This is a genomic window from Telluria sp. Soil_C_11, assembly GCF_057657395.1.
On record NZ_JBDGIN010000005.1, the window covers coordinates 54136 to 110370 of the forward strand.

Sequence of the window (56235 nt, forward strand, 5' to 3'; positions counted from 1 at the left end):
AAGGATCCGCGCTGGATCGTCTGCGTCTTCAACAACGGCGACCTGAACCAGGTGACCTGGGAACAGCGCGTGATGGAAGGCGATCCGAAGTTCGACGCCACCCAGCAGATCCCGGACGTGCCCTACCACAAGTTCGCCGAGCTGATCGGCCTGCGGGGCATCTACTGCGACAACCCGGAAGAAGTCGCGACCGCCTGGCGCGAGGCGCTGGCCGCCGACCGCCCCGTGGTACTGGAATTCAGGACCGACCCCGAGGTGCCGCCGCTGCCCTCGCACATCACCCTGGAGCAGGCCAGGTCCTTCATGGAGACCATCGTGAAAGGCGACCCGAAGGAAGGCTCGATGCTGGTCGGGGTCGCGCGCCAGGTGCTGAGCGGCATCCTGCCGAAGGACAAATCGTGACCCATGCGGTGCCGGCGGCGCCAGGTCCGGCGGCACGCGCGCTCGGCGCCGCCGCGCTCGGGCTCGCCTGTGCGACCGCGCTGGCGGCGCTGCTGTCCGCGCGCCGGCAGCCGCCCATGCGGCCGCCACCGATGCCGCGCCCGCGCGATCCGGAGGCGCGCGCCGCCGGCCAGCTCTACCTGTCCGCCGCCATGCTGGCCGCCTCGGTCCTGAGCGACAGCGCGCTCGAACATTACCGCGGCGGCTTCGAGAATCCGGGCATGTTCGCGCCGCTGGCCAGCAGCACGCTGGCGCTGGCAGCCGCGGCCCGGGCCGCGCGCCGGCCGGCCCGCCCGACATCGCCGCTTCCCTTCGGCGCGGCCTGCGCGATCGGCGCGGCGGGACTGGGCTTTCATGCCTATAACGTGCTACGCCGGCCCGGCGGCCTGTGCTGGGCCAACCTGTTCTATGCCGCGCCGCTGGGGGCGCCGGCAGCGCTGTCGCTGGCCGGCCTGTTCGGGCTGGCCGCACGCAAGGTCGGACGCGGCGCACCGACGCTGGCGCGCCTGCCGCGCGGGCGCGCCCTGGGCCTGCTGGCGGCCGCCGGCCTGGCCGGCACCAGCCTCGAAGCGGCCCTGCTGCACTTTCGCGGCGCCTACCACAACCCGGCGATGTGGCTGCCGGTCGGCCTGCCGCCGGTCGGCGCGGCGCTGCTGGCCGCCAGTGCAGTGCGAGCGCCCGCTGCGCCATCGCGCCTGGCGCGCGCCTGGCTGGCCGCCACCGCCTGGCTCGGGGCGGCCGGCGTCGCCCTGCACGCGCGCGGCATCGCCCGCCAGATGGGCGGCTGGCGCAACTGGAGCCAGAACCTGCTGAGCGGGCCGCCGCTGCCCGCGCCTCCCAGCTTTTCCGCGCTGGCGCTGGCCGGGCGCGCCGCGCTGGCGCTGCATGCGCGCGACGGCATGCCGAGGGAGGCGGTGTGAAGACGCGCTACCCCGGCTACGACGTGCTGGCCAAATGGGACAGCCCGTCCTTCGACGACACCACGCGGCAAGTGCTGGCGCGGCGCCTGCAGGAGGTCCCGCCGCGCCGCTTCCTCGACCCCGCCGAGTGGGACTTGCTGGAAGCCGTCAACCGGCGCCTGCTGCCCCAGCCCGAGCGCGCCGAGCCGATCCCGATCACGCCCTGGATCGACGCCATGTTGCACGACAATGTGGGCGAAGGCTTCCGCCATCCCGACATGCCGCCCCTGCGCGAGGCCTGGCGCACCGGCCTGGCCGCCCTCGCCGACGAAGCCCGCCTGCGCCACGGCCAATCCTTCGCCGCGCTCGATGCGCAAGCCCAGGACGCGCTGCTGCAGGCGCTGGCCGGCAACGACGTCCGCTCGCCGCAATGGCAGGTCCTGCATGCGGAGCGCTTCTTCACGCAGATGTTGCTGAAGACCGCGGCCGGCATCTATTACGCGCATCCATGGGCCTGGAACGAGATCGGCTTCGGCGGCCCCGCCAGCCCGCGCGGCTATGTGCGCCTCGGCGCCGGCCGACGCGACCCCTGGGAGGCGCGCGAGGCGGACCACGCACGCGAGGCAGGCTGATGGAACGCCGGCCACGCACCGGAGACGGCCGGGCGCCGGACGTGTTCCAACGCGGCGGCTGGATGCCGATGCGCGAATACCCGGACGATGAAGCGGTGGACTTCGCGATCGTCGGCGCCGGCGCCGGCGGCGCCACGCTGGCGTGCAAGCTGGCCGAAGCCGGCTTTTCCGTGGTCGTGCTGGAAGCCGGTCCGTTCTGGCGCCCGCTCGAGGACTTCGCCTCCGACGAGGAAGCCCAGCAGCAGCTGTACTGGCTGGAAGAGCGTCTCACCACCGGCGCCGACCCGATCGCCCTGGGCGGCAACAACTCCGGCTGGGGCGTGGGCGGCTCGACGGTCCACTTCAGCATGATCTCGCTGCGCTTCCGCCCCGAATGGTTCCGCGCCCGCAGCCTGCTCGGCTATGGACTCGACTGGCCGATCACTTATGCGGACCTGGCGCCCTACTACGAGGAAGCCGAGCGCGCGCTGGCGATCGCCGGGCCACTGCGCTATCCCTGGGGACCGCCGCACCGCCGCTACCCCTACCGCGAGCACGAGATGAACGCGGCCGGGCTGGTGCTGGCGCGCGGCGCCGAACGCATGGGGGTGGCCTGGTCGGCGGTGCCCCTGGCCACCGTCTCCGCGCCGCGCGGGGCATCGCCGCCCTGCGTCTACCGCGGCTTCTGCAATTTCGGCTGCTCGACGAATGCCAAGCAGAGCGCGCTGGTGGTGTGGATCCCGCGCGCGCTGCGCGCCGGCGCCGAGGTGCGCGACCTGGCGATGGCCGGCCGCATCGAGCTGGATGCGAACGGCCTGGCGGGCGGCGTGCACTACCGCCGCAGCGGACAATGGCGCTTCCAGCGCGCCCGCAACGTGGTGGTGGCCGGCTATGCGATCGAGACCCCGCGGCTGCTGTTGAATTCGGCATGCGCGCGCTTCCCGCAGGGCCTGGCGAACGGCTCCGGCCTGGTCGGCACCCACCTGACCACCCATGCGGGACCGGGCGTGTGGGCGCGCTTCGACGAGGAGATCCGCTGGAACAAGGGTCCGCCCAACATGGCCGTCTGCGAGCACTGGAACTACATGGACGAAGGCAAGGACTTCAGCGGCGGCTATGCCTTCATGAGCCAGGGGCCGCTGCCGCGCGCCTGGGCCCAGCTGGTGTGCACATCGCGCAAGCTGTGGGGCATGGCGCTGCGCGAAGCGATGCTCGACTATAACCACATGAGCGGCCTGGTGGCGGTGGCCGAGACCGAGCCGCGCATCGAAAACCGCGTCACCCTGGCCGAGGAATGCGACCGCCACGGCCTGCCGGTGGCCAGGGTCGAATTCGGGTATTCCGACAACGACCGCCGCATGCAGAAGCACGCGCTGGCATTCATGGGCCGGATGCTGGAAGCGGCCGGCGGCAAGGACTTGTGGACCAGCGACGACACCAGCCACCTCCTCGGCACCTGCCGCATGGGCTCCAGTCCGGACAGCAGCGTGGTCGACCAGGACGGCCGCAGCTGGGACGTGCGCAACCTGTGGATCTGCGACGGTTCGCTGTTCCCGACCTGCGGCGGGGTCAATCCCTCCCTCACGATCCAGGCGCTGGCCTGCCGCATCGGCGACCGCATCCGGATGCTCGCGGCGCGCGGAGAACTTTGACAGGACCAAGCCATGAGCAAGATCGCCAGCATCTTCGACCTCGAAACCCTGGCGCGCGAGCGCTTGCCCCCGGTGCTGTTCGACTACATCCACGGCGGCAGCGAGCAGCAGCTGACCCTGCAGCGCAACCTGGATGACATGCGCGCGCTGGCGCTGCGCCAGCACAGCCTGCGCAACGTGGCCCGGCGCGACACCGCCACCACCATGGCCGGCGATCCGGCGCGCATCCCGCTGGCGGTCGGCCCGACCGGGCTGGCCGGGCTGATGTGGCCGAACGGCGAATGCGAGGCGGCGCGCGCGGCGGAGGATTTCGGCGTGCCCTACTGCCTCTCGACCTGCTCGATCAATTCGATCGAGGACGTGGCCGAGGCGACCGGCAAGCCGTTCTGGTTCCAGCTCTACCTCATGAAGGACAAGAAGGTCAACGAAAGCCTGATCCGCCGTGCAAGCCATGCCGGCTGTTCGGCCCTGGTGCTGACCATCGACCTGCACGTGCAGGGCAAGCGCTGGGCCGACGAGAAGGAGGGGCTCGGGGTGCCGCCCCGGCTCACGCCGAAGAACGTGCTCGAGATGCTGACCCACCCGCGCTGGCTGGCCGGCATGGCCGGAAGCAAGCGCCACAATTTCGGCAACCTGGAGCACGAGATCGAGGCCGGGCACTCGGTCGGTTCGCTGTCGAAGTGGATCGAGGAGCAGTTCGACCCGACCTTCGACCTCGAAACCGTGCGCTGGGTGCGCCGGCAGTGGCCGCGCAAGCTGATCCTGAAGGGCGTGATGCATCCCGACGATGCCAGGGCCGCGCTCGACGCCGGCGCCGATGCGATCGTCGTCTCCAACCACGGCGGGCGCCAGCTGGACGGCGCGCCCTCTTCGATCTCGGTGCTGCCGCAGATCGCCGAAAGCGTGGGCGGCCGCATCGAGGTGCTGTTCGACGGCGGCATCCGCACCGGCGGCGACATCGTGAAGGCGCTCGGCCTCGGCGCCCATGCCTGCCTGAGCGGGCGCGCCTGCCTGTATGGCCTGGCCGCGAAAGGCCGCGACGGCGTCCACTGCGCGCTGGAGCTGTTCGAACAGGAGCTGCACGACTGCATGATGCTGGCCGGCCTGTCCAGCGTGTCCGAGGTGCCGCCCGGCGTCGTCACCGCCCAGCCACCCCTCGGAGGCCGGCGATGAGCACGCAGCTGTCCACATTCCTGTTCGCCAGCGGGATCGAGAACAGCAACCCGACCATCGGCCATGGCCGCATCCGGCGCGACCAGATGGACGAATGCGGCCACTACCGGCATTGGCGCACCGACTTCGCGCTGGCCGCCCAACTCGGCATCCGCACGCTGCGCTACGGCATACCGCTGCACCGCAGCTGGCTGGGGCCGCAGCGCTACGACTGGGAGTTCGCCGACCAGGCCTTCGCCGAACTGCAGAAGCTGGGCATTGCACCGATCGCGGACCTCTGCCATTTCGGCGTGCCGGACTGGATCGGCAATTTCCAGAACCCGGATTTTCCGGCGCTGTTCGGGCGCTACGCCGGCGATTTCGCGCGGCGCTATCCGTGGATCCGGATGTTCACCCCGGTCAACGAAATGTATGTCTGCGCCCGCTTCTCCGCACTGTACGGCTTCTGGAACGAGCAGTTGAGCGACGAGCGCGCCTACGTCACCGCCATCAAGCACCTGGTCAAGGCCAACCAGCTGGCCATGCATGCGATCCGCGCCGCCTGTCCGGACGCGCTGTTCATCCAGAGCGAGTCGAGCGAATACTTCCATGCCAGCGCGCCGGATGCGGAGCCGCTCGCGGAGACGCGCAACCTGCGGCGCTTCCTCTCGCTCGACCTGAATTATGGTCGGGTGCTGGAACCGGCCTTGCGCAGCTTCGTGCTGGACAACGGCATGACCCCGGACGACCTGCACTTCTTCGAAAGCCACGCGCTGCGCCAGCACTGCATCCTCGGCACCGACTACTACCGCTCGAACGAGCACCACGTCGAGGCCGACGGCAGCATGCGCCCGGTCGACGAACTGCTGGGCTTCGCGGTGCTCGCCAGGGAATACGTGGAGCGCTACCGCCTGCCGCTGATGCACACCGAGACCAACCGCGACCAGGGTCCGGAAGGCAACGAAGCCTGTGCCTGGCTGGAGCGGCAATGGGCGCTGGTGCGCGGATTGAAACGCGCCGGCGTCGTGGTGACCGGCTTCACCTGGTATTCGGTCACCGACCAGGTCGACTGGAACATCGAACTGCGCGAGCAGCGCAACGTGGTCAATCCGCGCGGGCTGTTCGACCTGGACCGGAACATCCGCCCGGTCGGACGCGCCTTCGGCAAGCTGATCGCGGACTGGAGCCCCCGGCTCTGCGCCTGACGCTTCAGGAAGCGCCCAGGCGCGGCGCCACCGTCGACGGCTGCTGCCACGGCGCCTTCACCTCGCTGCGGGTCGCGTAGTCGGCGCCGGACAGGGCGAACAGCAGGGCCAGGGTCGCCAGGCCGGCCAGCGCCGTCAGCCGCAACAGCGGATGGCCCGCGCGCAGGCGCATGAAGACCAGCGCCACCAGCAGCGCCTTCACGGTCGCCACCGCCAGGCCGATCGCGGTATTGATCCAGCCCAGCGGAATCCAGGCGCTGCCTGCGCTGAGCGCCAGCAGGGCCAGCAGCGCCAGCCAGGTGAGGACCAGGGGACGCGTGCTGCGCTCCATGCTAGCCCCCCGCCCTGCCGACCAGGTACAGCAGCGGATACAGGAAGATCCAGACCAGGTCGACGAAGTGCCAGTACAGTCCTGCCAATTCGACCGCCGCGCCGGACGGCCCCGCCGGTTCCGGGCGGCGCAGCCCGGCCGCCATCGCCAGGCAGGCCAGGATGCCGGCCGTCAGGTGCAGCGCGTGCAGCCCGGTGAGCGCGAAATACAGCAGGAAGAACAGCTCCATCCCGGGCGGCGCCTGCGCACGAAAACCCGAGCCGGGGAACAGGTGTTCCTGGAATTCGGCATGGTATTCGAAGCCCTTCACCACCAGGAACACGATGCCCAGCGCCGCCACGCCGAGCAGCAGCCGCGCCGCGCGGGAGCGCTTGTCGGCCTCGGCCGCCTGGGCCGCCAGCGCCATCAGGAAGCTGCTGGTCAGGAGCACGGCCGTGTTGGCGGTGCCGAGCAGGAAGTCGGTGTGGCGGCTGGCGGCGGCGCAGGCGGCCGGATAGTGGGTGCGCAGGTAGACGTAGCCGAACAGCAGCGGGCCGAAGAACAGCAGCTCGCTGGCGATGAACACCCACATGCCGAAGGTGCCGGCGAAGGCCTGCTGTTCGCGGCTGCTGAACTGCTCGGCGACCCTGGTGCTCATGGGGCTCATTGGGTGGTGTAGGCGTAAGGGCCGCGCGCCACCACGGGCGGCTGGGCGAAGTTGTGGCTAGGGGGCGGCGAGGCCGTCTGCCATTCGAGCCCGGTGGCCTGCCACGGATTCGACGGCGCCGCGCGGCCGTAGCGCAACGACCAGGCCAGGTAGCCCAGCGGCAGCAGGTAGCCGACCGCCAGCGTCACGGCGCCGGCCGAGGACAGCACGTGCAGCAGCTGGAACTCTTCCGGATAGCTGTGGTAGCGGCGCGGCATGCCGGCATAGCCCAGCAGGTACTGCGGGAAGAAGGTCAGGTTGAAGCCGGCGAAGATGATCACGGCCGCCAGCCTGCCCCAGGCTTCCGAGTACATGCGCCCGGTGACCTTGGGCCACCAGAAGTGGATGCCGCCGAGGTAGGCCATCACCGAGCCGCCGACCATGATGTAGTGGAAGTGGGCGACCACGAAATAGGTATCCGACAGGTGCACGTCGAGCGCCAGCGCGGCCAGGAACAGGCCGGTCAGGCCGCCGACCGTGAACAGGCCGACGAAGCCGAGCGCGTACAGCATCGGCGCGCCGAAGCGGATGCGGCCCTTGTACAGGGTGGCGGTCCAGTTGAATACCTTGATCGCGGACGGCACCGCGACCATGAAGGACAGCAGCGAGAACACCATGCCGGCGTACACCGACTGGCCGCTGACGAACATGTGGTGCCCCCAGACCAGGAAGCCGATCACGGCGATGGCCAGGATCGCATAGGCCATGAAGCGGTAGCCGAACACGGGACGGCGCGCGAAGCAGGGAATGATCTCGCTGGCCACGCCCATCGCCGGCAGCACCATGATGTAGACCGCCGGGTGGGAATAGAACCAGAACAGGTGCTGGAACAGCAGCGGGTCGCCGCCCAGCGCGGGGTCGAAGATCCCGACCTGGAACAGGCGCTCGATCGCCACCAGCACCAGCGTCATGGCCAGTACTGGCGTGGCCAGCACCAGGATCAGCGAGGTCGCGTAGTTGGCCCACACGAACAGCGGCAGGCGGAACCAGCCCATGCCCGGCGCGCGCATGGTGTGCACCGTCACGATGAAGTTCAGGCCCGTCAGGATCGAGGAAAAGCCGACCACCAGCACGCCGGCCAGCGCCAGCACCACGTGCGAGTTCGAGAACATGGTCGAGAACGGCGTGTAGAAGGTCCAGCCGGTGTCGACCCCGCCGGCCAGCAGCGCCCACAGGACGATCGCGCCGCCCGCCAGGTACAGGTACCAGCTGGCCAGGTTCAGGCGCGGGAAGGCCAGGTCGCGCGCGCCGATCATCAGCGGCATCAGGAAGTTGCCCAGCACCGAAGGAATCGACGGGATCAGGAACAGCCACACCATGATCACGCCGTGCGCGGTGAACAGCTTGTTGTAGGTGTCGGCGCTGACCAGGTCGCCCTGCGGCGTGGCCAGTTCCAGCCGGATGATCGCGGCCGCGATCCCGCCGAGGAAGAAGAACAGCGTGATCGACACCGCGTACAGCAGGGCGATGCGCTTGTGGTCGCGCGTGGTCAGCCAGGACCGCAGCGTATGGCCCTCGCTCAGGTAGCTGGCGCCGGCCAGTGTGCCTTTTTCTTCGAGCTCAAGGTCGCTCTGTGCGCTGGTCATGTCCGCTCTCCCTGATGTATTCGATGATCGCCAGCAGGTCTTCCTCGCCGATCTGGCCGGCGAAGGAAGGCATGATGGGTTCGTAGCCCGCCACCACGTCCTTGCGCGGCACCAGGATGGAATCGCGCACATAGGCTTCGTCGGCGGTCAGTTCGCGGCCGTCCTGCAGGTGCACGCGCCGTCCCAGCAGATGGGTGAGGTCGGGCGCGTGCACGCTGGAGCCGGCGGCGTGGCAGCCGCTGCAGCCATAGCTGCGGAACAGCGCGAAGCCGCGCTCCGCCATGCCGGGCTGGCGCGGCCCCTCGGCCAGCCAGCGCGCGTAGTCGCTGGGCGGCATGACCACGATCTTCCCCGTCATCATCGCGTGCTCGGTGCCGCAGAACTCGGCGCAGAACAACCGGTATTCGCCGGCGCGGCTCGGGGTGAAGCCGATCGCCGTGTAGCGGCCCGGCACCGCATCCTGCTTGATGCGGAAGGCCGGCACGAAGAAACTGTGGATCACGTCCTGCGCGGTCAGCACCACCCGCACCGGGCGCCCCAGCGGCAGGTGCAGTTCGCCGACCTCGCGCCGGCCGTTGCGGTGCTCGGCCTTCCACATCCACTGCTTGGCCACCACGAACACCGGGGTGGCGGCCGGGTCGGGCCGGTACAGGGCGGCATAGTCGACCGCGCCCCAGGCGTACAGGCCGAGGAACAGCAGCAGCGGGATCACGGTCCAGGCGATCTCGACGCCGAGGTCTTTCGCCGGCGGATGGCCGCGCGCGGCTTTCGAGGACGCACGGTAGCGCACGCAAAACACGATCATCAGCGCCAGCACGCCCAGCGCCACTGCGCCGGTCAGCAGCAGCAGGCACAGCGCCAGGCTGTCCAGGCGGGTGGCGGATTGGGCGCCGTCGGCCGGCAGCAGGTAGAAGGGCGCGCTCATGCCCGCCCCCGTGCGAAGCGCCATGCCGCGCCGCCCAGGCCCAGCAGCGCCAGCAGCACGCCGGCGCGCACCGCCGCCATCGCCGCGCCGCTATGCCGGCCCACGGCCGGGTCGTAGTGCGTGCACAGCAGCAGGAGGCGTTCGCCCAGCGATGCTTCCCTGCCCTCGGCGCGGCCCGCGCGCGCGGCGGCGACGGCCGTGCGCAGCGCCGCCGGCTCGAAGCGCACGCCGGGGAAGTAGCGCACGATCCGCCCATCGGCGCCGGCCACCACGAAGCCGGCGGCGTGGGCGTATTCGCCGGTGGCCGGGTCGCGCGGCGCGCGGTAGCCCAGCGCCGCCTCGATCCGCGCCAGCGCCGCGGGGTCGCCCGTCAACATGCGCAGGTCGGCCTCGCCGCCCGGCAGCAGCGCGGCATAGGCATGCCGCCTGCTTGACGCCGCCGCGGCGCCGTCGCCTGGATCGATCGAGAAGCCGACCAGGCGGTAGCTGCCGGCCTCCATGCCGCTCAGCGCGAGCGCCTGCACCACGCCTTCGAACAGGGTGCTGCACAGGTTCGGGCAGCGGTAGTAGCCGGGCACCAGCACCACCGGCGCGCTGCCGAACAGGGCGCCCAGCGGCAGCGCAGCGCCGGTCTCGTCGCGCAGCATGGCGTCGAGCGGCAGGCGCGCGCCGATGGCAGGCGCAAAGCTGGCCGCCGGCTGCGGCGGCAGGCGCAGGGCCTGCGCCCCGGCCGGAGCCCAGCCCGAGCACAGCGCCAGGCACAGGACGAACGATGCGCGGCTCATCGCTTGCGCTCCTGTTGCGCGCGCGCCGCCGCCAGCCGCATCGCCTCCTCCAGCGGAATGTGGGCGATGCCGGCGCCGCGGTCGACCCAGCCGGTGCTCCCGAGGCGGCCTTCCTTTTCGGCGAAATAGGCGGCGCGCTCGTCCTGCGGCGCCGGCTGCAGGCGCGGCGCCGGGATCGCCGCCGGCGGCTGCGCCGTGTTCACGGCCGGCCCCAGGCGCTGCAGCAGCCACCACGAGCCGGCCACGGCGAACACGATCCCGCCCGCGATCGCCAGCGCCCCGCGCCGGATCGCGCGCACGTGGATGCCGTCTTCGTCGCGTTCAGACATGGACTTCCCTCCCCTTCGCGCGTGCGCCGCGCAAGGCCGGCCAGGCCAGCATGGCGGCGGCCAGCACCGGCAACGCCGCCGGCCACGCCCAGACGGCTTGCATGCCGCGCACCGACGGCAGCACCAGCCACCAGCAATCGAGCAGGTGCGCCGCCAGCAGGACCGCCGCCAGCACGCCCATCAAGCGCGGCGCGCGCTTGGCATGGCGCGACAGCAGGATGACGATCGGCCCGGCGCCGTGCAGGGCCAGAAGGCTCCAGGCCACGGCATGCCAGCCCGGCGTGTCGCGCCGCAGGTACCAGGCGATCTCGCGCGGCAGGTCGGCGGCCCAGATGATCAGGAACTGCACATAGGCCAGGTAGGCCCAGGTCATCACGTACATCATCAGGAGGTTGCCGAGGTCCGGCAGGCGCGGGCGCGCGGCGTCGCGGTCGATCAGCAGCACCGCCAGCGCCAGCCCGGTCAGCATCTGGCCGGTGCCGGCCAGCCAGCCGAACACGCTCGAATACCATTCCGGCTGCAGCGACATGATCCAGTCGACCGCCGCCAGCCCGCTCGAGAATCCATACACCAGCAGGCAGGCCGCGGCGCGCGCCGGCGAACGGTGGCGCGCGCGCAGTTCGATCCAGGACAGCAGGCTCCACAGGACCAGGTAGGCCACGCTGCGCACGGCGAAGGCGCCGGGCGCCAGCCACCAGCGGCGGAAGGCGGTGTCCGGTTCCAGCGCCGGCGTGCCGGCCCACGGGTACAGCAGCTGCATGCCGGCCAGCACCGGCAGGAACAGCAGGCAGGCCAGCGGCAGCCAGCGCGCCGCGCGCAGCAGCGGCGTGCGGATCGTCTCGCCCCAGCCGCCGCCGGTGAGCTGGTGCAGCCAGACGTTGGCCAGGCCGCCCAGCAGCGCCCCGGTGACGAACCACCACAGCGCCAGGTAGCCCGCCAGCAGCGCGCGCGCATCGGTGCGCCAGCCGAGCCAGCACAGCGCCGCCATCACGCAGGCGCCGATCAGGATCGCGGTGCGTCTCATGGCGCCGCTCCCGGTTGCGCGTCCAGGCGTGCCCTGAGTTCGGGCGGCAGGCTGGCGGCCGGCGCGTTCTGGCTCAGCTGCAGGGCGCGGATGAAGGCCACGATGGCCCAGCGGTCGGCCGGCTCGACCCGGTCGGCGTAGGGCAGCATCACGCCGTAGCCCTGCGTGATCACGTCGTAGATGTGGCGGTCCGGCGCTTCGCGCAGGCGCGGCTGGTGGAAGCTCGGCGGCGCCGGGAAGCCGCGCCGAACCACCAGCCCGTCGCCGTCGCCCAGCGGGCTGTGACAGGGCAGGCAGTAGATCATGTAGCGGTCGCGGCCCCGCTCCAGCAGGCGCATGTCGACCGGATAAGGGTTGGCCTGCGCGCTCTCGGCCGCGATGTCCGCCTGCACCGCCGCCCCGCCCGCGCGGCCGCCCGAGCTGTCGGCGAAGGCGCCGCGCGCGCGCGGCTGGGTGCCGGGCGGCGGCATGCGCGCGCTGGCGCCGTCCGCGAACAGCACGCCGGCGCCGAAGGTCTTGTAGCGCGGCTGGTCGTACATGTCCTGCCTGGCGCGCTCGCAGCCGCCCAGCAGGCCACCGAGCAGGCCGGACAGCATCACGACGACGACGGTCTTCATGCGGGCACCTCGCGCAGCAGCATGGGCTGCATGTCTTCCAGCAGCGCGCGCGCCGGCCCCGGCGCGAACACCGGGTCATGCGCGGGCAGGCACAGGAAGAAGCGGTTGCGGCTGGCCAGTTCGAATTCCTCGACCTCGAACAGCGGGTGGTGCAGGCGCGGCAAGCCGTTCTGGACCAGCATCGCCAGCACCGCCGCCAGCGCCGCGCCCAGGATAGTGATCTCGAAGGTGGCCGGGATGAAGGCCGGCCAGCTGTGCAGCGGGCGGCCGCCCACGTTGATGGGATAGTCGAGCACCGCCGCATACCACTGCAGGAAATAGGTTCCGCCACCGCCCAGCAGGCCGCCGACCAGGGCCGCCGGCGCGACCCGGTCGGGGCCGGCGCCGAGCACCTCGTCCAGGCCTTCGATGGAGAACGGGCTATAGGCTTCGGCGCGGGTGTAGCCGTGTTCGCGCGCCCGCTTCGCCGCGGCGCACAGCGCGTCCGCGGTGGGGAACTCGGCCAGCAGGCCGTACACGCCGGCGCGCATGGCTTCCCTCATTGCTTTCCCCTCGCGCTGTCGCGCACCAGCTCGCGCATCTCGGCCATCGAGATCAGCGGCAGGAAGCGCACGAACAGCAGGAACAGCCAGACGAACAGCGCGATCGAGCCGAACAGCGTGATCCAGTCCCACAGGGTCGGATAGAACATGCCCCAGCTTGATGGCAGGTAGTCGCGGTGCAGCGAGGACACCACGATCAGGAAGCGCTCCATCCACATGCCCGCGTTGATGGCCAGGCTGAGGACGAACAGCGCCGGCACGCTATGGCGCAGGCGGCGCCACCACAGCAGTTGCGGCAGCAGGATGTTACAGGCCAGCATGCTCCAGTACACGGGTGCGTAAGGCCCGGTCCAGCGGTTGAGCGTCATGTAGATCTCGTATTTGTCGCCGCTGTAGAAGGCGGTGAAGATCTCTGCCAGGTACCCGTAGCCGACCATCCAGCTGGTCGCCAGCAGCACCTTGGCCGCATTCGCAAGGTGGCGCCCGGTGATGAAATCCTGCAGCCCGAAGGCGGCGCGCAGCGGGATCGCCAGGGTCAGCACCATGGCGAAGCCCGAGAACAGCGCCCCGGCCACGAAGTACGGCGGGAAGATCGTCGAGTGGTAGCCGGGCGTGTTCCCGACCGCGAAGTCGAGCGAGACGATGGTGTGCACCGACACCACCAGCGGCGTGGCCAGCCCGGCCAGCAGCAAATAGGCGCGTTCGAAGCGCGCCCAGTGCCGGGCCTCGCCGCGCCAGCCCAGCGCCAGCAGGCCGTACGCGACCTGGGCGCCGCGCTGCCCGCGCACGCCGGCGCGGTCGCGCAGGGTGGCCAGGTCGGGAATCAGGCCCACGTACCAGAACAGCAGCGACACCGACAGGTAGGTGGCGATGGCGAAGAAGTCCCAAACCAGCGGGCTGCGCCACTGCGGCCAGACATTCATGACGTTCGGATACGGCACCAGCCAGTAGAAGAACCAGGGACGGCCCAGGTGCAGGATCGGGAAGATGCCGGCGATGCCGGCGGCGAACAGGGTCATCGCTTCGGCGAAGCGGTTGATCGAGGTGCGCCAGCGCTGGCGCAGCAGGAGCAGGACCGCCGAGATGAAGGTGCCGGCATGGCCGATCCCGATCCACCACACGAAGTTCCCGATCGCGAAGCCCCAGGCCACGGGGATGTCGACGCCCCAGATGCCGATGCCCTTCACCAGCAGCCAACTGACCGCTACCAGCAGCGCCAGTACGCCGCCGCAGGCGAGCAGGAAGGCGGTCCACCACTTCCAGCCGAAGCGGCCGGACAGCACGATGCCGGCGATCTTGTCGCTGACGTCGGCATAGCCCCAGCCGGCGCGCAGCTCCGGGATATCGCGCGAGCGGGGCGGCGTTGCCGCGGTATCGGGCGAGGGAGGCGGGTTCATTCCAGCTCCGGATCCGGGTTGACGACGCGCGCGGCATAGCTGGTGCGCGGCCGGGTATTCAATTCTTCGAGCAGCACGTAGTCGAGCTTCGAGGCCTTGGCGGCGACCACCTCGCTGCGCGGATCGTTCAGGTCGCCGAAGCGGATCGCCGCCGTCGGGCAGGCCGCCTGGCAGGCCGTCACGACTTCGCCATCGAGGATGCGGCGGCCCTGCTTTTCGGCGTCGATGCGGGCGCGCGTGATGCGCTGCAGGCAGTAGCTGCATTTCTCCATCACGCCGCGCCGGCGCACCGTCACTTCCGGGTTCTGCAGCGCCTTCAGGCTCTCCAGCTTCTGGTTCGAATACTGCAGGAAGTTGAAGCGCCGGACTTTATAGGGACAGTTGTTGGAGCAGAAGCGGGTGCCGATGCAGCGGTTGTAGACCTGCACGTTGAGGCCTTCGTCGTCGTGCACGGTGGCGCCGACCGGGCACACCTCCTCGCAGGGCGCGTGCTCGCAATGCATGCAGGGCACCGGCTGGAACAGGGTGCGCGCACCGGCACGGTAGCGGTCGACCCGGATCCAGTGCATGCTGCGGCCGCGCATCACCTCTTCCTTGCCGACCACCGGGATGTTGTTCTCGGCCTGGCAGGCGACCGTGCAGGCGGCGCAGCCGATGCAGGCGTTCAGGTCGATCGCCATGCCCCACTTGTAGTCGTCGTAGCGGCGCTCCGGATACAGCGAGGTCGTGCCGCCCCGCGCCTCTTCCGGCGTCCTGGCCGGCAGCGGGCGGCTCACTTCCGTCACCTTGACCGGATCGCGGCCGTGCATGTCGACCTCGCGCTGGCGCTGCGCCAGCACATGGCCGCGCACGGTGCGCGTCATCTGCAGGGGCACTGCTGCCCCCAGTGCGGCCTGCGGACGCAGCAGGTAGGCATTGAAGCCGACCCCGTCGCCGACCGAGCCGGCGCCGCTGCGGCCATAGCCGAGCGGCAGCGTGACCGCGCCTTCCGCCTGCTCGGCCAGCACCAGCACCGGCGCTTCCAGCGTGCGCCCGCCGGCCTCGAGGCGGACCACGTCGCCGTCGTGCAGGCCGGCGCGTGCGGCGGTGGCCGGGCCGACCAGGGCCGCGTTGTCCCAGGTGAGCGAAGTCTGGGGCCGCGGCAGTTCCTGCAGCCAGGCGTTGTTGGCGAACTCGCCGCCGTCGACGGCCGGATCGGGCGCGAAGCGGGCGACCAGCGGCGGCGCGGCCAGCGCCGGCGGCGCGATCGGCGGCACGGTGCGCACAGTGACGGCTCGGGCGGCGCTGTCCGGCACGATGCCGCGGCGCAGCGTCTCGCGCCACGCGTCGTCGAAAGGCCCCTCCAGCGCCGCCTGCCAGGTCGCGCGCACCAGCGCATGGCCGTCGCGGCTGCCCTCCCCCAGCGCCATGGCCAGCAGCGCATGGGCCGAGCGCCCGCCGTACAGCGGCGCGATCAGCGGCTGCACGACGCTGGCCGTGCCGTCATAGGCGCGGGCGTCGCTCCAGGCTTCGTAGCAATGCGCCAGCGGCAGGTGCCAGCCGGCCGCGCGCGCGGTCTCGTCGCGGTACAGGCCGAGATGCGCGCTCAGGGGCACGCGGCGCAGCGCCTGCGCGAAGCCCAGTGCGGGCGGGGCGGCGTACACCGGATTCGTGTCCAGCATCAGCAAGCTGTCGACCCGTCCCGCCTGCATGTCGGCCGCCAGTTCCGCGAGCGCGTCCGCATGCGACGGCGCGCCCGGCGCCACCGGTTCGACCCAGGCGACGGCGCCGTCCTGCGCGCCGAGGCGCTGGTTGAGCAGGTGGACCAGGGCGCGGCTGGCCGGGCTCAGGGTCGCGCCGGCCACCACCAGCGCCCTTCCCTGCGCATCGCGCAATGCCTTCGCCACCGCGGCTTCCCATCGCGACGTGGCCGCGTCGGCCGCGCTGCCGGCGCCGGGCGCCGCGCCCAGCATGCCGGCGATGCGCCACAAGGCTGCTTCGATCTCGTGCGGCGCGCGCGCCAGGCGCTCGTCGGCATAGGCGCCGGTCAGGGTCGGCGTGGATTCCATCGCGTACAGGCGATTCGCGGCGGGATCGGCGCCCAGGCGGCGCGGCGCGGTGAAGGCGCGCGCATGCGCCAGGTGGGCGCCTTGCCCACCCTCGGCGCCGAACAGGTCGGCGTCCAGGGTCAACACCACGGCGGCACGCTCCAGCCGGTACAGCGCATCCAGCGGGCGCCCGAACGCCAGCGTGGCCGCGGCCGCCGCGCCGTCGTCGTGCAGAGGATCCCAGGCATGCCAGCGCATCGCCGGATAGCGCTCCCGCAGCGCCGCCAGTTGACGCGCCAGCGTGGGCGAGGTGACGCTGCCGGTCAGGACGCGCAGGCCGGCCCCGCCGTCGCGTGCGAAATGCGGGCGGCGCGCTTCCCAGGCCGCCTCGAAGGCCGCCCAGGTCGACAGCTCCGTGCCTTGTTGCACGGTTTGCGAACGGTCCGGATCCCACATCTGCAGGATCGAGGCCTGGGTGAAGACGTCGGTGGCCCCGCGTCCCGCCGGATGGTCGGGATTGCCCTCCACCTTGGTCGGCCGGCCCATATTGGTCTCGACCAGCACCCCGTGCGCGAAGCCGCGCCGCACGAAGGCGGTGGCGTAGAACAGCGGCAGCCCGGGCACGTCCTGCTCGGGCATGCGCACATAGGGCACGATGGTCTCGGGCGGCGGCCCGCTGCAACCGGCGCCGGCCAGCGCCGCGGACGCCGCCATCAGCTTCAGGAAACGGCGCCGCGCCGGCGCATCCTGGCCGAGTTGCGGGCCATGGATCGGGATGACGGGATGGCCGGGGCGCTTCATCTGTGGCAGGTCGAGCAGTTGGTCAGCGCGTTGGCGTCGCGCAGGCGGTACAGCCGGTCGAGCTGGCGCACTTCCTCCGGGCTGAGAGGCCGCTGCGGCGCCATCGACAGCACCTTGGACAGGGGCCGGATGTGCTGCGGCGCATTGCGGTGGCAGCCCAGGCACCATTGCATTTCGAGCGAGGCGGTGCGCCAGGTCAGCGGCATCTGGTCCACCCGGCCGTGGCATTCGACGCAGGCCACGCCCTTGTTGACGTGGATATCGTGCTCGAAATAGACGAAGTCCGGCAGGTCGTGCACGCGCACCCACTGGATTGGCCGGCCCGTGCGCGCGCTCTCGTGCAGCGGCGCCAGCGCCGGGGAGTCGACGAACAGCTGGGAGTGGCAACTGAGGCAGATCGAGGTCGAGGGCATGCCGGCAAAGCCGGATTTCTCGACTGAAGTATGGCAGTAGCGGCAGTCGATGCCGTCGTCGCCGACGTGGTGCTTGTGGCTGAAGGCGATCGGCTGCTTGACCGGTTCCATGATGCCGTTACGCGGCGTCATTTCCCAGCGCGCCGCCGCGATCGCCGCCACGACCACACCGGCGACCGCCAGCAGGACGAGCTTGATGACGAGGACGGCAGGCTTGGAAAATGGCGGCGCCATTGGACACGCAGATCAGTTCCGAAAATGGATTGGTATCATTGGAGTTGTATTTTTATTACTCTCGCTAGTATAGGCGAGTGCGCGGATCCCCTCCGCACGCTTGAAACGCCGCTCAGGAGGTGAGCCGCTCGGCCTGGCCGGCCAGCAGCGCCGGCACCGCCGCGGCGTCGAGCGGACGTGCGAACAGGTAGCCCTGGTATTCGTCGCAGCCCAGTTCACGCAGCATCGCCAGCTGGGCTTCGGTTTCGACGCCTTCGGCGACGATGCGCATCTTCAGGCCGTGCCCGAGCGCCACGATCGACCGCACGATCGCCGCGCTATCGGCGTCCTGCCCCAGGTCGCGGACGAAGGCGCGGTCGATCTTCAGGCACTGCACCGGAAAGCGTTTCAGGTAAGCGAGGCTCGAATGGCCGGTGCCGAAGTCGTCGATCGACAGCTCGACGCCCAGCGCACGGATGCCGGCCAGCACGCGCTCGACGACATCGATGCGGCTCATGGCGATGCTCTCCGTGATCTCCAGCTCCAGCCCATCCGGCGCGAGACCGGCGGCGGCCAGCGCCTCCTCGATCGAGCGCAGCAGGTCTTTCTGATAGAACTGGCGAATCGACAGGTTGACCGCCACTCTCGGCTGGACGCCGTGCGCGCGCTGCCAGGCGCTGGCCTGCGCGCAGGCGCTGCGCAGGACCCAGTTGCCGATCGGGAGGATCAGGCCGGTCTGCTCGGCGATCGGGATGAAGCGCGCCGGCGGGACCTGGCCGAGCAGCGGGTTATGCCAGCGCAGCAGGACCTCGAAGCCGGCGATGCGCCCGCTCGCGATCTCGACCTTCGGCTGGTAGGCCAGGCTCAGCTCCCTGCGCTCCAGGGCGCGGCGCAGCTGCTCCTCGATCGACAGCCGTTCGTCGAGCTGGACATGGGTGGAGTCGGAATGGAAATGCACCGGCTCGCCGCCCTCGCCGCGCGCCCGGTGCTTGGCGATGTCGGCCAGGCGCATCAATTCGTTGACCGAGCCGGCGTCCAGCGGGTACACCGCGATGCCGATAACGGGCTCCAGATGGAATTCCCGTTCGCGCACGCGCACCGGTTCCGACAGCAGCGCATGCAGCCCGAACGCGAAGTCGTCGACCCGGCCGTGCTCCGGGGCGGCCGGCAGCAGCAGGCCGAACTCGTTGGCTTTCACGCGCGCCGGGCAGACCGCCTGCGGCGCCAGGCTGCCCAGGCGCGCGGCCACCTGGAGCACCGCCTCGTCGCCGGCTTCGTGGCCCAGCAGGTCGGCCACCTCGTGCAGGCGTTCGAGCGCGACCAGGATCAGCACCACTTGTCCGCCGTCCACGCGCGCGGCCTCGATCGCCTCGCTCAGGGTGCGGCGCAGGCGGTCCTGGTTGGGCAGTCCGGTCAGCGGATCGAAGTCGGACAGCCAGGCCAGGCGCAGTTCGACCTGCTTGCGTTCCGTGATGTCGGCCAGGCTGTTGACGATCTGCCCCGGATGGCCTTCGATGTCGAGGCGCGCGGCGAGATGCAGCGCGGTGCGCGTCTCGCCGGCGCCGTTGCGGATCTCGGCCTCGCGGGTATGTACGCCGCCGCCCGCCGCCGCCGCGTACAGCCGTTCGCGCGCCGGCGCGCCATGCGGGTCCAGCACCTCCGTCTCCGGACGCCCGTCCAGCATCTCCCCGGGTTTGCCCGTGAATTGCCGGAAGGCCTTGTTGAACAGGACGATGCGGCGCTGCGCGTCGAGCACCCAGAGCGGCGTGGCGAGGCTGTCGAGGATCGAATTCAGGTAGCGGAAACTGTGGGTCAGGCGGCTCTCGCTGCTCTCCAGGCGCGCGATCAAGGTTGCCTGGCGCGCGGCTTCGCGCCCGCTCCGCCAGGCCAGCAGCGCCAGCGTCGCCGACAGCAGCGCCCACGCCAGCACGCCCACCAGCAGCCAGCCGCGCCAGACCGCCAGGGTATCGGCCTTGTCGCGCCCGGTGATGATCACCAGCGGGTAGCCGGCGACCGCGCTGTAGCCGTACAGGCGGCGCTTGCCATCGGTCGGGCTGGTCGTCTCGAAGGCGCCGACGGGCGCGCGCGGCAGGTGGACCTGGAACAGCGGCGTGTTCAGGAAGGACCGTCCGATCGCGTCCGGCAAGGTGGGGCTGCGCACCAGCATGATGCCGTCGCGCCGCAGCAGGGTGACCGAGCCGCCGCTGCCGAGGTCGGAGGAGGCGAAGATGCGCTGGAAATAGGCGGCGTCGGTCTCGATGACGATGGAATCGCCGGCGCCCGCGGGCAGCGCGCGCGCCAGCGTGATCGTCGCGTGGCCGCCCGCCCCGCCGCGGGCGCCGAGGGCGACCAGCGCCGGACTGCCCTGCAGCGGCGCCGGCACACCGTTCCCGGCGTGCGCGGCGGCAGCGGCCACACGGGACTGGCCATCCGGCCCGACAAAGTAGACCCGGGCGCCCAGGTGGTCGAGCGCGGCGTCCGGCGCGGCCGCGCCGCCGGCGCCGTGCGCCAGCGCCGTGTCCAGCGCCAGCATCGCATAGTGGGCCTGCGCGGCATAGGCGGCCGCCAGGTTGCGCAGGTTGGTCTGTTCGCGCTCGATGGTGCTGCGGTAGCTGGAAAACAGCAGGCCCGCCAGCGCCAGCGTGATGGCGAAAATCAGCAGTCCCGTCGTGCCGAGGGCGCGGGCGACACGCCGGTTGTCCGGCAGGGCGGTGGGCTGAAATTGGTCCATGAGCCAGTATAACGCGCCCCCGCACGGCCCACGACGCACGGCAGGGGCGGGCTGGCTCCGGCGGGCCGGTCAGCCCGGCATGGCGGACAGCGCCAGCACGTAGCGTCCGTCAGGCACGCCGCGGATCGGCGCCAGGTCGGCCATCCGGCCAATGCCGTCGATGAAGCCCGGGCGGATCGGCATCACGCCGCCCGCCCGATATCGCCCTTCTCCCACCACAGCGAGGGATTGTTGTCGGCCAGGTCGCGCAGCAGGTCCCACACCACCTTCACGCGGCGCAGGCGGTACAGGTCGGTCGGCGCGGCCAGCCAGAACGAGCGCTCGGCGTAGAAGCCGGGCAGCACCGGCACCAGCCGGCCGTCGTCCGGAATCGCATAGGGCGGCGCCATCATCAGGCCCATGCCCAGCGCCGCCGCCTCGACCTGGGCGCCCATGCCGAGCGAGCAGAAGCGCCGGCGCGGCGTGAAGCCGAGTTCGTTCAGGTAGGACAGCTCGCGGCTGGCCAGGCGGTCCTGCACGTAGTCGACGAAGTCGTGGCGCTCGAGGTCGGCGTGGGTGCGGATCGGCGGATGCCGGGCCAGGTAGTCCGGCGAGCCGTACAGGTAGAAGCGGAAGGTGGCCAGGCGCGTGACCACATAGCGGCCGGTCGCCGGCGGGTCGAGCATCACCCCGAGGTCGGCCTCGCGGTTGGCCAGGTTGGCGAAGCGCGCCAGCGACAGCATCTCGATCGACAGGTCGGGATGCGTGTCGAGCAGCTTGACCAGCAGCGGCGCCACCACCCTCACCCCGAACACGTCCGGCACGCCCAGCCGCACCACGCCCTGGGCCCCGACCTCGGTCCCACCCAGCTGCTCGACCGCGGCCAGCGACGCCCCTTCCATCGCCTCCGCATGCGGCAGCAGCGCATGCCCCATTTCGGTCAGCTCGTAGCCTTCTCGCGAGCGGTCGAACAAGGTGGTGCCGAGCTGGCTCTCGAGGCGGTCGATGCGCCGCGCCACGGTCGTGTGCTCGACTTCCAGACGGCGCGAGGCGCCCGACAGCGTACCGGCGCGCGCCAGTTCGAGGAAGTAACGCAGGTCGGTCCACTCGGGCAGGCTATTCATATGATGATTGTCTGATATCAACAACAGATATTGTGCACCAGTGCACATTTCGCTGCCAGGATTTTCCTCGACCCCGGTCCGGGCCAACGCATCGCCCCGAATGAAACTGCCGCTCTGCCAGGCACATGCATATTTGCCTCAAGAGTTCCCTGTGCATTTTCGCACACCGGCTGAGCGCGTTGTTATCTATTCAACGAGACTTGAGCAATGCAAACTTCATCCGTGCGAAAACCTGAACGCATGCCGCTATCGATAATATTTGGAGACATACAATGCGTCTTACTGAAAAGAAACTGATGCTACTGAACCGTTCCGCCATCTCTACTGCCGTCCTGCTGGCGATCTATGGCGGCGCGATGGGTGTGGCCCATTCCCAGGAAGGCGCGGCCTCCACCACCAGCGCTCCCGCCGCTGCCGCTGCCGATGGCGACATCAACAAGGTGGTCGTGACGGCGCGCCGGCGCACCGAGCTGATCCAGGACGTGCCGGGCGCGGTGACCGCCGTCACCGGCGCCGAGCTCGAGAAACAGGCCATCCCCGACATCACCGTCCTCACCGATAAGGTGCCGAACACCACGCTGAAGACCTCGCGCGGCACCAACACCACCCTCACCGCCTTCATCCGCGGCATCGGCCAGCAGGACCCGGTCGCGGGCTACGAACAGGGCGTCGGCATCTACCTCGACGACGTCTACCTGGCCCGCCCGCAAGGCGCGCTGACCGACATCTACGACCTCGAGCGCATCGAAGTGCTGCGCGGACCGCAGGGCACCCTGTACGGCCGCAACACCATCGGCGGCGCGGTCAAGTACGTGACCCGCAAGCTGGCGCCGAAGACCATGCTGGAGGCCAAGGCAACCCTCGGCAACTACGGCGAGAAAGACCTGGTCCTCAAGGCCAGCACGCCGGTCTCCGACATCCTGCGCATCGGCGGGACCGTCGCCACCTTCAACCGCAACGGCTTCGGCCACAACGTCCTCAACGGCAAGGACAACTACAACAAGGACGTGCAGGCGGCCCGCGTCAGCGTCGAACTGACGCCGAACAGCGACCTGTTCGTGCGCTTCGCCGCCGACCGCACGGTCGACGACTCGGAACCGCGCGCCGGCTACCGCCTGACCCCGGGTCCGGCACCGGCCAGCATCCAGCCGCTGGCCGGCGACTACGATACGCGCGCCAACCTGTACGCGGTCAGCGGCCACAAGCAGGAGGTGATCAACCAGGGCACCTCGCTGCTGCTGGAATACACCATCGATCCGACCCTGAGCTTCAAGTCGATCAGCGCGATCCGCAAGTCGCACTCGTATGCGCCGATCGACTTCGATTCGCTGGAGACGCCGCTGTTCGAAGCGCCTAGCATCTACGCCGACAACCAGAAAAGCCAGGAATTCCAGCTGACCTACACCGGTTCGAAGCTGCAGGGCGTGGCCGGCGTGTACTACATGAAGGCCAACGCCTTCAACAAGTTCGACGTGCTGTACAACGCCGCCGGCGGCCTGTCGCTGCTCACCTACGACGACATCGACACCACCACCTGGGCCGCGTACGCCGACGCCAGCTACAGCCTGACCGACACCTTCAATATCAGCGTCGGCGGCCGCTACACCGACGACCAGCGCCGCGCCCGCATCTTCAAGGCGACCTACTTCGGCCTGGCCGGCTCGTCGGTCATGGGCAACCCGAACGCCGTCATGGCGGGGGTGCCGAACACCGACCTCGGCAAGGACGACCTGGACCGCACCGACAAGAAGTTCACGCCGAAGGTCGGCCTGGGCTGGAAGATCGCGCCGGAACACAACGTCTACGCCACCTGGTCCAAGGGCTTCAAGGGCGGCATGTTCGACCCGCGCATGGACCTGGGCGGGAAGCCGACTTCCACCACCTCGCTGGCCAAGCGCAAGGGCGTCGATCCGGAAGAAGTCAGCTCCGTCGAACTGGGCCTGAAGTCGTCGATGAACGGCGGCCGGCTCCAGACCAATGCGGCGGTGTTCTATACCGACTACAAGAACGTCCAGATTCCCGGATCGATCGCGACGTATGATGCCAACGGCAACGTGAACGGCTTCGCCGGCACCCTGACCAACGCCGGCAAGGCCAAGATTTCCGGCCTCGAGCTGGAAGCGATCGCCTACCTGACCAACGCGCTCAGCGTGAGCGCCATGTACAGCCACATCAATGCGAAGTACAAGGAATGGATGGTCTCGAACGCCACCGGCACCGGCCTGGTGAACATCGCGGGCAGCACCGAGTTCCAGAACACGCCGAAGAACGCCGCCAACCTGAGCGTCAACTACGACTGGCCGCTCGCGCTGATGGGCCGCGCCGGCACGCTGAGCCTGATGAACAGCGTGGCCTACAAGAGCAAGGTCTACCAGACCGAGATTGCCCGGCCGACCGGCGTCCCCACCCTGGACGTGACCGTTCCGGGCAATTTGATGCTGGCCCAGGGCGGCTACGGGCTGTGGGACGCGGGCCTGGTGTGGACCAGCGCCGACCGCAAATACCAGGTCGGGCTGCACGGCCGTAACCTGCTCGACAAGCGCTACAAAGTGGCAGGCTACAACTTCTCGACCTTCTTCAACTCGGTCACCACCTTCTACGGCGATCCGCGCACCGTGCGCGCAACGCTCGACGTGAAGTTCTGACCCCTGCCCGATGGCCGAAGGCGCCCGCGCGGCGCCTTCCGGGCGCCTTTTCGCAGGCCTTATGCGTAGCGAATAAACGCAATCAACACGGGGCTCCATGTCCAACTACACTGAACTCAGCTTTACAAGCGGCGACGGCCTGCGCCTGTACGCGCGCGACTACCCCGCCAGCGCGGGGCCCGGGCGCCTGCCGGTGATCTGCATTCACGGGCTGACCCGCAACGCGTCCGACTTCGACGAGCTCGCGCCGCTGATCGCGGCCACCTCGCGCCGTGTGCTGGCACTCGACGTGCGCGGACGCGGCCACTCCGAACGCGATCCGAATCCCGACAACTACAACACGTCCGTCTACGCGAAGGATGTCGCCGGGCTGATGTCCGGCCTCGGCATCGCCCGCGCCGTCTTCGTCGGCACCTCGATGGGCGGCCTGATCACCATGACGCTGGCGGCGCTGCACCTCGACCTGGTCGCCGCCGCCGTCCTCAACGACATCGGCCCGGTACTGTCCGAAAAAGGCCTGGCGCGCATCGCTGGCTATGCCGGCAAGGCGGCGGCGCTCGGCTCCTGGGACGAAGCGGCGGCCGCCGTCAAGGACATCAACCTGTGCGCCTTCCCCGACAATTCCGACGAAGAGTGGGGCAAGTGGGCGCGCCGCGCCTTCGAGCAGGATGGCGAAGGCCGGCTGGCGCCGCGCTACGATCCAAATATTGCGATTGCACTACAAACCGGTAAACTCCGTCCGACATCCCTGGCGGCGCGCAAGGCCTTCCGCAAGCTGGCGCAGGCGCGCCCCGTCCTGCTGGTGCGCGGCGAACTGTCCGACCTGCTGGAAGCGCGCCAGGCCGACTGGATGCGCCGCGCGGCGCCAGGCATGCAGTATGTCGAGGTGCCGAAGGTCGGCCACGCGCCGATGCTGACCGAGCCGGCGGCGCTCGAGGCGATCCTGCGCTTCCTGGCGAACGTGCCGTGAACCGAACGCTGTAAAAAAACGAGGAGACCACATGAAACGCATCAAGCCCATGATTCCGCCAGTCCGCGCCTCCCTGCTGGCCGCCTTCATCGCAACGGCAGGCGGCAGCGCGCTCGCCGCCCCCGACCTGAAGGTGGCCCTGATCGCCGGCAAGACCGGCGCGCTGGAAGCCTATGCCAAGGAGACCGAGACCGGTTTCATGATGGGCCTGGAATACCTGACCGGCGGGAAGATGGAAATCAACGGCCGCAAGATCAAGGTGATCGTCAAGGACGACCAGGGCAAGCCGGACCTCGGCCGCACCCTGCTGGCCGAGGCCTACGGCGACGACAAGGTCGACATCGCGGTCGGCACCACCTCGTCCGGCTCGGCGCTGGCGATGCTGCCGGTGGCGAAGGAGTACAAGAAGGTGCTGGTCGTCGAGCCGGCCGTGGCCGACGAGATCACCGGCGCCAAGTGGAATAAATACATCTTCCGCACCGCGCGCAGCTCGATGCAGGACGCCCTCGCCGCCGCCTCCACCCTGAAGGGCGGCAGCGTGGCCTTCCTGGCCCAGGACTACGCCTTCGGCCGCGACGCCATCAAGGCCGGCAAGGAAGCGCTGGCCGCGACCGGCAGCAAGGCCAAGGTGGTGCACGAGGAATACGCGCCGGCCGCCTCCACCGACTTCACCGCGCCGACCCAGCGCATCTTCGACGCCCTGAAGGACAAGCCGCAGCCGCGCGTGCTGGCGATCGTCTGGGCCGGCCCGAACCCGCTGAACAAGATCGCCGACATGAAGCCAGAGCGCTACGGCATCGCCCTGGCCCCGGGCGGCAACATCCTGCCGGTGATGAAGACCTGGAAGGCCTACGCCGGCACCGAGGGCACCATCTATTATTACTACGGCTTCCCGAAGAACAAGATGAACGACTGGCTGGTGGCCGAGCATACGAAACGCTTCAAGGCCCCGCCCGACATGTTCACCGCGGGCGGCATGGCGGCGGCCGGGGCGGTCGTTGCGGCGCTGTCGAAGGTGCCGAACGCGAACGGCGACCAGCTGGCGGCGGCGATGGAAGGCATGTCCTTCGAGACGCCGAAGGGCACGATGACGTTCCGCAAGGAAGACCACCAGGCCCTGCAGCCGATGTACCACTTCCGCATCAAGAAGGACCAGAAGAACGAATGGGACCTGCTGGAGCTGGTGCGGGAAATCCCGGCCACCGAGCTGCCGCTGCCGGTGCGGAACAAGCGCTGACATGGCACAGCAGCAGGAACTGCGATCCTCCCCGCCTTCCCTGTCCACCCGCGACCTGACCATCCGCTTCGGCGGCCATGTCGCGGTGAACGGGGTGACGGCCGAGTTCCATCCGGGCACCCTGACCGTGATCGTCGGTCCCAACGGCGCCGGCAAGACCACCTATTTCAACCTGGTCTCGGGCCAGCTGGCGGCGACATCCGGCAGCGTCTTCGTGGACGGGCGCGACATCACCCGCCTCGGCCCCGCCCACCGCACCCGCCTGGGAGTGGGACGCGCGTTCCAGTTGACGAATCTTTTTCCGCACCTGACGGTGCTGGAGAACGTGCGCCTGGCGGTGCAGAGCCGCGCCGGCATCGGCCTGAACATGTTCTCGGTCTGGTTCGGCCACAAGGCCATCATCGAGCGCGCCGAGCACTACCTGGAGCGGGTGTCGATGATCGCCAAACGCGACGCCATCGTCGGCACCCTGCCCCACGGCGACCAGCGCAAGCTCGAGGTGGCGATCCTGCTCGCCCTCGAACCCGCGATCCTGATGTTCGACGAGCCGACCGCCGGCATGAGCGTGGACGAGGTGCCGGTGGTACTCGAGCTGATCCACCAGGTCAAGCGTGACGCCAACAAGACCGTGCTGCTGGTCGAGCACAAGATGGATGTGGTGCGCTCGCTGGCCGACCGCATCATCGTGATGCACAACGGCACCCTGGTGGCGGACGGCGAGCCGCGCGAGGTCATGCAATCGAAAATCGTACAGGAAGCCTATCTTGGAACACCCGAAGTTGTCTGATCCGATGCCCGGTCTGGCGGCCGAACCCATACTGACCCTGTCCGGCGTCCACACCCACATCGGCCAGTACCACATCCTGCAGGGCGTCGACCTGGCGGTGCCGCGCGGCGGCCTGGCGGTCCTGCTGGGCCGCAACGGCGCCGGCAAGACCACGACCCTGCGCACCATCATGGGCCTGTGGAAGGCCAGCGCCGGCAGCATCGTGTTCGACGGCCGCGACATCACGAAGCTGTCCACGCCCGACATCGCGCGCGCCGGCATCGCCTACGTCCCCGAAAGCATGGCCGTGTTCTCGGAACTGACGGTGCGCGAGAATCTGTACCTGGCGGCGCGCAACGGCCCGCTGGACCAGGCGCGAGTCGACTGGATCTGCGGCTTCTTCCCGGCCCTGAAGAAATTCTGGAACTACCCGGCCGGCAACCTGTCCGGCGGCCAGAAGCAGATGGTGGCGATCGCCCGCGCGATCGTCGAGCCGAGGAAGCTCTTGCTGGTGGACGAGCCGACCAAGGGCCTGGCCCCGGCCATCGTGCAGAGCCTGATGACGGCCTTCCGCGAACTGAAGGACACCAGCACCACGATCCTGCTGGTCGAGCAGAATTTCCATGTCGTGCGGACCCTCGGCGACAGCGTCAGCGTGATGGACGACGGCCGCGTCGCCCACGCCGGCCTGATGCACGACCTTGCCAACGACGAGGCGCTGCAGCAGCGCCTGCTCGGACTTTCCCTGGACTCCCATCAATGAGCCATCCATGAGCGCAACCCTTCCCATCGCACAGCAGGCCGATGCACCGCTGCCGGCAGCCAGGCGCGACCTCGCGCCGCTGCTGCTGGTGCCGGCCCTGGCCCTGGCCGTGCTGCCCTTCGTCTCGATGCCGACCTGGGTCACCCTGACCGTCGCTGGTCTCGCCATGGGCATGATGATCTTCATAATGGCCAGCGGCCTGACCCTCGTGTTCGGCCTGATGAGCGTGCTGAATTTCGGCCACGGCGCCTTCGTCTCGGTCGGCGCCTTCTCCGCCACGATGGTATTGCTGCCGATGCGCGGCTGGCTGGAAGCCGACTCGCTGGCGGCCAACCTCGGCGTGCTGGGCCTGGCGGTGCTGGTGGCGATGGGGGTCACGGCCCTGCTGGGCTGGGCCTTCGAGCGCATCGTCATCATGCCGGTCTACGGCCAGCACCTGAAGCAGATCCTGATCACCATGGGCGGCATGATCGTGTCCGAACAGCTGATCAACGTGATCTGGGGCGCCGAGCAAATCCCGCTGCCGCTGCCGAGCACCCTGCGCGGCGCCATCTTCCTGGGCGACGCCGCGATCGAGAAATACCGCCTGCTGGCGGTCGCGGTCGGCCTGGTGGTGTTCGCCGTCATGTTCCTGACCCTCAACCGCACCAAGATCGGCCTGCTGATCCGCGCCGGGGTCGAGAACGGCGAGATGGTGGAAAGCCTGGGCTACCGGATCCGCCGCCTGTTCGTCGGCGTGTTCGCGGCCGGCTCGGCGCTGGCGGGCCTGGGCGGCGTGATGTGGGGCCTGTACAAGGAGACCCTGGTCGCCAGCATGGGCAGCGAAGTCATGATCATGGTCTTCATCGTGGTCATCATCGGCGGCCTGGGTTCGGTGGGCGGCTGCTTCATCGGCTCGCTGCTGATGGCCCTGCTGGCCAACTACGCCGGCTTCCTGGCGCCCAAGCTGGCGCTGGTGTCCAACATCGTGCTGATGATCGCCATCCTGCTGTGGCGTCCGGCCGGCCTGTATTCGACCTCGCGAGGCTGAGCATGCCGATCAAACTCCTTTCCGGCGACCTGCCGCGCAGCCGCGCCCTGACCGCCCTGCTGCTCCTGATCCTGGCCGGGCTGCTGCTGGCGCCCTTCCTGTTCTCCGGCGCGCGGCCGCTGAACACGGCGGCCACCATCTGCGTCTACATCGTGCTGGTGGCTTCCTACGACCTGCTGCTGGGCTATACCGGCATCGTCTCCTTCGCCCATACCATGTTCTACGGCATCGGCGCCTACGGCATCGGCATCGCCCTGGCGAGCAGCGAGGAGCCGACCTGGGGCATCGTCTTCGCCGGCCTCGGCCTGGCCCTGCTGCTGACCGTCGCCCTGGCTTTCGTGATCGGCCTGTTCGCGCTGCGCGTGCGCGCCATCTTCTACGCCATGATCACCCTCGCGGTGGCGTCCTCGTTCGCGGTGCTGGCGTCCCAGCTGTCCGACTTCACCGGCGGCGAGGATGGCCGCACCTTCAGCGTGCCGGAAATATTGTCGCCGGGCTTCACGCTGGTCGGGAACGAGGTGTTCGGACGGTCCATCGACGGCAAGCTGATCACCTACTACATCGTGTTCGCCGGCTGCCTGCTGCTGTTCCTGTTCCTGCTGCGCCTGGTGAATTCGCCGTTCGGCCGGGTGCTGCAGGCGATCCGCGAGAACGAATTCCGCGCCGAGGCGCTGGGCTACCGCACCGTGGTCTACCGCATCTGGGCGAACGTGCTGGCGGCCGTCGTGGCGGCCCTGGCCGGCGCCCTGATGGCCCTGTGGCTGCGCTACGTCGGCCCCAAGACCTCGCTCGGCTTCGAGGTCATGACCGACATCCTGCTGATCGTCGTGATCGGCGGCATGGGCACGATGTACGGCGCGGTGGTCGGCGCCGCCCTGTTCATCCTCGCGCAGAATTACCTGAAGACCCTGATGGGCCAGGCCGCCGAGGCCTTGTCGGGCATGCCGATGCTGGCCGCCGCCGTGCATCCGGACCGCTGGATGCTGTGGCTGGGCGTGCTGTTCATCCTCTCGATCTACTTCTTCCCGATCGGCATCGTCGGCAAGCTGAGGCTGCGCCGCTACCTGGCGCGGCGGACTGCCGGCTGATCTCCGAGGCGCCTCCGGGCGCCTTTTTTTCGCCCTTCCCCCATCCGCCGGGTGCACCCCGCGCCCCCGGCCGGCCAGCACGGCAGTACTTCCCAGGTTCAGTCCGCCGCTTAGCCGAAGATCAAGGCTGGTGGTCGTCCCGATCATAAGATGAACTCAGCATGGCCTCGTCGACCAGCCAGCGCGAGCGGATCACCATCCTACTGGCTTCCAGGAAAGGGCTTTCCATGAAACCCGGCAACAAACAATTCGCGGCAGCGGCGTTCTCGCCGGCCGCGCCCGGCGCTCCGGCCGCGGAGGCCTCGGGCGTCGAGGTACTCAACGAAGGATTCGGCAACGTCGGCGGCCTGGACGGATGGGTCCAGGTCAACCGCAGCGAGCCACCGGGCAATGGCTGGTTCCAGGGCAACCCCGGCCTGTTCGCTTCCCATACCGGCGCCGCCGACGCCTATGCCGCCGCCAACTTCCTCAGCGCCGCCAGCGGCAGCGGCACGGTCGACAACTGGCTGATCACCCCGGCCCTGGACCTGTCGGGCACCACGGTGCTCACCTTCTTCACCCGCCACGACGCCACGCCCGGCTTCAACGACATGCTCGAGCTGCGCTTCTCGTCCGGCGCGGGCCTGGACCCGGCCGCCTTCACCACGGTGCTCGCCACGCTCGGCGGCACGGCCGGCTACCCGACCGACTGGGAGGCATTCAGCGCCACCGTGGCCGTCAACGGCAGCGGCCGCTTCGCATTCCGCTACTTCGGCCCTGCCGATACCCTGAACTATGTCGGCCTGGATTCGGTCAGGGTGGTGACGGCGGTGCCGGAACCGTCCGCGCTGGCGATGCCGGGGGCGGGGGCGGGCCTCGGCCTGCCCGGCCTGCGCCGCCGCAACGTCCACGCCTGACCGGAGGAAGCCATGTCCAAGCAAAAGATGTTGACCCTGACCATGCTGGCCGCGCTGTGCATGCTGGCCTCGCTGAGCATGCACGCCAAAGCGCAGGAAAACAAGGAAGGCATGGTGGTCGTGCGCGACCCGCAGACCGGCAAGATGCGCGCGCCGACGCCGGAAGAGTTGCGCGAGCTGCGCGCCAAGGCGCCGCCGTCGACCGCCGCCATGGCCGGCGCGGCGCAGAACAAGCCGCTGTCGCGGCGCGACGGCGCGCGCGGCGTGCGCCTGGGCGAGAAGACCATGGTCTACGAGGTCGTCACCCGCGGCGCGGACGGCACGCTGTCCAGCCGCTGCGTGCAGGGCGAAGCCGCCGCCGACGCCGCCCTGCGGCATCCCGTCAACGCCACGCATGAGGAGGATCGCCATGAAGCCCGCTGACACATCGGAAAACTGCGCAGGAAACTGCGCGGACAACGGCGCGGAAAGCGGCGCCGGCAACGGCGCGCCCGGCAGCGTGGACGGCAACGCGGCCGGCAAGGCTGCCGACAAGTCCGGCGCGCATCCGCGCCTGCAGCAGGCCGCCGCGGTCGGCGTCGCCACCATCGCCCTCGCGCTGGCGCTGGCGCTCGCCGCCATGACTAGCGCCCATGCCGCCGCCAACATCGTGATCGTCAACAAGAACGCGCCGGGGGTCGGTTTCAACGACCCGACCCCGGTCGCGCCGGTCGGCGGCAACCCCGGCACCACGCTCGGGCAGCAGCGCCTGAACGTGTTCCAGCGCGCCGCCGACCTGTGGGGCGCAACCCTCGACAGCAGCGTCACGATCCGGATCGGCGCCTCCTTCGAGCCGCTGTCCTGCACCGCCAACAGCGCCGTGCTGGGCTCGGCCGGCGCGAACGAGATCTGGACCGACTTCAAGAATGCGCCGCGCGCCAGGACCTGGTATCCGAGCGCCCTGGCCAGCAAACTGGCCGGCGAGGACCTCGCCACCCCGGGCGAGCCGCACATCATCGCCCGCTTCAATTCGCGGCTGGGCCTGTTTCCGGACTGCATGCCCGGCTCCGGCTTCTACCTCGGCCTGGACCGCAACTTCGGCAGCCAGATCGATCTCGTCACGGTGCTGCTGCACGAGTTCGCGCACGGCCTGGGTTTCCAGACCTTCACCGACGACGAAACCGGCGCACAGATCCAGGACACGCCCTCGGTCTGGGACTACTACCTGCTGAACAACCGCAACAACCACAGCTGGGTCGAAAGCACGGCCGCCGAGCGCGCCCAGTCGGCCGTGACCTGGCGCGGCCTGTCCTGGAACGGCCCGCGCGTGACCGCCGCCCTGCCGCAGGTCCTGGGGCCGATGTCGAACCTGGCGATCTCGGGCGCTTCGGCCGGCCAGGCGATCGGCAACCATGAAGTCGGCGACGCTTCCTTCGGCCCGCCGCTGTCGAATCCGCCCGTGAGCGGCCAGCTGATGCCGGTGGTCGACCAGGCCGACGGCAGCGGCCTGGCCTGCGAGCCGCTGAACGCCGCGAATGCCATGGCGGTGCGCGGCAACGTCGCCCTGGTCGACCGCGGCGCCTGCGATTTCGTCACCAAGGCGCGCAACCTGCAGGCCGCCGGTGCGATCGGCATGGTGCTGGCGGATAACCAGCCGGGCGACGTCGCCGGCATGAGCGGCAGCGATCCGGCCATCGCCATCCCGGCGGTGCGCGTGACCCAGGCCAGCGGGGCGGCGCTCAAGGCCAGCCTGCAGCGCCGCTCGCGCACCCGGTCGGACGTCATCGCCAGCCTGGGCCTGAACCCGAACCAGCTGGCCGGCACCGACCCGCAGGGACGGATGCTGATGTACACGCCGAACACCTACTCGCCCGGCTCGACGGTGTCGCACTACAGCACCGAGGCCAAGCAGAACCAGCTGATGGAACCCGCCATCAACGACGACCTGGCCCACGAGACGGTGCCGCCGCGCGATCTGACGTATCCGCTGCTCCAGGATATCGGCTGGTAATGAGCGGCCGGTAGCTCAAAAAGAAAAAGGGCCGGCCACCCTCGGGTGCCGGCCCTTCCTGCTGTCCGCGTCAGCGCCGCTGCGCCCAGCGATTACTTCTTCTGGCCTTCGTAGGTCTTCACGCCGCTGAGGATTTCTTCCTTGGCGGCGTCCGGGCCTTCCCAGCCCTCGACCTTGACCCACTTGCCCTTTTCCAGGTCCTTGTAGTGCTCGAAGAAGTGCTGGATCTGGCGCAGGGTCAGTTCCGGCACGTCTTCGTGGGTCTTGATGTTGGCGTACAGCGGGGCCAGCTTCTCGACCGGCACGGCCAGGATCTTCGAATCGCCGCCGGCTTCGTCGGTCATCTTCAGCACGCCCAGCGCGCGGCAGCGCACGACCACGCCCGGGATCAGCGGGAACGGGGTGATCACCAGCACGTCGCACGGGTCGCCGTCGTCGGCGATGGTGTTCGGAACGTAGCCGTAGTTGCACGGATAGTGCATCGCGGTGCCCATGAAGCGGTCGACGAAGATCGCGCCGGATTCTTTGTCCACTTCGTATTTGACCGGATCGCCGTTCATCGGGATCTCGATGACGACGTTGAAATCGTTCGGCACGTCGCGGCCGGCGTTGACGTTGTTCAGGCTCATGGCTTGTCCTTGGGTTCTTGGGTTGCTGTAGGAATAATAAAGGGGGCCATTATAGCGAATCGGCCTGGGCTTGTGCGCCGCACAAGCCGGCCCCCACTGTTCGGTTTCAGAGCACCGTTGCCAGAGCGCACTGGCGGAAGTGGCGGTTCGCCTCTTCCTGCTGGCCGAGGGCTTCGTGCAGCTGGGCCAGCTTCAGGTGGGCTTCGCGCACGTGCTCCGGATTGGTCGCGTCGAGCAGCGCCTGTTCCAGGTAGCGCTGGGCCTTGCCCCACAGTTTCTGGCGCAGGCACAGCGCGCCCAGGGTCAGCGCCAGCTCGGCATCGCCCGGATGCTCGCGCAGCCAGCCTTCGCATTTCTCGATCTGGGCCAGCAGCGTGGCCGAGCCTTCCGGACCGGCGGCTTCGCGGTAGGCGCGCACCACGCGCTCGTCCCACTCGGCCTTCAGGGCATCCTCGACGATCATGCGGGCTTCGTCGTGCAGGCCGCGGGCATTGAAGGCGCTGGCCGCGCGCGCCGCGATGTACGGCTTGCAGCGGTCCGCGCCCGGCACCGTCGACCACAGGCGGCGCAGCGACTCCGCATCGTGCCCGCCTTCCGACAGCAGGGCTTCGTAGGCCATCTCGCGCAGGCGGCTCGACAGCGCCGGATGCAGGGCGTTGCGCTTGTCCAGGGTGCGCACCAGGCGCAGCACCTCGGGCCAGTTGCGGGCCTGCTGGTTGGCCTTCATCGCCCACTGCAGGGCGTGGATGTGGCGCTGGCCGCTGGCGTTCAGTTCGAGCACGGCTTCCAGCGCGCCTTCCGGCTTGTGCTCGTCGACCAGCAGTTCGGTGACCGTCATCAGGCGCGCGGTCTTCAGCGCCTGGTCCTGCACGATGCCGGCCAGCCAGGCGTCGCGCCGGGCCGGTTCGCGCATGCGGTGCGCGGCGCGGGCGCCGATCAGGGCCGCCAGGCCGGCGTTGTCGGGCAGTTCGGCGGCGCGCATCGCGGCCTTTTCGGCATGGCCGAAGCGGCCCTCGAACAGGGCCTTCAGGGCGTCGCGCAGGCCGCGGTTGGCTTCGCGCTCGCGCTTGCGCAGGCGGTACTCGGCCACGCGGGCCGGCATGTCGAGGGTGGCGCGCACCGCCCGGGCCAGCACGTACACGACCAGGAACAGCAGGGCCGTGAGCACCACGAACAGGTTCAGCGACAGGTCGATCCGGTGCGGCGGGTAGAAGAACACCACATTGCCGGGGTTGAAGCGGGCGGTCACGGCGATGCCGATCGCCGCGGCCATCAGGGCGACTAACCAGAGGAGCAAACGCATTGTTTCAGTTCCTCCGGCTTACGGTTTGGATTTGTAGTTGCGCACGGCGTTCAGGCTCTCCGACAGGTCCGGCACCTCGATGGTGACGTTGTTGGCCTGGACCTGGCGCAGCAGCGCCAGCGCAGCCTGGGTCGAGCGCGCCTTGGTGTCGAAATACCGGGCCAGGGTCTGCTGGGCGCTGGTCAGGTCGTCGCGGAAGGTGCCTTCATTGCGCGACAGCAGGGCCAGGCGCGCGTTCAGCAGGCGCAGCTTCAGGTTCTCGCGCACGAAATACGATTCGCCGGGCGACAGCATCAGCGCGTCCGGCGTGTCCACCGTGCGCACCCGGATCAGCTGGCGCATGTCGTCCCACATCTCGTGGCTCCAGTTGCGCCAGGTGTCCAGCATGCGCCGGCCGAGCGACAGCTCTTCGGCCGGGACCGTTGCCGCAGCCTTGCCCGGCTGGCCGGCCTTCGCGGGCGGATTCGCGCGCGCCGGCGCGATCGGCTCGGCCGGCTTTTCGTCGGCCAGCAGCGGCAGGTTGTCGATCTGGCCGATGACGTTATCGAGGCGCAGGGCGATGCCGGCCTGGTCGACCTGGGGCAGCGACTTCAGCTTGTCGATGTCGCGCGCGATCGCGCGGCGGATCGTGATGAATTGCGGCTTGTCGGAACGCGACAGCGAACGGTCGGCATTCTGCAGCGCGATCAGGGCGCCCTGCACGTTGCCGGCCAGTTGCAGCTGCTGGCTGGCGGTGGACAGCACCTGCTCGATCTCGGACAGCGCCCACTCGTCGCGGTTCTTCGAGATGTCCTGGTACATCTGCTCGAGCGCGGCCTGCTGGCTCTGCGACTCGGCCTGGCGGCTTTCCAGCACGCCCACCTTGACCTGCAGCTCCTTGGCCGTCTCCTGGGTCTCGCGGACCAGCTGGGCGGTCTCGGCGTTCGAGGCATTATCCTTCTGCAGGGTCTTCGCCACATCCTCGCGCAGCCGGTTGAAGCGGGTGTGGGTCGACCAGGTCTGCAGCGCCAGCAGCACGGCCAGCGCGATGATCGCCACGTTCTGCGGCTTGTTCAGCAGCCCGCCGACGCGGGTGACTTCGGGCACGCGCGGCTCGGCCGGCGGCGGGGCGGCATAGGTTTCCGGCGGGACGATCTGGCCGCCCTTGCTCGATTTTTCTGGATTGTTGGGCAATTCGTTCATGCTTGTGATTGTAACGCGGCAAGGAGGCGCTCGTCGCCGGAACCGCTCAGGGCCAGCCGGGTGAAGCCGAGCGCGCGCGCCGTTTCGTGGATGCGCACATGCGGCACGATCAGGCGCTGGTGACGGAGTTGATGTTGCAGTTCGTTGGCGTCCAGCCGCTCGACCAGGGACACCAGCCCGCGCAGCGCTTCCGAGCTCGTGATTATCCAGTCGTTCGGCCCGGCCAGCAAGCCGGCCAGTTGCGCGGCCAGTTCGGGGGTCAGGGCCGGCACCGCGCGGCGGTAGGCCGTCACCGTCTCGACCGCCGCGCCGGCGCCGCGCAGGGCGTCCGGCATCAGCTCGCGCCCGCCGTCGCCGCGCACCACCAGCACGCGGCGGCCGGCCAGCCGGCCGAGGTCGAGCGCCTGCAGCAGGTGCTCGGAATCGCTGTGGGCCGGATCGAGCGGGCAATGGATGCGGACGCTGCCGCCGGCCACGCCATGCCTGGCCAGCGCCGCGCGGCTGCCCTCGCCCACCACGGCGATCTCGACGCCGTCGGGCCAGCGCCCGATGTGGGCGAAGGCGGCGTCGATCGCGTTCGGCGAGACGAACACCACCAGCGCGTACGAGGCCAGGTCCGCCAGCACGCGGCGCAGCTCGAGGGCGGCGGCGCTGTGTTCCGGCAGCGGCGAGATTTCCAGCAGCGGCAGCAGCACCGGCCTGCGGCCGAGGGCGGCCACGGCGCGCGCCAGCGGCTCGGCCTGCTGGCGGGGACGGGTGATGACGACCGCGGCCGGCATCAGGGTGCGGCCGACTCGGCCTTGCACTCGGCCAGGATGGCGTCGGCGTCCTGTTCGCGCAGGCGCTGCGAGACGCGCTGGCCCAGCTTGTCGGGGTCGTCGACGGGGCCGCTGCCTTCGGCGAAGGCGCTGCGGCGGCCGTCCGGGGTGGCGACCATGGCGCGCAGGCGCAGTTCGCCGCCCTCGACGATGGCGTGGGCCGCCAGCGGAATCTGGCAGCTGGCGCCGAACACGCGCGAGACCTTGCGTTCCGCGGCGACGGCGCGCGCGGTGGCCTCGTGGTTCAGCGGCGCCAGCAGCGCGCGCAGGTCGATGCCGTCGCGGCGCTCGCCGGCCACGATCTCGATCGCCATCGCGCCCTGGCCGGCGGCCGGCAGGCTTTCCTCGATCGGCAGATAGGCGCGGATGCGGCTTTCCAGTCCCAGGCGCTTGAGGCCGGCGGCGGCCAGGATGATCGCGGCGTAATCTCCGCGGTCGAGCTTGCCGAGGCGGGTGTCGAGGTTGCCGCGCAGCGGCTTGATCACCAGCTGCGGATAGCGCGCCGCGATCAGGGCCTGGCGGCGCAGGCTGCTGGTGCCGACCACGCTGCCGGGCGGCAGCTCCGCCAGGCTGGTGTACTGGGTGGAAACGAAGGCGTCGCGCGGGTCTTCGCGCTCGAGCACGGCGGCCAGTTCGAAGCCGTCCGGCAGTTCCATCGGCACGTCCTTCAGCGAGTGCACGGCGAGGTCGGCGCGCCCTTCGTGCATCGCGACTTCCAGCTCCTTCACGAACAGGCCCTTGCCGCCGACCTTGGACAGGGTGCGGTCGAGGATCTGGTCGCCGCGCGTGGTCATGCCGAGGATATCGATGTGGCAATGCGGATATAATGCCGCGAGCCGGTCGCGTACGTACGTGGCCTGCCACATGGCCAGTCTGCTCTCGCGCGATGCGATAATGAGGCGAATTGGCCCGCGCTGCGTGTCAGTAGTGTTCAAAACAATTTCTTTCACTGTCGTTGTGCCTGGATCGGCCGGCGCCGGTTGGCGGCATGCCTGTAATCACAAATTCTAGCATGCGGCCCCTTGCAGAACCGTGGCAACCGCCATGGCAGAGTTGTACCTGTGTGCCCCGATGTTTCCCTTCGTGGACCCCCGTTAATTCAACCTGTGCTCGATAATGAACAAAGCTGCAAACTCCGATCCCCACGCCCCTGTGCAAACCTCGGCCGACGCTGCAGTCCAGGCCGGCGACAAGGACGCGCCGCTGAAAGAAGACATCCGCCTGCTCGGCCGCCTGCTGGGCGACGTGCTGCGCAACCAGGAAGGCGAGGCCGTGTTCGACGTGGTCGAGACCATCCGCCAGACCGCCGTGCGCTTCCGCCGCGAGGACGACCCGCAGGCCGCCGCGGAGCTGTCGACGCTGCTGAAGAAACTCACGCGCGAAGAGACCAATTCGGTCGTGCGCGCGTTCTCCTACTTCTCGCACCTGGCCAACATCGCCGAAGACCAGCACCACGTGCGCCGCCGCCGCGCGCACCAGCTGGCCGGCTCGAAGCCGCAGCCGTCGAGCGTCGCGTATGCGCTGGCGCGCCTGCAGGATGCCGGCGTCGGGCGCGAGCAGGTCGAGTCCTTCCTGCGCGAAGCCCTGATTTCGCCGGTGCTGACGGCCCACCCGACCGAGGTGCAGCGCAAGTCCATCCTGGACGCCGAGCACGACATCGCGCGCCTGCTGGCCGAGCGCGACCTGCCGCTGACGCCGAAGGAGCGCGCGCACAACCTGATGCTGCTGCAGGCGCGCGTGGCGACGCTGTGGCAGACCCGCATGCTGCGCTACGAGAAGCTGACCGTGGCGGACGAGATCGAGAACGCCCTGTCCTACTACCGCACCACCTTCCTGCGCGAGCTGCCGGCGCTGTACGACGACATCGAGGACGAGCTGCAGGCTTCGCTGGACGGCGCCACCTACCTGCAGATGGGAAGCTGGATCGGCGGCGACCGCGACGGCAACCCGAACGTCAACGCCGACACCATGCAGCGCGCCCTGGTGCGCCACGCCACCACCATCTTCGACTTCTATCTCGACGAAGTGCATGCGCTGGGCGCCGAACTGTCGACCTCGACCCTGCTGGTGCCGTCCGATGCCGCCCTCGAAGCGCTGGCCGCGGCCTCGCCCGACACCTCGCCGCACCGCGCCGACGAACCCTACCGGCGCGCCCTGATCGGCATCTACGCGCGCCTGGCCGCGACCGCGCGCGGCCTGGGCGCCACCAACCCGCTGCGCAAGGAAGTCGGCCATGCCGACGCCTACAGCGGCCCGGCCGAGTTCCAGGCCGAGCTGCAGGTGCTGGCCGACTCGCTGAACGCCAACCACGGCGCGATCCTGGTCAAGCCGCGCCTGGCCGGCCTGCTGCGCGCGGCCGCGATCTTCGGCTTCCACCTGGCGTCGCTCGACATGCGCCAGAGCTCGGACATCCACGAACGCGTGCTGGCCGAGCTGTTCAGGCACGCCGGGGTCGAAGCCGACTACGCTGCCCTGTCCGAGGCGGACAAGGTCAAGCTGCTGCTGGCCGAGATCGCCCACCCGCGCCTGCTCTACACGCCCTATGCCGAGTATTCGGAAGAGACCCAGTCCGAACTGGGCGTGCTGCGCATGGCGCGCGAGGTCCGCCAGCGTTACGGCACGCGCGCGATCCGCAACTACATCATCTCGCACACCGAGACCGTGTCGGACCTGCTCGAGGTCCTCCTGCTGCAGAAGGAGACCGGCCTGCTGCGCCCCGGCGAGAAGCAGTGCGACGTGATGGTGATCCCGCTGTTCGAGACCATCCCCGACCTGCAGCGCGCCGGGGAGATCATGGGCGAGTGGATGGCGATCCCTAGCGTGAAGGAGCTGATCGAACAGCAGGGCCGGCTGCAGGAAGTCATGCTGGGCTATTCGGACTCGAACAAGGACGGCGGCTTCCTGACCTCGAACTGGGAGCTGTACCAGGCCGAGCTGAAGCTGGTGAAGGTGTTCGCCGACGCCGGCGTCAAGCTGCGCCTGTTCCACGGCCGCGGCGGCACGGTCGGCCGCGGCGGCGGCCCGAGCTACGACGCGATCCTGGCCCAGCCGCCGGGCACCGTGAACGGCCAGATCCGCCTGACCGAACAGGGCGAGATCATCTCGTCGAAGTTCTCGAACCCCGAGATCGGCCGCCGCAACCTCGAGCTGCTGGTGGCGGCCACGCTGGAAGCGGGCCTGATGCCGCATGGCGAGGACCCGGCGCAGGTGGCGCGCCTGGCGGTCTACGAAAAGGTGATGGCCGAGCTGTCCGAGCGTGCGTACCAGGCCTACCGCAACCTGGTGTACGAGACCCCGGGCTTCACCGACTACTTCTTCGCCGCCACGCCGATCGCCGAGATCGCCGAGCTGAACCTGGGCTCGCGCCCGGCCTCGCGCAAGTCGAGCCGCCGCATCGAAGACCTGCGCGCGATTCCCTGGGGCTTCTCCTGGGGCCAGTGCCGGTTGCTGCTGCCGGGGTGGTATGGCTTTGGCGCGGCCATCTCGGGCTGGCTGGATGATGAAGAAATGCGCGGCAATCGCGAGGAACGCCTGGCGCTGCTGCAGGAGATGTTCAGGCAGTGGCCCTTCTTCGCCACCCTGCTGTCGAACATGGACATGGTGCTGGCCAAGACCGACCTGCCGATCGCGCGCCGCTACGCCGAACTGGTGCCGGACGCGGAACTGCGGGACCGTATCTTCAAGCGCATCGCGGCGGAGTATGGCGAGACCCTGCGCTGCCTGGAGCAGGTGACCGGGAACGCCGAACGCCTGGCCGCCAACCCGCTGCTGGCGCGCTCGATCCAGAACCGCTTCGCCTACCTGGATCCGCTGAACCACCTGCAGGTCGAGCTGATCCAGCGGCACCGGGCGCTGTCGCAGGATCCGGAGCGGATCGACGTGCGGGTGCACCGCGGGATTCACATGACCATCAACGGGGTGGCGGCCGGCTTGCGCAATACCGGGTGATCTCGCCACTCGCTAAAAGCCGTCGCCCCCGCGCAGGCGGGGGCCCAAGTTGACTTTCGTTGCGACTCGCAGAACTTGGGTTCCCGCCTGCGCGGGAACGACGGCGACTGCGGGAACGACGTGATCAGGCCTTCTTCCCCGCCTGCTCCGGATAAGCCTCGTCGATCGCCTTGACGATCTCCCTGCAGGCATCGATGTACTGCTGGTAGCGCGTGTAGTGCTGGCTGCTGGCAGCCATCCGCGCCAGCAGGCGCTTGCCTTTCGGCGAGGTGACCAGCGCAAAGTGCGCGCGCGGATCGTCGCTCTCGAGCGTGTCGTCGCGGTAGGTGCGCAGCTTCTCCTGGCGCGACTGCCAGCCGCCTTCGGAGGTCCTGATCTGCGGGAGCAGGCTCTGGTACAGGTTGAGGATGCGGTTCAGGTTGGCCGAATCCTCGATGTTGTTCAGCTTCCCGCTCATCATGAAACCGTCGAAACGGCTCTTGTTCGGGAAGAAGTACCAGTTCGCGTCCATGTAGTCGTAGGCCGCGTTGAACTTCTTCCAGTCCGGCTCCTTGCCGGCTTCCAGGCCGGCGAGATAGGCATAGTTCGCATCGAACTTGCGGTAGTCCGCCTGCATGTTGGTGAGGGTGTCGATGTCGTCCTTCAGGTCGCTCTTCAGGCCGACCAGGAAGGTGCGCACTTCCTGCTGCTGGTGACGGTGCTCGCTCAGCCCGTGCAGCCAGATGCTCATGCTGACGGCGAACACGATGATGGCGATCTCGATGGCGATCTCGCGGATCCGGTGCGAGACCCTGTCTTCCTTCTTCGTCATCAGGTGGATGACGTTCTTGCCGTGCTTGGCGACTTCCAGATCTGCCATGGTTTGCCCTGCGCAAATGTTAAGTTATCAACATCGTAGCACGCAGAATTGCAAAATTACAACTATCTGGAAGGGCCACGCCAGCGCGCCGGGCGCTCTCACAAGCGCAGCGACAGCCCGAACGTCAGGCTGAGATCCGGCGTGCGGCGGTTCAGGCCATGCGTCACTGCGGCATCGACCTGAAGATCCTTGTTGACCAGGTAGGTCAGGCCGGCGTCGAACACGGCCTGGGTGCCGCCGTGCGAGGCACGCGCGATCTGGGGCGCGGCCAGCTCGGCGAAGCCGTGCAGGCGATCGCTGAAGGCCTTGTCCAGTTCCACCGCCAGCACCCCGTAGCCGTAGCGCGCGCCGCGCTCGTCGCTGTCGACGCCCACGCCCGGCATCACGGTCAGTTCATGGCCACCCGGCAGTTCCCAGTCGGCGGCCAGGCGCAGCGAGGGGCGCACACCGCGTCCGCGCAGATCCCGGCTGCCGCTCGGCAGGTCCGCATGCAGCAGCACGCCCAGCGAAGGCTTGCTCCATTGCCCCTCCTGCTGGTCGGCCAGATGCCATTTCACGCCCAGCGAGGTGTCGGCGTAACCGGCCGTCACGGCATGTTCGCCGCTGGCGGGATCGGTATCGTGGACGATGGTGCGGCCATCGGTCTCGATGCGCAGTTCGGCGCGCTCGCCCAGGCCGATGCGCAGCAGGGTCGGCGTGCTCAGGGTGCGCTCGTGCAGCTCCGGGTCGCGCCGGCGGTCCCACTGGAGGCCGGTTTCGAGCTGGAAGCGGCCCTTGCCGACGACCTGGCTGGACTCGGCGACGCTGGGACGGTCGGGCGAGATCGTATCGTCGTCGTCGGCGGCGGCGGCGCTGCATGACCAGGCCAGGCACAGCGCGGCGACCAAAAGGGGGAGCGGGGTTGCGTGGGGCATCTGGCGCAAACGGGTCGGGTTGTCGGAAACGCCAGTATCCCCGAGCGCAGCGAAGGATGCCAATACGGTTGAAAAAAAACTCCCCGGCCCTTTCGGGTCCGGAGAGTTTTCGGTAGCGGCAGCCCCTGGGCTTACTGGTTCTGCAGGAAGGTCTTCAGCTTGTCCGAGCGCGACGGCTGGCGCAGCTTGCTCATCGCCTTGGCTTCGATCTGGCGGATACGCTCGCGGGTCACGTCGAACTGCTTGCCCACTTCTTCCAGCGTGTGGTCGTTCGACATCTCGACGCCGTAGCGCATGCGCAGGACCTTGGCTTCGCGCGGGGTCAGCGAGTCCAGCACTTCCTTGATCACGCCGCGCATCGAAGCGTGCATCGCGGCTTCCAGCGGCGCCAAGGTGGCGTTGTCCTCGATGAAGTCGCCCAGCTGCGAATCGCCGTCCTCGCCCATCGGGGTTTCCATCGAAATCGGCTCTTTCGCGATCTTCATGATCTCGCGCACCTTCGATTCCGGCATCTCCATCTTGGCCGCCAGGGTCGCCATGTCCGGCTCGCTGCCGGTTTCCTGCATGATCTGGCGCGAGATGCGGTTCATCTTGTTGATCGTCTCGATCATGTGCACCGGCACGCGGATGGTGCGGGCCATGTCGGCGATCGAACGCGTGATCGCCTGGCGGATCCACCAGGTCGCATAGGTCGAGAACTTGTAGCCGCGGCGGTATTCGAACTTGTCCACGGCCTTCAGCAGGCCGATATTGCCTTCCTGGATCAGGTCGAGGAATTGCAGGCCGCGGTTGATGTACTTCTTCGCGATCGAGATCACCAGGCGCAGGTTGGCCACCGTCATTTCGCGCTTCGCGGTGCGGGCGCGCTTTTCGCCGGCCGCCATCTGCTTGTTGATCTTGCGGAGATCGGCCAGCGGCAGCGCCACGCGCGCCTGCAGGTCGATCATGCGCCGTTGCAGTTCCATGATCGCCGGCGCGTTGCGCGACAGGACCGCGCTGTACGGGTAGGCGCAGTCGACTTCGCGCTGCACCCATTCGAGGTCCGTCTCGTTGCCCGGGAAGACCTTGATGAAGTGGGCGCGCGGCATGCCGCAGCGGTTCACGCAGATGTCCAGCACGGCGCGCTCGATCGAACGCACTTCGTCCATCTGCCCGCGCAGGGTGTCGCACAGCTTTTCCACGATCTTGGCCGTGAAGCGGATGCCCAGCAGCTCGGTCGAGATCACTTCCTGGGCCGCCATGTAGGGCGCCGAGCCGTAGCCCTGGGTCTTGAAGGCGTGGCCCATCTTGTCGAACTGCTTCTCGATCAGGGCGAACTTGTCGAGCGCGGTCTTCTTCAGCGCGGCCAGCTGTTCGGCCGAATAGCCGGCGGCGGCGCTGCCGCCCGTGCCGCCCTCTTCCTCTTCCTCGTCCTCGATCTCTTCTTCGTCCTCGTCGTCCGACGAAGCGGCGGCCGCCGACACCGGCGCAGCGCTGCCCTCGTCCGGCTCGATCAGGCCATCGACCACGTCATCGATCTTCAGCTCGTCGCTGGCGATCTTGTGCGACAGGGCGATGATTTCCGAGATCGTCACCGGGCAGGCGGAGATGGCCTGCACCATGTCCTTCAGGCCTTCTTCGATGCGCTTGGCGATGGCGATCTCGCCTTCGCGGGTCAGCAGCGACACCGCGCCCATTTCACGCATGTACATGCGGACCGGGTCGGTGGTGCGGCCGAAGTCGGAGTCGACGGTCGACAGCGCGGTCGCGGCGGCGGCTTCGACCTCGTCTTCGCTAGTCGGGGTCACGACGGCGTCCGACAGCAGCATCATTTCCGCTTCCGGGGCGCGCTCGTAGACGGCGATGCCCATGTCGTTGAAGGTCGCGATGATGCCTTCGATCGCTTCCGGATCGATGATGTTTTCCGGCAGGTGGTCGTTGATCTCCGCATGGGTCAGGTAGCCGCGCTCCTTGCCCATGTTGATCAGGTTCTTCAGCTGCTGGCGGCGCTTTTCCAGCTCTTCGCCCGAGAAGCCCTGCTCGGCGCCCAGCATGCCCGGCACGCCCTTGGCCTTGCGTTCGCGCAGCTTCGATGCCGCCTTCATTTCGGCGCGCTCGACCGCGTTCAGCGCGGCGATCTCGTCGTTTTCCGGCACGAATTCGCTCGGCTTGCGGCCGCGGCGGCCCGGCACCTTCACCTGCGGCAGCAGGTAGCCCGAGGTATCGATCGCGGCCAGTGCGGCGGCGTCGGTGGTGGTGCTAACGGTGCCGGTCGGGGTTGCCGGTGCGGCGCCGGACGCGCCGGCGTCGACGCGGCGGGTGCGGGTGCGCACCACGCGCGGGGCCGGCGCAGCTTCGGCAGCGGGCGCGGCGGCAACCGGCGCCGGTTCGGCGGCGGGCGCCATCGCCGGCGCCTCGACCGTGGCTTCGGCAGCGGCGGCCTTCAGGGCGGCCAGCTTCGACGTGCGCTTGCGCACGATCACCGGCGGCGCGGCGGGCGCCGTCGGGGTCGGGATCGGATCGGCTTCGTCGGCGGCGACGGCCGCGACCGGGGCCGCCACCGGGGCGTCGTCGTGGACGGTCTCGGCCACGGCCTCGGCGGCGGCTTCGCCGGCGGCCACTGCCTGGTCGAATTCCACAGGCTGGAGTTGCGCTGCCTGGGCCTGCTCGGCCTGCGCCGCTTTCAGCGATGCCAGGCGGGAACGCGTCTTAACCACCGTCACCTTGGCCGCCGCTTCCGTTTCGAGGAAGTAGGAGGTCGCGGTTTTCGGCACTGCCAGCTGCGCCGTGCTCTTGGCCGGCGCCTTCTTCGCTGTCAGTGTCAATGTCTTGGCGGTGTTTTTCATATGAACATTCTCCAGTCGAGGCGGGGTGCGCGCCTGCGAAGTCAATAAGCCACCTGGTCCGCTTGCGGACCCTCTGGCAAGGAATAACGGGATGGCCCTAACTAAGGGCAGATGGGCCGGAAATCAAGCACAAACGACTGCACTTCCCGGCACGCATTCATGGCGGCCTGGAGAGGCGGCACCGAAACGCGCGGACAGGTGGCAAGGGCAAGTCGAACTATGGTTGAAATCGCGGTTTAGCATGTCGGAACGAAAAAAAGCCCGTGGTGAAACGGGCTTGAGCTATTTTCCCAAGGGAGAAATAGAGGAGACAGGCATATTATGCACCACGGAAATATTTAGCGATAATTGAAATATCCGATAATGGATATAACGAATTCGCATACTGGTGAACACGTGGTCCCGTCATCCGAGCCCTTGGCCGGTCTGCGTCGGCGCAAGCCCTACGCAAGGAAAGGGGCGGATCATACACGATTTCTTGCCGCCGCGCCCGCCGCACACGAAGGAAATCGCGGTCGGCCGGCAGCGACGACGAACCCTTACACAGCTCAGCGGCACATGTGCCGTCTTGCATGCTATCCTTCCGCTTCCTGTTCTTACCATGAAGTCAATGAATACGATTAGTCCTGTCGCCGCATCCCCCGAGGCGAACGAAAACAACGCCGCCAACGCCACGCCGGAATCCGCGGTTTCCCCGGGCGGCGAAAGCAGCGCGCCGGCTTCCCTCGACGCCGCCGCCGCACCGGAGGCCACCGCCCCGGCAGCCGGCGCTCCGGCCGCCGACTCGCCGCGCGCCCTGCTCAAGCAGCTGCAGCAGCAGTTCCCGGCCTTCCGCAACTGCCTGCCACTCGAGATCGGCATCGACAAGCAACTGCTGTCGCGCATGCCCGACCTGAACCGCAAGCTGATGCGCGCCGCGCTCGGCATCCACACCGGTTCGATGCGCTACCTGCGCGCGATGGAAAAGGCCACGGTGCGCTACGACCTGGACGGCAAGGCCGGCGCCGAGGTCACCGACACCCACCGCCAGCACGCCAAGGAACTGTTGCAGCAACGCTTCAAGAAGGAAGCCGAGCGCAAGAAGGCCGAGCGCGAAGCCGCCGCCCAGGTCGAAGCGGAGCGCAAGCGCCAGGAAAAGCTGCAGCAGCTGGCATCCAAGTTTTCGCGCAAGTGAGCGGTCATCACTGATCATATGAGCGAAACCGCACCAGCCACCGAGGAAACCCTGCCGCCCTACCAGGGCATTGCGCTTTCCGACGTGCGCCTGGTGCGCTCCCGCGAGGATGCGGAGAACGCCCTCGCGGCCCTGATGGCTGCGGACAGCATCGGCTTCGACACCGAATCCAAGCCGACCTTCCAGAAAGGCGAAGTGTCGACCGGGCCGCACCTGGTGCAGCTCGCCACCGACAGCCACGCTTACCTGTTCCAGGTCGGCGCCGGTGCGGCGCCCGCGCCGGGCGCGGCGCACCTGGTCGAGGTGCTGCGCGCGGTGCTGGAATCGCCGGCGATCCTGAAAGTCGGCTTCGGCCTCGGCGACGACCTGCGCCGCCTGCGCGCCAAGCTCGGCATCGAGACCCGCAACGTGATCGACCTCGCCACCGCCCTGCGCGACGTCGAGCGGCGCGAGCGCAATGCCTGGGGCGCCAAGACCGCGGTCGAGCGCTACTTCGGACGCCGCCTGCAGAAGTCGCGCCGCATCACCACCACCAACTGGGCGCTGCCGCGCCTGTCCGAACAGCAGATCCAGTACGCGGCCGACGATGCCCACGTCGCCCTGCGCATCTACCGCCACTGGAAAGAACACTTCCCGGCCGCCGCCACGATGGCTGCGGCCAACGCCGCCCGGCTCGCCGCACGCGCCGCCGCCCAGGCCCGCGCCGGACAGCAGTCGCCGACCCAGGCCTGACCGCCCGCCACGATGTTCCATGCCGCCGCCTATAATCGCGGCATGACGCGTTTTCTCCTGCCCGCCCTGCTGCTCCCGCTGACGATCCTGCAAGGCTGCGCGCCTTCCGGCACCGATGCCGCCACCGGCGAGCGCGTGTTCAGGCAATGCGCGTCCTGCCACCAGGTCGGCGCCAACGCCCGCGGCGGCTTCGGCCCGCAACTGAACGGCCTGTTCGGCCGCCGCGCCGGCGCCACGCCCGACTTTGCGTACTCGGAGGCGATGAAGCGCTCCGGCATCGTCTGGGACGAACGCACCCTGTCGGCTTTCCTGCACGACCCGGGCAAGCTGGTGCCGGGCACCAACATGCGCTTCTGGGGCATCGGCGACGACAACGAGATCGCCGCGCTGCTGGCCTATCTGCGCACTTTCCAGCAGGCCGACCAGCCCGCCACGACCGGCGCGCCATCGGCGCCGCGCTGAATCTTGCCTGAATAAAAATATTGCCGGTCGATTAAGCCGGCACGGTATGATGGCGGGATCGCGCACGAGCATCCCCTCATCGACAGGAATCCATCATGCGAGGCATCTTCCGTTCCCTGGCCGTGGTGTGCGGCTGGGCATGGCTGGCCTGCGCCGCGGCCCAGCCGCAGCAAGGCCGCCCAGGTCAACCAAGCACCGTTCCCGGCAGCCTGGCCCAGCGCCTGAGCGCCTGCACCTCTTGCCACGGCAGCGCATCGGCGCCGCCGGCGGCGCCCGGCTCCGGCGGCGAGCGCCAGTACTTCCCGCGCATCGCCGGCAAGCCGGCTGGCTATCTCTACAACCAGCTGATCAATTTCCGCGAAGGCCGGCGCCAGTATCCGCTGATGACCTGGATGGTCCAGCACCTGTCGGACGATTACCTGCACGAGATCGCCACTTATTTTTCGACCCAGCACCTGCCGGTCCCCGTGCTCGACCGCGCCAGCCTGCCGCCCGCCGAACTGGAACGCGGCCGCCAGCTGGTCACGCGCGGCGATGCCGCGCTGAACGTGCCGGCGTGCATCGCCTGCCACGGCGACCGCCTGACCGGCGCCCTGCCGGCCATTCCCGGCCTGACCGGCCTGCCGCGCGACTACATCAACGCCCAGTTCGGCGCCTGGCGCAACGGCAGCCGCCATGCCCTCGCCCCGGACTGCATGGGAACCATCGCCTCGCGCCTGAGCCTGGCCGACGTGTCGGCGATCTCGGCCTGGCTGGCCAGCGAACCGCTGCCGGCCGACCCGGCGCCCGCGCAAGGCGTCCCGCGGCCCCTGCCGCTGGCTTGCGGCAGCGCCCCGGAGCAGCGACCCGTGGTGCAGCAACCCGTGGTGCAGCGACCCGGGGTGCAGAAACCATGACGCGCCGCATCCCGATCGCGCTCGGCGTCCTGCTCGTCCTCCTGCTTGGCGCACTGCTGCTGGCCTGGCCGCGCGCCGAGTTCATTCCATCCCGCTCGCCGCAAGCCTGGGCGCCCAGCGCCGGCAACATCGCGCGCGGCGCCTACCTGGCGCGGGCCGGCGATTGCGCCGCCTGCCACACCGCGCGCGGCGGCCAGGCCTACGCCGGCGGGCGCGCGGTCGACACGCCGTTCGGCCGGGTGATGGCGCCCAACATCACGCCGGACCGCGAGACCGGCATCGGCGCCTGGACCGCCGACGATTTCTGGAATGCCCTGCACAACGGTATCGGCAGCCAAGGGCGCCTGCTGTATCCCGCCTTCCCCTATCCGAGCTACACGAAGGTGACGCGCGACGATGCCGACGCCCTGTTCGCCTACCTGCGCAGCCTCCCTCCGGCGCGCCAGCCGAACCAGCCACACACCCTGCGCTTCCCCTACGACAGCCAGGCGGCGCTGGCGGCCTGGCGCCTGCTGTATTTCAAGCCCGGCGTCCACACCCCGGAACCGGGCCGCGGCGCGGACTGGAACCGCGGCGCCTACCTGGTCGAGGGCCTCGGCCACTGCAGCGCCTGCCACAGCCCGCGCAACAGCCTGGGCGCGAGCGGCCCGGGACTGCGCGGCGGCCTGATCCCCGTACTGGACTGGTACGCGCCCTCGCTCGCCGCCAGCGATCCTGACCTCGCGCAGCTGCTGCGCACCGGCGTCTCGCCGCAGGGCGTCGTGTCCGGGCCGATGGCGGAAGTGGTCGGCCGCAGCCTGCAGCACCTGACCGACGCCGACATCGGTGCGATGGCTGCTTATCTGAAGTCGCTGCCGGGCGAAACGGAACAGCGCGCAGCGGCCGCGCCGCCGCCGGAAGCGCTGATGAAGCTGGGCGGCAATCTCTACGGCCAGCATTGCGCCGATTGCCACGGCAAGGACGGCCGCGGCGCCGCCAGCGAGGATGGCGGCCCCGCCTATCCGCCGCTGGCCGGCAACCGCACGTTGGCGATGACGGAACCGGTGAATGCGATCCGCATCGTGCTCAATGGCGGATTCGCGCCGGCCACCGGGGGCAATCCCCGCCCCTACGGCATGCCGCCCTACAGCCCGGTATTGAGCGATGCCGAGGTGGCGGCGGTGCTGAGCTATGCGCGCGCCAGCTGGGGCAACGCAGCGCCGGTGGTGACGCCGGCGGAGGTCAACGCCTACCGGGCGGTACCGCTGAACTGATGAGCTTTGCTGTCGGGAAATTTTACACTTGCTCAAATATATTGGCACTATGGCAATTCGAGATTATCGGAAGAAAGGCACAAAACCCTTATTGAACAAGGCCTTAGTCCATATATTGAGCGAGCTGGCATCTATCTTGCTTCGCTTGAATGGTCGGTTTCGTTGATCAACCTTAAATAAGAAATCATGAAAAAAATTCTTGCCGCCTTAGCCGTCGCCTTCACCAGCCTCAGCGCCACCGCAGCCCCGGCCACCTATCTGCCGCCGGGCGGGATCTACCTGAAGTACACGGGCCAGGAGCAGATCGCCATCAACGGCGCGACCACCTTTGCCGGCACCAAGGAAATCAACTGGGGCGTGTTCGTCGTGTCGACCCTGGAAACCGGCGATATCAACACGCCGCATGACCAGCTCGACCCGAGCGGCGATATCTTCTTCGTCAACAAGCAGGATGGCGGCCAGATCACCGGCATGTTCTACGGCGTCGAAGCCGGCATCCCTTCGCTGGACAACCCCTTCCCGGCCACCAAGGGCTATATGGACCTGTACTGGCGCGACCTCGACAAGATGAGCGCCACTTCGCTGACCGGCACTGCGAACAACGTCCGCTGCGGCTATGACTGCGCCAAGGGCTACACCGAAGGCACTTTCCTGGCCCGCCTGTTCTTCGATACCGGCATGGATTCCACCAACCCGTCGAACACCATCGTCGGCAACAAGGTTCCTAGCAGCAAAGGCTTCTCGGGCCAGGCCGATTCCTACGCCTCGGTCGACATGTCGAAAGTGGGCCTGTGGAGCGAGCAGCTGAACTCGGACTATTTCCTGAACAGCGAAGGCGCCCGTGACCTGCGCTTCAAGAACAGCTACAACTACAACAAGAACTGGAACGACAAGAACAACAGCAACATCCTGGGCGCCCGCGTGGACGATCCGGGCCAGGCATACGCCCTGCCCGAGCCGGGTGCACTGTCGCTGATGGGCCTGGCGATGATCGGCATGGGCGCCGCCCTGCGCCGCCGCGCGCGCAAGTAATCGGTCGAGCACGAATGAAAATCGCCGGCGTTTGCCGGCGATTTTTTTTGGCGCTGTTCGCATTAAGTGTGGAAACACTTAATGCAAACAGCGCCTACACCATCTCCGCAAAGCCGATGCGGTCGGTGGTGGCCGCCCGCGCATCGTCGACCCCGACCTTGTGCGAGGCCAGCAGCCCTTCCAGCACGCTGTTCATCGTGTGGCAGCCCGGATCGCGGCCGGCGTTCATGTGGGTGCGGATGGCGCCCAGGTCGCCCTGCTCGATCATGCCGGCCACCGCCGGGCTGATGCTCAGGCATTCGGTCGCGAGGTGGTAGCGGTTGCCCTGCTTGGACGGCAGCAGCGCCTGGCACAGCACGCCGCGCAGCGCGTGCGCCAGGGCCTGGCTCTGGGCGTCGGAATTGCCGAGCAGGCGCAGCATTTTCTGCAGGCCCAGCTCGGTCGAGCGCGCGTGCAGGGTCGCCAGCACCAGCGGGCCCGATTCGGCCAGCGCCAGCGCTTCCTGGGCGGTCTGGGCGTCGCGGATCTCGCCGATCACGATCACGTCCGGGCGCTCGCGCAGCGCATCCAGGGCGCCGAGGTAATAGCTGTCGACGTCGCCGTCGACGCCCACTTCGCGCTGGGTGATGATGCACTTGCGCTGCGGGATCAGGGTCTCGACCGGGTCTTCGATGGTGATGATGTGGCCGGAACGCTGCCGGTTGATCTCGTCGAGGATCGAGGCGATGGTGGTCGACTTGCCCTGGCAGGTGTCGCCGATGATCAGCACCAGGCCGCTGGTCAGGCGCGCGAATTCCTGCTCGTCCGGGTGCAGGCCCAGCTCGGCCAGCGGCAAGGGCTCCTTCGGGAAGCGGCGGATCACGCAGCCCAGGCGCTTCTTGCCCTGGAAACTGAAGCAGTTGGCGCGGATCCGCGCCGTGTGCAGGTCGATCGACCGGTCGAAGGCGCGCTCCTGGATGCGCTCGGACCAGTTCGGCTCGATGACGTCGAAGAACTCTTCCAGCTCCTCCTTCGTGATCGGCGAATCCGTGACCGCCACCAGGCCCTTCGGCTGGCGCAGCATCAGCGGACTGTTCTGGTGAATGATGATGTCCGAAAACACCAGCTTCGAGTTCAGCAGGTGCAGGATCTGCTCGACCAGGGTGCCGAACACCGGATGGTCTTCATTTTCGATATACGAAAGAGTGGGAATCTGCGAGGACTGGTGGTATTCCATCGGGTGATCGATGATAGAAGTGGAAACTTGCGATGCATTTATTATAAAACCAGCAGCGCCAGAAAGTTCCACTTGGAAAGAGATTTTTTCGTGTGAAAAACTTACAACAACTCAGCGGCCGAACGCCGCCGCGATCCGGTCGCCGAACAGGGCCAGCGCCACGCCCACGATCATGACGGCCGCGCCCGCCAGCCGCAGCACCGACACCTTGCGCATGGCGACGTTCACCAGGCCGAAGTGGTCGATCGCCATCGAGGTCAGGAGCTGGCCGGCGATCACCAGCACGACCAGGTTCAGCAGGCCGATGCGCGGCACCAGCAGCACCGTGCAGAAGATGAAGGCAGCGCCGAGCAGGCCGCCGGAAAATTTCCACAGCGGCTGCTGCGGCAGGGCCGCCAGCGCGTCGGGCAAGCCGCCGCGGACACAGGCGACCACGGCCAGCGCCGCCGAGCCGCACAGGAAGGAGATCAGGGCGGCCACCACCGAGTTGGCGCCGACCGCGGCCGCCATCTGGCTGTTGATGGCGGCCTGGAAGGAGACGGCGATGCCGGCGCCGAAAGCGACGAGGAACAACAGGAGAGTCATGAGGAAAATACGGGCAAAAAGCGCAGGATTGTAGCGAAATCGGGCGGACTTGCGAAGACACCGGACTGGTCAGCCGGCATGGTGTGCGCATATACTGCGCGGCGTGCCGACCAACAATAGCCCACTGACAACACCCAGCGCTTCCCGCGCTGCCTGCGCCGCCGACCAGCCGATCCGCTGGCCGGCCCTGTTCCTCATGTTCGGCATGCTTGCCTGGACGCTCATGATCTGGCGCTGGGGTGGCACGGTCGAGGATTCCCAGGCGTATTTCGACACCGCCCGGCATTTTCGCGGCGAGATCGGCGTCGCGGAACTGCGCGCGCCCTTCCCCTATCGCACCCTGGTGCCCGCCGTCGCCGCCCTCCTGCCGGGGGACCTGCGCCAGGCCTTTGCGGCCCTGAACTGGCTGTGCATGACGGCCAGCGCCTGCCTGATGAGCGCCGTGGCCCTGCGCGCCGGCCTCGACAGCAAGCGCGCCGTCGGCGCCGGGGTCATGATGCTGGTGGCGCTGCCGACCTTCTGGTACGCCCCCTACCTGCTGGTCGATCCGGCTTCGGTCTGCGCGCGCAGCGCCTTCGTGCTGGCCGTGCTCGCGGGCCAGCCCTGGCTGGCCGCCCTGGCCGGCGTCCTCGGGACCGCGGTGCGCGAGGAGAACATCCTGTTGCTGGCCTGGCTCCTCGGCACGCGCCGCATCGCGCCTGCGGGCGGCCTGGCGGCCCTGGCGGCGGCCGGCGCCTGGCTGGTGGCGGTCCGCTTCTGGCTGCTCACGGGCCTGCCGGCGTATACCTGGGAACCGAGCTGGTGGACCGTCCGCCACGCGCTGCACGACGTCCGCTCGATCGCCTCGATCCTCGGTTCCTGCCTGCCCATCGTCCCCCTCGCGATCCTCGGCTGGCGCCAGGCGCCGGCGCCGCTGAAGCCATTTCGCAGCCTGCTGGTGCTGATGGCCCTGCCTCCCCTGTACGCAGCCCTGTGCGTGCGGGTCGAGGGCCGGATCGTGTGGGGCCTGTATCCCTTCCTGATCCCGTTCGCGGCGGCCTGGCTGCGCACGCCGCGCGCCGTCTCCTGACCTTGCCGGCGGCCCACGCCGCCTATCCGCAATCTGGCACGCCGGCCGTGCAGTTCGTCGCAAAGCGCCCGCGCGCATGGCTTGTCTTGCTTAAGATGCAGTCATCGATTACCGACAACAAGATTCAAGGAGGACTCACCATGACCATCGACGTTTCCCGCCGCAGCCTGCTGGCCGCCTGCACCCTCGCCTTTGCCGCCACCGCCATGACGGTCCCGGCCCTGGCCGGCGACTGGAGCTGGGGCCGCAGCGAACAGGTGCAGGGCAACGGCAACATCAAGCGCCAGTCGCGCGAGGTCCGTAACTTCAACGGCCTGGCCTTTTCCCTGCCGGGCCAGGTCGAGATCCGTACCGGCAACAGCGAAGGGCTCACCATCGAGACCGACGACAACCTGCTGCCGCTGATCGAGACGGTGGTCGAGGACGGCACCCTGAAGATCCGCAACAAGAACAAGGTCAACATCCAGACCCGCCACCTGAAGATCGTGGTGCAGGCGCGCGAACTGGACCGGCTGGCGCTGGCCGGCTCCGGCAGCATCGATGCCGACCGCGTGAACGGCTCGCGTGTGACGTTCGACGTCGGCGGCTCCGGCAGCATCCGGGTGCGCAAGGCCGAAGGCCAGTCGATCAATGTGAACCTGGGCGGCAGCGGCGACCTGAAGGTGGATGAAGGCAGCGCGCGCAGCCTGTCGGCCTCGATCGGCGGTTCCGGCAAGGTGGACATGGCGCGCGTGCGCCTGGAGACGGCCAGCGTGACGGTGGCCGGCTCGGGCGACGCGACCCTGTGGATACGCGACAGCCTGAGCATGACGGTGGCCGGCTCCGGTGACGTCAATTACTACGGCGATCCGCAGGTCAGCAAGTCGGTGGTCGGCTCCGGCAACGCGCGCCGCCTGGGCGCCGCGCCGCGCTGAACGATCGTCGGGCGGGCGCTGGATGCCGGGGGCATCGATCGGGTGCCCACGCGCGATGTTCGCCTATCAATGCGCGGCCGGGGCCGAGTAGGTGAGCGGCCTGACCGGCGCCGACACCTCGACGGTCTCGCGCTTGCCGGCCGCGTCGGCCACGGTCAGCGTCAGCGGCACCTGCTCGCCTTCCTTGAGCTGGCGTTGCAGGTCGAACAGCATGACGTGGTAGCCGCCGGAGGCCAGGTTCACGGTCTGGCCGGCCGGCAGGTCGATGGCGTCGACCGCGCGCATGCGCATGGTCTGGCCTTCCATCGCCATCTGGTGCAGCTCGACGCGGCCCGCAACCGGGGTCTTGACGCCGACCAGCTTCGCCGGCTTCGCGGATTTCAGTTGCATGAAAGCCCCGGCCACCTTCTGCTGGGGCACGGTGGCGCGCACCCATGGGTCGCTGACGCTGACCTGGGCCAGCGCCGGCAGGGAAACGAAGCCGGCAAGCGCCAGCGCGAGTAGACGTCGGTTCATGGCTGTTCTATCCAATCAATTAATAGGTACGTTCCGCAAGCAGCGTTTCGCGCTCGACCTGCACGGTGTCAAGGCCGTCGGTCAGCCACACCTGGCCGTCCTGGATCGTGCACTGCAACTGCATGTTGCGCTTGGCCATGCGCTCCAGCGCGGCGCTGGTCTCGGCCGCGATGTTGACGACGGTGATGTTGCGCGCGCGGTCGATCTGCTTGGCGATCTGCTTGAACCAGATGTGGCTGACGGCGCTGTAGCTGTACACGACCACGTGCTCCGAACGGCCGCTGGCCTTCATCAGGCGGCGCTCGTCGGGCTGGCCGACCTCGATCCAGGTCTGGATCGCCCCGGTCAGGTCCTTCAGCCACAGGGCCGGCTCCTCGACGTCGAACAGGTCCTTGCCGAACGCCAGCGCCTCGTCGGCGTGCAGGGCGAAGGCGAGCAGGCGGATCATCACCCGCTCGTCGGTTTCCGAAGGATGGCGCGCGATGGTGAGCGCGTGCTCCTGGTAGTAATTGCGGTCCATGTCCGCGATGCTCAGGTCTGCCTTGTAGATCGTTGCTTTCAGGGCCATCTGCTTGTTCTATCTTTCTGTTCTGGTGCAGTCAGCTGAATACGACGGTCTTGTCGCCGTTCAGCAGGATGCGGTGTTCCACGAACCACTTGACCGCGCGCGCCAGCACGACGCTTTCGACATCGCGCCCGATCGCCGTCAGCGCCTCGGCGTTCATCGCGTGATCGACCCGCTCGACGTCCTGCTCGATGATCGGGCCTTCGTCCAGGTCGCCGGTGACGAAATGGGCGGTGGCGCCGATCAGCTTGACGCCGCGCCGGTGCGCCTGGGCATACGGGCGCGCTCCCTTGAAGCTGGGCAGGAAGGAATGGTGGATGTTGATCGCCCTGCCCTTCAATGCCTCGCACAGCCCCGGCGACAGGATCTGCATGTAGCGCGCCAGCACGACCAGGTCGATCCGGTGCCGGTCCAGCAGCTCGATGATGCGGCTTTCCTGCGCCAGCTTGTCGGATTCGCTGGCGCCGGCCTCGAGCGGCAAGTGGTGAA

The 56235-nt window shown here is 68.7% G+C and carries 52 protein-coding genes (2 of these 52 cut by a window edge); 25 read left to right on the top strand and 27 right to left on the bottom strand.

What is annotated here, in order from left to right:
• The 6 genes from AC3A6M_RS10535 to AC3A6M_RS10560 all read left to right on the top strand — a co-directional run.
• A protein-coding gene (locus AC3A6M_RS10535) for a thiamine pyrophosphate-requiring protein (RefSeq protein ID WP_487852675.1) crosses the window boundary here: on the top strand, positions 1–402 show its final stretch. It extends 1383 nt beyond the left edge of the window; the window shows 402 of its 1785 coding nt (coding positions 1384–1785); its start codon lies beyond the left edge, outside the window; its stop codon occupies positions 400–402.
• Between the two features lie 116 nt (positions 403–518).
• A complete protein-coding gene (locus tag AC3A6M_RS10540; RefSeq protein ID WP_487852899.1) occupies positions 519–1361 on the top strand; it encodes a hypothetical protein in 843 nt (280 codons plus the stop codon).
• The gene (locus tag AC3A6M_RS10545) at positions 1358–1972 is read left to right on the top strand and encodes a gluconate 2-dehydrogenase subunit 3 family protein (protein ID WP_487852676.1); all 615 of its coding nucleotides are present in this window, start codon (positions 1358–1360) and stop codon (positions 1970–1972) included. The genes AC3A6M_RS10540 and AC3A6M_RS10545 overlap by 4 nt, the downstream gene beginning before the upstream one ends.
• Positions 1972–3603: a GMC family oxidoreductase gene (locus AC3A6M_RS10550; protein WP_487852677.1), complete on the top strand. Its 1632-nt coding sequence runs from the start codon at positions 1972–1974 to the stop codon at positions 3601–3603. Before AC3A6M_RS10545 ends, AC3A6M_RS10550 begins: the two co-directional genes overlap by 1 nt.
• A gap of 12 nt (positions 3604–3615) precedes the next feature.
• Complete coding sequence (locus tag AC3A6M_RS10555; RefSeq protein WP_487852678.1) at positions 3616–4776, top strand: alpha-hydroxy acid oxidase; 1161 nt, start codon at positions 3616–3618, stop codon at positions 4774–4776.
• Complete coding sequence (locus AC3A6M_RS10560) at positions 4773–5960, top strand: family 1 glycosylhydrolase (RefSeq protein WP_487852679.1); 1188 nt, start codon at positions 4773–4775, stop codon at positions 5958–5960. The genes AC3A6M_RS10555 and AC3A6M_RS10560 overlap by 4 nt, the downstream gene beginning before the upstream one ends.
• Positions 5961–5964: 4 nt before the next feature.
• Here the strand turns inward: AC3A6M_RS10560 and AC3A6M_RS10565 are convergent, their stop codons facing one another.
• The 14 genes from AC3A6M_RS10565 to AC3A6M_RS10630 all read right to left on the bottom strand — a co-directional run bounded on the left by AC3A6M_RS10565 (position 5965) and on the right by AC3A6M_RS10630 (position 21469).
• Positions 5965–6291 (bottom strand): cytochrome C oxidase subunit IV family protein, encoded by a 327-nt coding sequence (locus tag AC3A6M_RS10565; protein ID WP_487852680.1) that lies wholly within the window; start codon positions 6289–6291, stop codon positions 5965–5967.
• A 1-nt stretch (position 6292) separates the two neighbouring features.
• On the bottom strand, positions 6293–6928 hold the full coding sequence (locus AC3A6M_RS10570) for a cytochrome c oxidase subunit 3 (protein WP_487852681.1): 636 nt from the start codon (positions 6926–6928) through the stop codon (positions 6293–6295).
• Between the two features lie 5 nt (positions 6929–6933).
• Entirely contained in the window at positions 6934–8562 is a 1629-nt protein-coding gene (gene ctaD / locus AC3A6M_RS10575; RefSeq protein WP_487852682.1) for a cytochrome c oxidase subunit I, read from the bottom strand.
• The gene (gene coxB, locus AC3A6M_RS10580) at positions 8537–9487 is read right to left on the bottom strand and encodes a cytochrome c oxidase subunit II (RefSeq protein ID WP_487852683.1); all 951 of its coding nucleotides are present in this window, start codon (positions 9485–9487) and stop codon (positions 8537–8539) included. The genes ctaD and coxB overlap by 26 nt, the downstream gene beginning before the upstream one ends.
• Positions 9484–10272: an SCO family protein gene (locus AC3A6M_RS10585; protein WP_487852684.1), complete on the bottom strand. Its 789-nt coding sequence runs from the start codon at positions 10270–10272 to the stop codon at positions 9484–9486. The genes coxB and AC3A6M_RS10585 overlap by 4 nt, the downstream gene beginning before the upstream one ends.
• Positions 10269–10601, bottom strand: a complete 333-nt coding sequence (locus tag AC3A6M_RS10590; protein WP_487852685.1) for a hypothetical protein — start codon at positions 10599–10601, stop codon at positions 10269–10271. Before AC3A6M_RS10590 ends, AC3A6M_RS10585 begins: the two co-directional genes overlap by 4 nt.
• A complete protein-coding gene (locus AC3A6M_RS10595) occupies positions 10594–11625 on the bottom strand; it encodes a hypothetical protein (RefSeq protein WP_487852686.1) in 1032 nt (343 codons plus the stop codon). Before AC3A6M_RS10595 ends, AC3A6M_RS10590 begins: the two co-directional genes overlap by 8 nt.
• Positions 11622–12242, bottom strand: coding sequence for a c-type cytochrome (locus tag AC3A6M_RS10600; protein ID WP_487852687.1), 621 nt, complete (start codon positions 12240–12242; stop codon positions 11622–11624). Before AC3A6M_RS10600 ends, AC3A6M_RS10595 begins: the two co-directional genes overlap by 4 nt.
• Positions 12239–12784, bottom strand: coding sequence for a DUF3341 domain-containing protein (locus AC3A6M_RS10605; protein WP_487852688.1), 546 nt, complete (start codon positions 12782–12784; stop codon positions 12239–12241). The genes AC3A6M_RS10600 and AC3A6M_RS10605 overlap by 4 nt, the downstream gene beginning before the upstream one ends.
• The gene (gene nrfD, locus AC3A6M_RS10610; protein WP_487852689.1) at positions 12781–14181 is read right to left on the bottom strand and encodes an NrfD/PsrC family molybdoenzyme membrane anchor subunit; all 1401 of its coding nucleotides are present in this window, start codon (positions 14179–14181) and stop codon (positions 12781–12783) included. The genes AC3A6M_RS10605 and nrfD overlap by 4 nt, the downstream gene beginning before the upstream one ends.
• On the bottom strand, positions 14178–17009 hold the full coding sequence (locus AC3A6M_RS10615; protein WP_487852690.1) for a 4Fe-4S dicluster domain-containing protein: 2832 nt from the start codon (positions 17007–17009) through the stop codon (positions 14178–14180). Before AC3A6M_RS10615 ends, nrfD begins: the two co-directional genes overlap by 4 nt.
• The gene (locus AC3A6M_RS10620; protein WP_487852691.1) at positions 17006–17656 is read right to left on the bottom strand and encodes a cytochrome c3 family protein; all 651 of its coding nucleotides are present in this window, start codon (positions 17654–17656) and stop codon (positions 17006–17008) included. The genes AC3A6M_RS10615 and AC3A6M_RS10620 overlap by 4 nt, the downstream gene beginning before the upstream one ends.
• A 112-nt stretch (positions 17657–17768) precedes the next feature.
• Positions 17769–20366, bottom strand: coding sequence for a putative bifunctional diguanylate cyclase/phosphodiesterase (locus AC3A6M_RS10625; RefSeq protein WP_487852692.1), 2598 nt, complete (start codon positions 20364–20366; stop codon positions 17769–17771).
• A gap of 182 nt (positions 20367–20548) precedes the next feature.
• The gene (locus tag AC3A6M_RS10630) at positions 20549–21469 is read right to left on the bottom strand and encodes a LysR family transcriptional regulator (RefSeq protein ID WP_487852693.1); all 921 of its coding nucleotides are present in this window, start codon (positions 21467–21469) and stop codon (positions 20549–20551) included.
• Positions 21470–21741: 272 nt separating this feature from the next.
• On the opposite strand from AC3A6M_RS10630, the gene AC3A6M_RS10635 reads away from it, so the two are divergent.
• The 10 genes from AC3A6M_RS10635 to AC3A6M_RS10680 all read left to right on the top strand — a co-directional run bounded on the left by AC3A6M_RS10635 (position 21742) and on the right by AC3A6M_RS10680 (position 32854).
• Positions 21742–24114 carry a TonB-dependent receptor gene (locus tag AC3A6M_RS10635; protein ID WP_487852694.1) on the top strand — a complete coding sequence of 791 codons (2373 nt, stop codon included), beginning with the start codon at positions 21742–21744 and terminating at the stop codon, positions 24112–24114.
• A 97-nt stretch (positions 24115–24211) separates the two neighbouring features.
• On the top strand, positions 24212–25084 hold the full coding sequence (locus tag AC3A6M_RS10640) for an alpha/beta fold hydrolase (RefSeq protein WP_487852695.1): 873 nt from the start codon (positions 24212–24214) through the stop codon (positions 25082–25084).
• A 31-nt stretch (positions 25085–25115) separates the two neighbouring features.
• Entirely contained in the window at positions 25116–26321 is a 1206-nt protein-coding gene (locus tag AC3A6M_RS10645; protein WP_487852696.1) for a substrate-binding domain-containing protein, read from the top strand.
• Position 26322: 1 nt separating this feature from the next.
• Entirely contained in the window at positions 26323–27108 is a 786-nt protein-coding gene (locus AC3A6M_RS10650) for an ABC transporter ATP-binding protein (RefSeq protein ID WP_487852697.1), read from the top strand.
• Positions 27109–27112: 4 nt separating this feature from the next.
• A complete protein-coding gene (locus AC3A6M_RS10655) occupies positions 27113–27850 on the top strand; it encodes an ABC transporter ATP-binding protein (protein ID WP_487852900.1) in 738 nt (245 codons plus the stop codon).
• A 7-nt stretch (positions 27851–27857) separates the two neighbouring features.
• Positions 27858–28880, top strand: coding sequence for a branched-chain amino acid ABC transporter permease (locus tag AC3A6M_RS10660; protein ID WP_487852698.1), 1023 nt, complete (start codon positions 27858–27860; stop codon positions 28878–28880).
• Between the two features lie 2 nt (positions 28881–28882).
• Entirely contained in the window at positions 28883–29968 is a 1086-nt protein-coding gene (locus tag AC3A6M_RS10665) for a branched-chain amino acid ABC transporter permease (RefSeq protein WP_487852699.1), read from the top strand.
• 227 nt (positions 29969–30195) lie between these two features.
• The gene (locus tag AC3A6M_RS10670; RefSeq protein ID WP_487852700.1) at positions 30196–30864 is read left to right on the top strand and encodes a choice-of-anchor J domain-containing protein; all 669 of its coding nucleotides are present in this window, start codon (positions 30196–30198) and stop codon (positions 30862–30864) included.
• A 12-nt stretch (positions 30865–30876) separates the two neighbouring features.
• The gene (locus AC3A6M_RS10675) at positions 30877–31287 is read left to right on the top strand and encodes a post-PEP-CTERM-1 domain-containing protein (protein WP_487852701.1); all 411 of its coding nucleotides are present in this window, start codon (positions 30877–30879) and stop codon (positions 31285–31287) included.
• The gene (locus tag AC3A6M_RS10680; RefSeq protein WP_487852702.1) at positions 31274–32854 is read left to right on the top strand and encodes a PA domain-containing protein; all 1581 of its coding nucleotides are present in this window, start codon (positions 31274–31276) and stop codon (positions 32852–32854) included. Before AC3A6M_RS10675 ends, AC3A6M_RS10680 begins: the two co-directional genes overlap by 14 nt.
• Before the next feature lie 92 nt (positions 32855–32946).
• Here AC3A6M_RS10680 and ppa read toward each other — a convergent pair whose 3' ends face one another.
• The 5 genes from ppa to hemC form a co-directional block, all read right to left on the bottom strand.
• Entirely contained in the window at positions 32947–33483 is a 537-nt protein-coding gene (ppa, locus tag AC3A6M_RS10685) for an inorganic diphosphatase (protein ID WP_487852703.1), read from the bottom strand.
• Between the two features lie 106 nt (positions 33484–33589).
• Entirely contained in the window at positions 33590–34786 is a 1197-nt protein-coding gene (locus AC3A6M_RS10690; protein WP_487852704.1) for a heme biosynthesis HemY N-terminal domain-containing protein, read from the bottom strand.
• Between the two features lie 18 nt (positions 34787–34804).
• A complete protein-coding gene (locus tag AC3A6M_RS10695) occupies positions 34805–35968 on the bottom strand; it encodes a uroporphyrinogen-III C-methyltransferase (protein WP_487852705.1) in 1164 nt (387 codons plus the stop codon).
• A complete protein-coding gene (locus AC3A6M_RS10700) occupies positions 35965–36747 on the bottom strand; it encodes a uroporphyrinogen-III synthase (RefSeq protein ID WP_487852901.1) in 783 nt (260 codons plus the stop codon). Before AC3A6M_RS10700 ends, AC3A6M_RS10695 begins: the two co-directional genes overlap by 4 nt.
• Positions 36747–37652, bottom strand: a complete 906-nt coding sequence (gene hemC, locus AC3A6M_RS10705) for a hydroxymethylbilane synthase (RefSeq protein ID WP_487852706.1) — start codon at positions 37650–37652, stop codon at positions 36747–36749. The genes AC3A6M_RS10700 and hemC overlap by 1 nt, the downstream gene beginning before the upstream one ends.
• A 250-nt stretch (positions 37653–37902) precedes the next feature.
• Here hemC and ppc point away from each other — a divergent pair, with 250 nt between their 5' ends.
• Entirely contained in the window at positions 37903–40734 is a 2832-nt protein-coding gene (gene ppc / locus AC3A6M_RS10710; RefSeq protein ID WP_487852707.1) for a phosphoenolpyruvate carboxylase, read from the top strand.
• Positions 40735–40858: 124 nt separating this feature from the next.
• Here ppc and AC3A6M_RS10715 read toward each other — a convergent pair whose 3' ends face one another.
• The 3 genes from AC3A6M_RS10715 to rpoD all read right to left on the bottom strand — a co-directional run bounded on the left by AC3A6M_RS10715 (position 40859) and on the right by rpoD (position 45332).
• On the bottom strand, positions 40859–41593 hold the full coding sequence (locus tag AC3A6M_RS10715; RefSeq protein WP_487852708.1) for a hypothetical protein: 735 nt from the start codon (positions 41591–41593) through the stop codon (positions 40859–40861).
• Positions 41594–41691: 98 nt separating this feature from the next.
• Positions 41692–42507 (bottom strand): transporter, encoded by an 816-nt coding sequence (locus AC3A6M_RS10720; protein WP_487852709.1) that lies wholly within the window; start codon positions 42505–42507, stop codon positions 41692–41694.
• A gap of 131 nt (positions 42508–42638) precedes the next feature.
• Entirely contained in the window at positions 42639–45332 is a 2694-nt protein-coding gene (rpoD, locus tag AC3A6M_RS10725; RefSeq protein WP_487852710.1) for an RNA polymerase sigma factor RpoD, read from the bottom strand.
• Between the two features lie 610 nt (positions 45333–45942).
• On the opposite strand from rpoD, the gene AC3A6M_RS10730 reads away from it, so the two are divergent.
• From AC3A6M_RS10730 to AC3A6M_RS10755, 6 genes are all read left to right on the top strand, one after another.
• The gene (locus AC3A6M_RS10730) at positions 45943–46506 is read left to right on the top strand and encodes a ProQ/FINO family protein (RefSeq protein WP_487852711.1); all 564 of its coding nucleotides are present in this window, start codon (positions 45943–45945) and stop codon (positions 46504–46506) included.
• Between the two features lie 18 nt (positions 46507–46524).
• Positions 46525–47238 carry a 3'-5' exonuclease gene (locus AC3A6M_RS10735; RefSeq protein WP_487852712.1) on the top strand — a complete coding sequence of 238 codons (714 nt, stop codon included), beginning with the start codon at positions 46525–46527 and terminating at the stop codon, positions 47236–47238.
• Between the two features lie 42 nt (positions 47239–47280).
• Entirely contained in the window at positions 47281–47700 is a 420-nt protein-coding gene (locus AC3A6M_RS10740) for a c-type cytochrome (protein WP_487852713.1), read from the top strand.
• A 95-nt stretch (positions 47701–47795) separates the two neighbouring features.
• Positions 47796–48596 (top strand): c-type cytochrome, encoded by an 801-nt coding sequence (locus AC3A6M_RS10745; RefSeq protein WP_487852714.1) that lies wholly within the window; start codon positions 47796–47798, stop codon positions 48594–48596.
• Complete coding sequence (locus AC3A6M_RS10750; protein ID WP_487852715.1) at positions 48593–49849, top strand: c-type cytochrome; 1257 nt, start codon at positions 48593–48595, stop codon at positions 49847–49849. Before AC3A6M_RS10745 ends, AC3A6M_RS10750 begins: the two co-directional genes overlap by 4 nt.
• A gap of 186 nt (positions 49850–50035) precedes the next feature.
• The gene (locus tag AC3A6M_RS10755; RefSeq protein WP_487852716.1) at positions 50036–50881 is read left to right on the top strand and encodes a PEP-CTERM sorting domain-containing protein; all 846 of its coding nucleotides are present in this window, start codon (positions 50036–50038) and stop codon (positions 50879–50881) included.
• 94 nt (positions 50882–50975) lie between these two features.
• On the opposite strand, the gene AC3A6M_RS10760 is transcribed toward AC3A6M_RS10755, so the two are convergent.
• Together AC3A6M_RS10760 and AC3A6M_RS10765 are read right to left on the bottom strand one after the other, a co-directional pair.
• Positions 50976–52097, bottom strand: a complete 1122-nt coding sequence (locus tag AC3A6M_RS10760) for a type IV pilus twitching motility protein PilT (RefSeq protein ID WP_487852717.1) — start codon at positions 52095–52097, stop codon at positions 50976–50978.
• Positions 52098–52208: 111 nt separating this feature from the next.
• Positions 52209–52682, bottom strand: a complete 474-nt coding sequence (locus tag AC3A6M_RS10765; protein ID WP_487852718.1) for a DMT family transporter — start codon at positions 52680–52682, stop codon at positions 52209–52211.
• A 103-nt stretch (positions 52683–52785) separates the two neighbouring features.
• Here AC3A6M_RS10765 and AC3A6M_RS10770 point away from each other — a divergent pair, with 103 nt between their 5' ends.
• Positions 52786–53751 (top strand): hypothetical protein, encoded by a 966-nt coding sequence (locus tag AC3A6M_RS10770; protein ID WP_487852719.1) that lies wholly within the window; start codon positions 52786–52788, stop codon positions 53749–53751.
• Between the two features lie 140 nt (positions 53752–53891).
• Complete coding sequence (locus AC3A6M_RS10775; RefSeq protein WP_487852720.1) at positions 53892–54665, top strand: head GIN domain-containing protein; 774 nt, start codon at positions 53892–53894, stop codon at positions 54663–54665.
• 66 nt (positions 54666–54731) lie between these two features.
• Here AC3A6M_RS10775 and AC3A6M_RS10780 read toward each other — a convergent pair whose 3' ends face one another.
• The 3 genes in view from AC3A6M_RS10780 to purU are tightly spaced (at most 31 nt apart) and all read right to left on the bottom strand, a layout consistent with a single transcriptional unit that may run on beyond the window.
• Positions 54732–55181: a copper chaperone PCu(A)C gene (locus AC3A6M_RS10780; RefSeq protein WP_487852721.1), complete on the bottom strand. Its 450-nt coding sequence runs from the start codon at positions 55179–55181 to the stop codon at positions 54732–54734.
• Positions 55182–55200: 19 nt separating this feature from the next.
• Complete coding sequence (locus AC3A6M_RS10785; RefSeq protein WP_487852722.1) at positions 55201–55749, bottom strand: YaeQ family protein; 549 nt, start codon at positions 55747–55749, stop codon at positions 55201–55203.
• A 31-nt stretch (positions 55750–55780) separates the two neighbouring features.
• Positions 55781–56235, bottom strand: partial view of a formyltetrahydrofolate deformylase gene (gene purU, locus AC3A6M_RS10790; RefSeq protein WP_487852723.1) — the 3' portion only. The gene runs 415 nt beyond the window's last position; the window shows 455 of its 870 coding nt (coding positions 416–870); the start codon falls outside the window, past its right edge; it ends in the stop codon at positions 55781–55783.

Coding starts and splice junctions, on each gene's coding strand:
- AC3A6M_RS10585 (WP_487852684.1), bottom strand. CDS start 10,272: ATGAGCCGCGCATCGTTCGTCCTGTGCCTGGCGCTGTGCTCGGGCTGG.
- AC3A6M_RS10570 (WP_487852681.1), bottom strand. CDS start 6,928: ATGAGCACCAGGGTCGCCGAGCAGTTCAGCAGCCGCGAACAGCAGGCC.
- AC3A6M_RS10655 (WP_487852900.1), top strand. CDS start 27,113: ATGCCCGGTCTGGCGGCCGAACCCATACTGACCCTGTCCGGCGTCCAC.
- rpoD (WP_487852710.1), bottom strand. CDS start 45,332: ATGAAAAACACCGCCAAGACATTGACACTGACAGCGAAGAAGGCGCCG.
- AC3A6M_RS10590 (WP_487852685.1), bottom strand. CDS start 10,601: ATGTCTGAACGCGACGAAGACGGCATCCACGTGCGCGCGATCCGGCGC.
- AC3A6M_RS10635 (WP_487852694.1), top strand. CDS start 21,742: ATGCGTCTTACTGAAAAGAAACTGATGCTACTGAACCGTTCCGCCATC.
- AC3A6M_RS10680 (WP_487852702.1), top strand. CDS start 31,274: ATGAAGCCCGCTGACACATCGGAAAACTGCGCAGGAAACTGCGCGGAC.
- AC3A6M_RS10640 (WP_487852695.1), top strand. CDS start 24,212: ATGTCCAACTACACTGAACTCAGCTTTACAAGCGGCGACGGCCTGCGC.
- AC3A6M_RS10650 (WP_487852697.1), top strand. CDS start 26,323: ATGGCACAGCAGCAGGAACTGCGATCCTCCCCGCCTTCCCTGTCCACC.
- AC3A6M_RS10565 (WP_487852680.1), bottom strand. CDS start 6,291: ATGGAGCGCAGCACGCGTCCCCTGGTCCTCACCTGGCTGGCGCTGCTG.
- AC3A6M_RS10605 (WP_487852688.1), bottom strand. CDS start 12,784: ATGAGGGAAGCCATGCGCGCCGGCGTGTACGGCCTGCTGGCCGAGTTC.
- ppa (WP_487852703.1), bottom strand. CDS start 33,483: ATGAGCCTGAACAACGTCAACGCCGGCCGCGACGTGCCGAACGATTTC.
- AC3A6M_RS10785 (WP_487852722.1), bottom strand. CDS start 55,749: ATGGCCCTGAAAGCAACGATCTACAAGGCAGACCTGAGCATCGCGGAC.
- nrfD (WP_487852689.1), bottom strand. CDS start 14,181: ATGAACCCGCCTCCCTCGCCCGATACCGCGGCAACGCCGCCCCGCTCG.
- AC3A6M_RS10735 (WP_487852712.1), top strand. CDS start 46,525: ATGAGCGAAACCGCACCAGCCACCGAGGAAACCCTGCCGCCCTACCAG.
- AC3A6M_RS10675 (WP_487852701.1), top strand. CDS start 30,877: ATGTCCAAGCAAAAGATGTTGACCCTGACCATGCTGGCCGCGCTGTGC.
- AC3A6M_RS10615 (WP_487852690.1), bottom strand. CDS start 17,009: ATGAAGCGCCCCGGCCATCCCGTCATCCCGATCCATGGCCCGCAACTC.
- AC3A6M_RS10690 (WP_487852704.1), bottom strand. CDS start 34,786: ATGCGTTTGCTCCTCTGGTTAGTCGCCCTGATGGCCGCGGCGATCGGC.
- AC3A6M_RS10760 (WP_487852717.1), bottom strand. CDS start 52,097: ATGGAATACCACCAGTCCTCGCAGATTCCCACTCTTTCGTATATCGAA.
- AC3A6M_RS10755 (WP_487852716.1), top strand. CDS start 50,036: ATGAAAAAAATTCTTGCCGCCTTAGCCGTCGCCTTCACCAGCCTCAGC.
- AC3A6M_RS10550 (WP_487852677.1), top strand. CDS start 1,972: ATGGAACGCCGGCCACGCACCGGAGACGGCCGGGCGCCGGACGTGTTC.
- coxB (WP_487852683.1), bottom strand. CDS start 9,487: ATGAGCGCGCCCTTCTACCTGCTGCCGGCCGACGGCGCCCAATCCGCC.
- AC3A6M_RS10695 (WP_487852705.1), bottom strand. CDS start 35,968: ATGAACGAATTGCCCAACAATCCAGAAAAATCGAGCAAGGGCGGCCAG.
- AC3A6M_RS10560 (WP_487852679.1), top strand. CDS start 4,773: ATGAGCACGCAGCTGTCCACATTCCTGTTCGCCAGCGGGATCGAGAAC.
- hemC (WP_487852706.1), bottom strand. CDS start 37,652: ATGTGGCAGGCCACGTACGTACGCGACCGGCTCGCGGCATTATATCCG.
- ctaD (WP_487852682.1), bottom strand. CDS start 8,562: ATGACCAGCGCACAGAGCGACCTTGAGCTCGAAGAAAAAGGCACACTG.
- AC3A6M_RS10645 (WP_487852696.1), top strand. CDS start 25,116: ATGAAACGCATCAAGCCCATGATTCCGCCAGTCCGCGCCTCCCTGCTG.
- AC3A6M_RS10670 (WP_487852700.1), top strand. CDS start 30,196: ATGAAACCCGGCAACAAACAATTCGCGGCAGCGGCGTTCTCGCCGGCC.
- ppc (WP_487852707.1), top strand. CDS start 37,903: ATGAACAAAGCTGCAAACTCCGATCCCCACGCCCCTGTGCAAACCTCG.
- AC3A6M_RS10715 (WP_487852708.1), bottom strand. CDS start 41,593: ATGGCAGATCTGGAAGTCGCCAAGCACGGCAAGAACGTCATCCACCTG.
- AC3A6M_RS10720 (WP_487852709.1), bottom strand. CDS start 42,507: ATGCCCCACGCAACCCCGCTCCCCCTTTTGGTCGCCGCGCTGTGCCTG.
- AC3A6M_RS10750 (WP_487852715.1), top strand. CDS start 48,593: ATGACGCGCCGCATCCCGATCGCGCTCGGCGTCCTGCTCGTCCTCCTG.
- AC3A6M_RS10730 (WP_487852711.1), top strand. CDS start 45,943: ATGAATACGATTAGTCCTGTCGCCGCATCCCCCGAGGCGAACGAAAAC.
- AC3A6M_RS10625 (WP_487852692.1), bottom strand. CDS start 20,366: ATGGACCAATTTCAGCCCACCGCCCTGCCGGACAACCGGCGTGTCGCC.
- AC3A6M_RS10600 (WP_487852687.1), bottom strand. CDS start 12,242: ATGAAGACCGTCGTCGTCGTGATGCTGTCCGGCCTGCTCGGTGGCCTG.
- AC3A6M_RS10630 (WP_487852693.1), bottom strand. CDS start 21,469: ATGAATAGCCTGCCCGAGTGGACCGACCTGCGTTACTTCCTCGAACTG.
- AC3A6M_RS10595 (WP_487852686.1), bottom strand. CDS start 11,625: ATGAGACGCACCGCGATCCTGATCGGCGCCTGCGTGATGGCGGCGCTG.
- AC3A6M_RS10540 (WP_487852899.1), top strand. CDS start 519: ATGCGGCCGCCACCGATGCCGCGCCCGCGCGATCCGGAGGCGCGCGCC.
- AC3A6M_RS10775 (WP_487852720.1), top strand. CDS start 53,892: ATGACCATCGACGTTTCCCGCCGCAGCCTGCTGGCCGCCTGCACCCTC.
- AC3A6M_RS10620 (WP_487852691.1), bottom strand. CDS start 17,656: ATGGCGCCGCCATTTTCCAAGCCTGCCGTCCTCGTCATCAAGCTCGTC.
- AC3A6M_RS10780 (WP_487852721.1), bottom strand. CDS start 55,181: ATGAACCGACGTCTACTCGCGCTGGCGCTTGCCGGCTTCGTTTCCCTG.
- AC3A6M_RS10765 (WP_487852718.1), bottom strand. CDS start 52,682: ATGACTCTCCTGTTGTTCCTCGTCGCTTTCGGCGCCGGCATCGCCGTC.
- AC3A6M_RS10555 (WP_487852678.1), top strand. CDS start 3,616: ATGAGCAAGATCGCCAGCATCTTCGACCTCGAAACCCTGGCGCGCGAG.
- AC3A6M_RS10665 (WP_487852699.1), top strand. CDS start 28,883: ATGCCGATCAAACTCCTTTCCGGCGACCTGCCGCGCAGCCGCGCCCTG.
- AC3A6M_RS10740 (WP_487852713.1), top strand. CDS start 47,281: ATGACGCGTTTTCTCCTGCCCGCCCTGCTGCTCCCGCTGACGATCCTG.
- AC3A6M_RS10745 (WP_487852714.1), top strand. CDS start 47,796: ATGCGAGGCATCTTCCGTTCCCTGGCCGTGGTGTGCGGCTGGGCATGG.
- AC3A6M_RS10700 (WP_487852901.1), bottom strand. CDS start 36,747: ATGCCGGCCGCGGTCGTCATCACCCGTCCCCGCCAGCAGGCCGAGCCG.
- AC3A6M_RS10660 (WP_487852698.1), top strand. CDS start 27,858: ATGAGCGCAACCCTTCCCATCGCACAGCAGGCCGATGCACCGCTGCCG.